The organism is Chryseobacterium sp. MP_3.2 (genome assembly GCF_035984805.1).
Classification (GTDB): Bacteria; Bacteroidota; Bacteroidia; order Flavobacteriales; family Weeksellaceae; genus Kaistella.
The window spans coordinates 57,672-105,388 of record NZ_JAXCHW010000009.1 but is presented as its reverse complement, the minus strand read 5'-3'; the positions used below and the strand labels follow the sequence as shown (position 1 = coordinate 105,388).

General features: G+C 35.4%; 48 protein-coding genes, 1 rRNA gene and 1 pseudogene (1 of these 50 only partly in view). 31 read left to right on the top strand and 19 right to left on the bottom strand.

Annotated features, from left to right (window positions below; translation table 11 throughout):
* A 5S ribosomal RNA gene (gene rrf, locus RCH13_RS11380) occupies positions 1-80 on the top strand; the annotation flags it as partial.
* Between the two features lie 495 nt (positions 81-575).
* On the opposite strand, the gene RCH13_RS11375 is transcribed toward rrf, so the two are convergent.
* The 3 genes from RCH13_RS11375 to sqr are packed head-to-tail and all read right to left on the bottom strand — an operon-like array spanning position 576 to position 2,693.
* A complete protein-coding gene (locus RCH13_RS11375; protein ID WP_326987364.1) occupies positions 576-1,094 on the bottom strand; it encodes a DsrE/DsrF/DrsH-like family protein in 519 nt (172 codons plus the stop codon).
* Between the two features lie 27 nt (positions 1,095-1,121).
* On the bottom strand, positions 1,122-1,430 hold the full coding sequence (locus RCH13_RS11370) for a TusE/DsrC/DsvC family sulfur relay protein (protein WP_326987363.1): 309 nt from the start codon (positions 1,428-1,430) through the stop codon (positions 1,122-1,124).
* Positions 1,431-1,448: 18 nt separating this feature from the next.
* Entirely contained in the window at positions 1,449-2,693 is a 1,245-nt protein-coding gene (gene sqr / locus RCH13_RS11365; RefSeq protein WP_326987362.1) for a type III sulfide quinone reductase, selenoprotein subtype, read from the bottom strand.
* Between the two features lie 376 nt (positions 2,694-3,069).
* On the opposite strand from sqr, the gene RCH13_RS11360 reads away from it, so the two are divergent.
* The 6 genes from RCH13_RS11360 (at position 3,070) to RCH13_RS11335 (ending at position 9,168) form a co-directional block, all read left to right on the top strand.
* Positions 3,070-3,915 carry a DUF2911 domain-containing protein gene (locus RCH13_RS11360; RefSeq protein WP_326987361.1) on the top strand — a complete coding sequence of 282 codons (846 nt, stop codon included), beginning with the start codon at positions 3,070-3,072 and terminating at the stop codon, positions 3,913-3,915.
* A 268-nt stretch (positions 3,916-4,183) separates the two neighbouring features.
* Entirely contained in the window at positions 4,184-4,396 is a 213-nt protein-coding gene (locus RCH13_RS11355) for a helix-turn-helix domain-containing protein (protein ID WP_326987360.1), read from the top strand.
* Between the two features lie 16 nt (positions 4,397-4,412).
* Entirely contained in the window at positions 4,413-5,708 is a 1,296-nt protein-coding gene (gene dcm, locus RCH13_RS11350) for a DNA (cytosine-5-)-methyltransferase (RefSeq protein ID WP_326987359.1), read from the top strand.
* Complete coding sequence (locus tag RCH13_RS11345; RefSeq protein WP_326987358.1) at positions 5,705-6,883, top strand: hypothetical protein; 1,179 nt, start codon at positions 5,705-5,707, stop codon at positions 6,881-6,883. Before dcm ends, RCH13_RS11345 begins: the two co-directional genes overlap by 4 nt.
* Entirely contained in the window at positions 6,884-7,756 is an 873-nt protein-coding gene (locus RCH13_RS11340; protein ID WP_326987357.1) for an esterase/lipase family protein, read from the top strand.
* A gap of 11 nt (positions 7,757-7,767) precedes the next feature.
* The gene (locus tag RCH13_RS11335) at positions 7,768-9,168 is read left to right on the top strand and encodes a Sau3AI family type II restriction endonuclease (RefSeq protein ID WP_326987356.1); all 1,401 of its coding nucleotides are present in this window, start codon (positions 7,768-7,770) and stop codon (positions 9,166-9,168) included.
* A gap of 39 nt (positions 9,169-9,207) precedes the next feature.
* On the opposite strand, the gene RCH13_RS11330 is transcribed toward RCH13_RS11335, so the two are convergent.
* From RCH13_RS11330 to RCH13_RS11320, 3 genes are all read right to left on the bottom strand, one after another.
* Positions 9,208-10,872: a sodium:solute symporter gene (locus RCH13_RS11330; protein ID WP_326987355.1), complete on the bottom strand. Its 1,665-nt coding sequence runs from the start codon at positions 10,870-10,872 to the stop codon at positions 9,208-9,210.
* A gap of 402 nt (positions 10,873-11,274) precedes the next feature.
* Entirely contained in the window at positions 11,275-13,710 is a 2,436-nt protein-coding gene (locus tag RCH13_RS11325; protein ID WP_326987354.1) for a PIG-L family deacetylase, read from the bottom strand.
* 160 nt (positions 13,711-13,870) lie between these two features.
* Positions 13,871-14,269 carry a hypothetical protein gene (locus RCH13_RS11320; protein ID WP_326987353.1) on the bottom strand — a complete coding sequence of 133 codons (399 nt, stop codon included), beginning with the start codon at positions 14,267-14,269 and terminating at the stop codon, positions 13,871-13,873.
* A 178-nt stretch (positions 14,270-14,447) separates the two neighbouring features.
* Between RCH13_RS11320 and RCH13_RS11315 the strand changes: the two genes are divergently transcribed.
* The 7 genes from RCH13_RS11315 (at position 14,448) to RCH13_RS11285 (ending at position 20,043) form a co-directional block, all read left to right on the top strand.
* Positions 14,448-15,230, top strand: coding sequence for an MlaE family ABC transporter permease (locus tag RCH13_RS11315; RefSeq protein ID WP_326987352.1), 783 nt, complete (start codon positions 14,448-14,450; stop codon positions 15,228-15,230).
* 3 nt (positions 15,231-15,233) lie between these two features.
* Positions 15,234-15,983 carry an ABC transporter ATP-binding protein gene (locus RCH13_RS11310; RefSeq protein ID WP_326987351.1) on the top strand — a complete coding sequence of 250 codons (750 nt, stop codon included), beginning with the start codon at positions 15,234-15,236 and terminating at the stop codon, positions 15,981-15,983.
* Between the two features lie 4 nt (positions 15,984-15,987).
* A complete protein-coding gene (locus tag RCH13_RS11305) occupies positions 15,988-16,983 on the top strand; it encodes an MlaD family protein (protein ID WP_326987350.1) in 996 nt (331 codons plus the stop codon).
* 76 nt (positions 16,984-17,059) lie between these two features.
* A complete protein-coding gene (locus tag RCH13_RS11300) occupies positions 17,060-17,473 on the top strand; it encodes a MauE/DoxX family redox-associated membrane protein (RefSeq protein ID WP_326987349.1) in 414 nt (137 codons plus the stop codon).
* Between the two features lie 167 nt (positions 17,474-17,640).
* Entirely contained in the window at positions 17,641-18,972 is a 1,332-nt protein-coding gene (locus RCH13_RS11295) for an MBL fold metallo-hydrolase (protein ID WP_326987348.1), read from the top strand.
* 97 nt (positions 18,973-19,069) lie between these two features.
* A complete protein-coding gene (locus tag RCH13_RS11290; protein WP_326987347.1) occupies positions 19,070-19,633 on the top strand; it encodes a YeeE/YedE family protein in 564 nt (187 codons plus the stop codon).
* Entirely contained in the window at positions 19,630-20,043 is a 414-nt protein-coding gene (locus RCH13_RS11285) for a DUF6691 family protein (protein WP_326987346.1), read from the top strand. The genes RCH13_RS11290 and RCH13_RS11285 overlap by 4 nt, the downstream gene beginning before the upstream one ends.
* 39 nt (positions 20,044-20,082) lie before the next feature.
* Here the strand turns inward: RCH13_RS11285 and hutH are convergent, their stop codons facing one another.
* Positions 20,083-21,570, bottom strand: a complete 1,488-nt coding sequence (hutH, locus tag RCH13_RS11280) for a histidine ammonia-lyase (protein WP_326987345.1) — start codon at positions 21,568-21,570, stop codon at positions 20,083-20,085.
* A 185-nt stretch (positions 21,571-21,755) separates the two neighbouring features.
* Between hutH and RCH13_RS11275 the strand changes: the two genes are divergently transcribed.
* Positions 21,756-23,570: a hypothetical protein gene (locus RCH13_RS11275; RefSeq protein WP_326987344.1), complete on the top strand. Its 1,815-nt coding sequence runs from the start codon at positions 21,756-21,758 to the stop codon at positions 23,568-23,570.
* Positions 23,571-23,666: 96 nt separating this feature from the next.
* Entirely contained in the window at positions 23,667-25,460 is a 1,794-nt protein-coding gene (gene uvrC / locus RCH13_RS11270) for an excinuclease ABC subunit UvrC (RefSeq protein WP_326987343.1), read from the top strand.
* A 6-nt stretch (positions 25,461-25,466) separates the two neighbouring features.
* Here uvrC and RCH13_RS11265 read toward each other — a convergent pair whose 3' ends face one another.
* From RCH13_RS11265 to RCH13_RS11255, 3 genes are read right to left on the bottom strand one after another with little or no spacing between them, the layout of a single operon-like run.
* Positions 25,467-26,270: a hypothetical protein gene (locus tag RCH13_RS11265; protein ID WP_326987342.1), complete on the bottom strand. Its 804-nt coding sequence runs from the start codon at positions 26,268-26,270 to the stop codon at positions 25,467-25,469.
* A 37-nt stretch (positions 26,271-26,307) separates the two neighbouring features.
* Positions 26,308-27,390, bottom strand: coding sequence for a PorV/PorQ family protein (locus tag RCH13_RS11260; RefSeq protein ID WP_326987341.1), 1,083 nt, complete (start codon positions 27,388-27,390; stop codon positions 26,308-26,310).
* A complete protein-coding gene (locus tag RCH13_RS11255; RefSeq protein WP_326987340.1) occupies positions 27,390-28,277 on the bottom strand; it encodes a DMT family transporter in 888 nt (295 codons plus the stop codon). The genes RCH13_RS11260 and RCH13_RS11255 overlap by 1 nt, the downstream gene beginning before the upstream one ends.
* A gap of 359 nt (positions 28,278-28,636) precedes the next feature.
* On the opposite strand from RCH13_RS11255, the gene RCH13_RS11250 reads away from it, so the two are divergent.
* The 3 genes from RCH13_RS11250 to RCH13_RS11240 all read left to right on the top strand — a co-directional run bounded on the left by RCH13_RS11250 (position 28,637) and on the right by RCH13_RS11240 (position 31,535).
* The gene (locus RCH13_RS11250; RefSeq protein ID WP_326987339.1) at positions 28,637-30,265 is read left to right on the top strand and encodes an acyl-CoA carboxylase subunit beta; all 1,629 of its coding nucleotides are present in this window, start codon (positions 28,637-28,639) and stop codon (positions 30,263-30,265) included.
* Between the two features lie 162 nt (positions 30,266-30,427).
* On the top strand, positions 30,428-30,895 hold the full coding sequence (locus tag RCH13_RS11245; protein ID WP_326987338.1) for a hypothetical protein: 468 nt from the start codon (positions 30,428-30,430) through the stop codon (positions 30,893-30,895).
* A 34-nt stretch (positions 30,896-30,929) separates the two neighbouring features.
* Positions 30,930-31,535 (top strand): hypothetical protein, encoded by a 606-nt coding sequence (locus RCH13_RS11240; RefSeq protein ID WP_326987337.1) that lies wholly within the window; start codon positions 30,930-30,932, stop codon positions 31,533-31,535.
* Between the two features lie 70 nt (positions 31,536-31,605).
* On the opposite strand, the gene RCH13_RS11235 is transcribed toward RCH13_RS11240, so the two are convergent.
* A complete protein-coding gene (locus RCH13_RS11235) occupies positions 31,606-32,115 on the bottom strand; it encodes a YceI family protein (RefSeq protein ID WP_326987336.1) in 510 nt (169 codons plus the stop codon).
* Positions 32,116-32,307: 192 nt separating this feature from the next.
* Here RCH13_RS11235 and RCH13_RS11230 point away from each other — a divergent pair, with 192 nt between their 5' ends.
* The 3 genes from RCH13_RS11230 to RCH13_RS11220 all read left to right on the top strand — a co-directional run bounded on the left by RCH13_RS11230 (position 32,308) and on the right by RCH13_RS11220 (position 35,815).
* The gene (locus tag RCH13_RS11230) at positions 32,308-33,003 is read left to right on the top strand and encodes a phosphatase PAP2 family protein (RefSeq protein ID WP_326987335.1); all 696 of its coding nucleotides are present in this window, start codon (positions 32,308-32,310) and stop codon (positions 33,001-33,003) included.
* Positions 33,004-33,074: 71 nt separating this feature from the next.
* Positions 33,075-35,216, top strand: a complete 2,142-nt coding sequence (locus RCH13_RS11225) for a S9 family peptidase (protein ID WP_326987334.1) — start codon at positions 33,075-33,077, stop codon at positions 35,214-35,216.
* 143 nt (positions 35,217-35,359) lie between these two features.
* Complete coding sequence (locus RCH13_RS11220; protein WP_326987333.1) at positions 35,360-35,815, top strand: DUF1801 domain-containing protein; 456 nt, start codon at positions 35,360-35,362, stop codon at positions 35,813-35,815.
* 147 nt (positions 35,816-35,962) lie between these two features.
* On the opposite strand, the gene RCH13_RS11215 is transcribed toward RCH13_RS11220, so the two are convergent.
* Both RCH13_RS11215 and RCH13_RS11210 read right to left on the bottom strand, forming a co-directional pair.
* Positions 35,963-36,511: an L-threonylcarbamoyladenylate synthase gene (locus RCH13_RS11215; protein WP_326987332.1), complete on the bottom strand. Its 549-nt coding sequence runs from the start codon at positions 36,509-36,511 to the stop codon at positions 35,963-35,965.
* Positions 36,512-36,697: 186 nt separating this feature from the next.
* Positions 36,698-37,084, bottom strand: a pseudogene (locus tag RCH13_RS11210) (transposase).
* Between the two features lie 840 nt (positions 37,085-37,924).
* Between RCH13_RS11210 and RCH13_RS11205 the strand changes: the two are divergent.
* The 3 genes from RCH13_RS11205 to RCH13_RS11195 all read left to right on the top strand — a co-directional run bounded on the left by RCH13_RS11205 (position 37,925) and on the right by RCH13_RS11195 (position 38,673).
* On the top strand, positions 37,925-38,089 hold the full coding sequence (locus RCH13_RS11205) for a hypothetical protein (protein WP_326987330.1): 165 nt from the start codon (positions 37,925-37,927) through the stop codon (positions 38,087-38,089).
* Positions 38,090-38,104: 15 nt separating this feature from the next.
* Positions 38,105-38,347 carry a hypothetical protein gene (locus RCH13_RS11200; protein ID WP_326987329.1) on the top strand — a complete coding sequence of 81 codons (243 nt, stop codon included), beginning with the start codon at positions 38,105-38,107 and terminating at the stop codon, positions 38,345-38,347.
* An 80-nt stretch (positions 38,348-38,427) separates the two neighbouring features.
* Positions 38,428-38,673 carry a VF530 family protein gene (locus RCH13_RS11195; RefSeq protein WP_326987328.1) on the top strand — a complete coding sequence of 82 codons (246 nt, stop codon included), beginning with the start codon at positions 38,428-38,430 and terminating at the stop codon, positions 38,671-38,673.
* 50 nt (positions 38,674-38,723) lie between these two features.
* On the opposite strand, the gene RCH13_RS11190 is transcribed toward RCH13_RS11195, so the two are convergent.
* The 3 genes from RCH13_RS11190 to RCH13_RS11180 form a co-directional block, all read right to left on the bottom strand.
* Positions 38,724-39,101 carry a YchJ family protein gene (locus RCH13_RS11190; protein ID WP_326987327.1) on the bottom strand — a complete coding sequence of 126 codons (378 nt, stop codon included), beginning with the start codon at positions 39,099-39,101 and terminating at the stop codon, positions 38,724-38,726.
* Between the two features lie 127 nt (positions 39,102-39,228).
* On the bottom strand, positions 39,229-39,735 hold the full coding sequence (locus tag RCH13_RS11185) for a DinB family protein (RefSeq protein ID WP_326987326.1): 507 nt from the start codon (positions 39,733-39,735) through the stop codon (positions 39,229-39,231).
* Between the two features lie 73 nt (positions 39,736-39,808).
* Complete coding sequence (locus RCH13_RS11180; RefSeq protein WP_326987325.1) at positions 39,809-40,948, bottom strand: cystathionine gamma-synthase; 1,140 nt, start codon at positions 40,946-40,948, stop codon at positions 39,809-39,811.
* Positions 40,949-41,210: 262 nt separating this feature from the next.
* Between RCH13_RS11180 and RCH13_RS11175 the strand changes: the two genes are divergently transcribed.
* Positions 41,211-41,972, top strand: coding sequence for a GLUG motif-containing protein (locus RCH13_RS11175; protein WP_326987324.1), 762 nt, complete (start codon positions 41,211-41,213; stop codon positions 41,970-41,972).
* Positions 41,973-42,179: 207 nt separating this feature from the next.
* Positions 42,180-42,671, top strand: a complete 492-nt coding sequence (locus RCH13_RS11170) for a T9SS type A sorting domain-containing protein (RefSeq protein ID WP_326987323.1) — start codon at positions 42,180-42,182, stop codon at positions 42,669-42,671.
* 15 nt (positions 42,672-42,686) lie between these two features.
* Here the strand turns inward: RCH13_RS11170 and gldC are convergent, their stop codons facing one another.
* Positions 42,687-43,013, bottom strand: a complete 327-nt coding sequence (gene gldC, locus RCH13_RS11165) for a gliding motility protein GldC (protein ID WP_326987322.1) — start codon at positions 43,011-43,013, stop codon at positions 42,687-42,689.
* A 50-nt stretch (positions 43,014-43,063) separates the two neighbouring features.
* On the bottom strand, positions 43,064-44,044 hold the full coding sequence (gldB, locus tag RCH13_RS11160; protein ID WP_326987321.1) for a gliding motility lipoprotein GldB: 981 nt from the start codon (positions 44,042-44,044) through the stop codon (positions 43,064-43,066).
* Positions 44,045-44,088: 44 nt separating this feature from the next.
* On the opposite strand from gldB, the gene RCH13_RS11155 reads away from it, so the two are divergent.
* From RCH13_RS11155 to RCH13_RS11140, 4 genes are all read left to right on the top strand, one after another.
* Positions 44,089-44,649, top strand: coding sequence for a GNAT family N-acetyltransferase (locus RCH13_RS11155; RefSeq protein ID WP_326987320.1), 561 nt, complete (start codon positions 44,089-44,091; stop codon positions 44,647-44,649).
* A complete protein-coding gene (gene nadE / locus RCH13_RS11150; protein WP_326987319.1) occupies positions 44,639-45,427 on the top strand; it encodes an NAD(+) synthase in 789 nt (262 codons plus the stop codon). Before RCH13_RS11155 ends, nadE begins: the two co-directional genes overlap by 11 nt.
* A gap of 169 nt (positions 45,428-45,596) precedes the next feature.
* Positions 45,597-46,121 (top strand): ribonuclease domain-containing protein, encoded by a 525-nt coding sequence (locus RCH13_RS11145; RefSeq protein WP_326987318.1) that lies wholly within the window; start codon positions 45,597-45,599, stop codon positions 46,119-46,121.
* A gap of 88 nt (positions 46,122-46,209) precedes the next feature.
* Positions 46,210-46,515 (top strand): barstar family protein, encoded by a 306-nt coding sequence (locus RCH13_RS11140; RefSeq protein WP_326987317.1) that lies wholly within the window; start codon positions 46,210-46,212, stop codon positions 46,513-46,515.
* 213 nt (positions 46,516-46,728) lie between these two features.
* Here the strand turns inward: RCH13_RS11140 and RCH13_RS11135 are convergent, their stop codons facing one another.
* On the bottom strand, positions 46,729-47,717 hold the 3' portion of the coding sequence (locus tag RCH13_RS11135; RefSeq protein WP_326987316.1) for a hypothetical protein. The gene runs 235 nt beyond the window's last position; the window shows 989 of its 1,224 coding nt (coding positions 236-1,224); its start codon lies beyond the right edge, outside the window; the stop codon is at positions 46,729-46,731.

Here is a 47,717-nt window from a genome sequence, read left to right as displayed (position 1 = left end):
TGTTCCCATTCCGAACACAGAAGTTAAGCCCTCTAGCGCCGATGGTACTGCTAACGCGGGAGAGTAGGTCGCCGCCAGTTTTTTTTAAAACCTCATACATTTATTTGTATGAGGTTTTTTTGTGACCAAATCCTAAAGGCTAAAGAATCCAAAAGAAAATAGATAATAGACCGATAGATGAGAGACTAAGAGAAAATAAACTGATGAGAATAGAGGAAGAGAGAATAGACGAAAGACGAGTCTTATTCCTGCAAACTCATTTGTTTTATAAGAATCAATACCCACCTTTCTAGCCCCGATGGAAGTGGCATCCTTTTTCTTTTTTGAATAGGCAAAAGCACCGGCAAGAAGAAAAAGATAAAATGAACAGCGGGTGTAATCTTCTTAATAGTACTAACCTAATCGCTCCCTAATAATAATGCGGTAGAAGTGGAGAGGGTACAATTTGAAACAAAATATATTTTTTGTCATCATTGTTAGAGGTTGTAATATTCATAACAACAATTAAACTTCCATCCTAAGGTGAAAGTTTAATTGTTTTGTTCTATGGATTTTAAAATTTTAAAATAATGCTATTAGATAAAAATAATTTGAGTAGCATCTCCACCAGCTCTTGCATAAAAGTCTCCCACAGTAAGTATACCTTCAACTTCGGGGATTAAATCTTCTTTTTTTAGCTCAAACATTTCCATCGCGAGTTTGCAAGCCCATAATCTACACCCAGAAGCGGAAAGAATTTCTAGAAATTCTCCAATCGGTGGAATGTCGAGTTTTTCCATTTTCGATTTCATCATTTTAGTGGCCAAAGCTTCCATTCCAGGTAATCCGCCCAACATGGTCGGCATGTGCATTGCAGGATTTCCTACTGTTGCAACGTGAATATTGTCGATGGTTTTTTTGTTGATGGCTTCAAGGCCAAAGAAGGTGAAGAAAATTTCACTTTCCATGCCTTCCATTCTAGCGCCATTTGCCAAAATAAATCCGGCATAAATATTCTCTAAGGTCCCTTTAGAAATAATCACCATTATTTTTTCTATGGGCTTCAAGTTTTTGTCCAGATCTGCAAGGGGTGATATTTGCGTAATTGTTTCCATACTTTTAATTTTTAATTCTGTTAACGTTTATATACAGCTTTTCGGTTTTGGTATTCCCGCATATTTGCTAGAAATTTTCAAAGGTCCTTTCGGAAATAAGGCGTAAAACTCTTTGATGTCTACAACCCCTGATTTTCCAACACCACGAATGGTTAAAGCCGCATCATTTTTTTGTTGGTTTCTTAGATAGTCCAAAACTTCGAAATGTCTGGGTGAAAGTTCAATGTCTGTTTCTTTGGCTAATTCCTTAGCAATATCAACATTCCATTGGTTCATGTCGGTTAAATAACCTTCTTCGTTCACACTTACGGTGAATCCTGCAATTGTTTTTTCCATTTTAATTTTATTTTAATGTTAAACTTCTTCTTCTTCGAATATTTTTCCAGCTTTGCTCATTTTTGGAGTAATGAAAGGTAATTTACGCGCAGGAAGGAGCATATTCCAATAAACCCATTTAAAGGCCATTTTTCCGAAATGGTTAAAGGCACTTTCTTCCAAAAGATTCAGTGGTCCTACAACGGCGAACGGGAATTTTCCTCTCAGTGGTTCTGTATCATAATTAAAGTCAATGAGGAGCGCTTTTCCTTTTCCAGTTTCAATGAAACAGTTTGCGTGTCCATCGAAATCTGGTTGCAAAGGTTTCCCTGCGATATAATTTAAAATATTTTCCGTTAAAATTTCTGCCTGAAAGTGTGCCACTGAACCCGCTTTGGAAGCCGGAACATTCGTAGCGTCACCAATCACGAAAATATTTTCTTTTACTTTTGATTGCAGCGTATTTTTATCAGTAGGTACATAATTCAAATCATCCCCGAAACCTGAACGCAAAATACATTCGTCGCCCATATTGGTTGGAATGGTGACCAATAAATCGAAATCTACCGATTCTCCTCCATACTCAAACATTTTTCCATTTGCTGCTTCGATGTGTTCTACGGCAAAATCTGGAACGATTTTAATGTTTTTTTCTTTTAACAAATATTCAAGCGTTTTTGTACTTTTTTCTTTTGTAAATGCCCCAGAAAGTGGTGTAACATAACTAATCTCCACTTTGTCCCGCATCCCTTTTTTAGTGAAATAATCATCGGCTAAAAAAGCAAATTCCAAAGGTGCAACGGGACATTTTATAGGCATTTCGGTAATATGAACGACCAGTTTTCCACTTTCCCAAGTTTCTAATTTTTTGGCTAAAGCACAACTTCCTTCGAAGGTGTAAAAATCGAATATAGATTTGTACCAATACTCGTCTTTCATGCCCAGAACTTCTTCCGGTGCAGTTTTGCAACCCGTTGCGATAATTAAAATATCATAGCTGATTACTTGGTCATTTTCCAAGAAAACGGTATTTAAATCTTTATCAATTCGATCGATTTTTTCCCGGATGAGTTGTACTCTTTTAGGTAAAAATTCGTCGATGGTTTTTTTTACATCTTCTGGTTTATAAGTCCCGAAGGGAATAAATAAAAATCCAGGTTGGTAATAATGAGTTTTGTATTGATCGACCAAAGTAATGCTCCACTCTTCGGAAAGTTTTTTGGTAAGTTGATTCGCCATTATCGTTCCGGCGGTTCCTGATCCAAGGATTACTAAATTTTTCATGGATTTTATTTTTAATGTTAAATTAGGTTGACCCTAACTTTTCTACTATAAAGGTACCGCTAGAAAAAAGGAATTTGTGTGACAAAGGTTACTTAGGGGAACTGACTTTAATCAGCATTTATAAAGAATAGAAGCCTTGGTAATGATTTGCAATTCAAAAGCTTAAAGACATAAGTCACGAATAATTTTTAATTTTCTTAGTGCTTCGATTGTATTGAAAAAAAGTATTTATTGGAAGAGATTTTAGGTTAGAAAAGCACAAGATTTAAGATGTAGAAGTAAGAGATTTAATTTAAATTCGTCTTGTTGGAGGGTTGTCCTGCAACTCTAATTTAAGTATATTTGAAATCCATTACTAACAATAAATTAAAAAGAAATGAAAAAAATACTAGCATCTCTAGTTTTCGCCGGAGCATTTGCAATAGGAAATGCACAGGTGAAAGCTCCGCAACCAAGTCCTTCTGCCACGGTAAAACAAACCATCGGACTTTCTGAAGTGATGGTGGAATATTCTCGACCATCGGCGAATGAGCGAAAAGTTTTTGGGAATTTGGTTCCGATGAATAAACTCTGGAGAACCGGTGCGAATGGTTCTACCGATATCACTTTTAAAAATGAGGCGAGTTTTAATGGAATAAAAGTTCCAGCCGGAAAATATGCTTTATACACCATTCCTTCTAGTTCTGAATGGGAAATAATTCTTTATAAAGATACGGAACAATGGGGTGCGCCGAAAGAATTAAAAGAGGATCTAATTGTAGCAAGAACAAAAGTTAAAGCAGAAAAGAATCCCGTCTTTGTAGAAACTTTTTCCATCGATTTTAGTAATTTGAGAACGGACAAAGCAGATCTTGCTCTGAGTTGGGAAAATACGCGGGTGAAAGTTCCTATCGTAATGGATTCTAAGAAAGAAGTGTTAGAATCCATTGAGAAAACTTTAAGCTCGAAAGAGGCAAAAGGATCAGATTACCACCAGGCGGCGAGTTATTATTTCCAAGAAAAAATGGACATGAAAAAAGCCCTGGAATATACCGAGAAAGCAAACAAACTCATGCCCGATACTTTCTACATGCTAAAGTTACAATCTGAAATTGAAGCTGCCAACGGCATGTATAAAAAAGCCATCACCACCGCCAATAAATCTATGGAGCTGGCCAAGAAAGCCAGCAACGCAGATTATGTAAAAATGAATAGCGATAATATCGCGAAGTGGAGTAAGTAGAACTTCGGTTGTATTAAAAATAGAAAAGGATTCCAGATTTTGGGATCCTTCTTTATTTAAAGTAAGGTTTATAGAGTAGTGTCCTTGTTAATCAACTGATTAGCAAGGATTTCTTTTGTATTAATCTATTTTCAAAATCGAAGAAATTGCTTGTTATTTTTTAATGAATGAATAATTGAAAATTCTTTTTAAGGCGTTTATGTGGTTTATTACCAGTTGTAGTATTGACAACAAAATTTAAAATTTACGACAGTTCAAATATGATAGTATGAATGTTAAAGAAAAGCTAGGTAAGCGAATTAATGAATTGCGAATAGAGAAATCTTTATCGCAAGAAAAGCTTGCTTTAAAAGCAAATATAGATAGAGCTTATATGCATTTGATTGAAAAAGGGAAAACTAATGTTTCGATTGAATTGATTGAAAAAATTGCGATTGCCTTGGATATTAATATTAGAAATCTTTTTGATGAGAATATTTAGAAAACGTAAATAAAAGATGAAAGGTAAAATAAAAGTTGCAGAGCTATTTGCAGGTGTTGGAGGTTTTAGACTTGGACTTGAAGGATGGAATGGGAAATCTTCATCAACAAACTATAAAAAAAAATTAAAGACGAACTACGAAATTATTTGGAGTAATCAATGGGAGCCATCAACAAAATTGCAACATGCTTCTGATGTTTATGAAGAACGTTTCGGAAAAGACCACCATTCGAATATAGATATTGCTTTAGTGAATATTGAACAAATGCCTGATCACGATCTATTGGTTGGAGGATTTCCTTGTCAAGATTATTCCGTAGCAACAACACTTAAAAACTCTAAGGGTTTAATTGGGAAAAAAGGTGTTTTGTGGTGGTCAATACATAAAATTCTTTCAGAAAAAGAGAATAAGCCTAAATATATTTTTCTTGAAAATGTTGATAGGCTTTTAATATCTCCATCTGGACAGCGAGGTCGTGACTTTGCAATTATTTTGAAAAGCTTAAATGATTTAGGATATGCAGTTGAATGGCGAGTTGTAAACGCAGCTGAATTTGGAATGCCACAAAGACGAAGAAGAATCTTCATTTTAGCATACTTAAACAATTCCGAAATTTTTAAAAGTATCAAAAACATTGAACCAATAGAATGGATTGTAGAAGATGGGACTTTAGCAAATGCACTACCGGTATCAATTGAAAATTCTTTGAAACCAAAAGTTTTCACATTAAAAGGAGATATCGTTTCAATTTCTGAAAATTTTAATATTGGAGGTAAAAAAGGGTTGTTTGAAAATTCGGGTTTGATGATTGATGGGAATGTAACTACCATTAAAACTCAACCAAATTATGAAGGTAAATTTTCAATTTTAAAAGATTTGATAGAAAACGGAGCAGTCTCGGAAGAGTTTTTTATCAATGAAGAAGATATGGACAAGTGGAAATATTCGAAAGGTGCCAAAAAAGAAATGCGAAAAAATGCAGATGGATTTGAATATAATTACAGTGAAGGCGGAATGATTTTCCCAGATTCTTTAGACAAAGCATCACGAACAATAATTACGGGAGAAGGTGGGAAATCAGCGTCAAGATTTAAACATGTAATTCACACATCTAAAGGTTTTAGAAGATTAACTCCTGTTGAATTGGAACGGTTAAATATGTTTCCTGATAATCATACGAAAATGGATGGAGTTACAGATACAAAAAGAGCTTTTTTTATGGGAAATGCTTTGGTTGTTGGTGTTATTGAAAAAATTGGAATTGCATTAAGTCAAAAAATATATAATCAAAATAAAACACTTAAAAAATGATTTTTCAAGAAACAAAAGAATCTAAAGCTATTTGGTATGATGAAAAACTAACAGTTTTCCCAGTTTACCAAATTCCCCTCGAATCGATTATTTACAACAAGTATAATGGAAGGATTAAAAGCGCTATTCTATCTTATGAATCAGGTAGAGGGAAAAAGCTAGATCCAAAAAATCCAGACGATAAAAAAATTATTGAAAATTATTTATTTGAATCTGCTGAAAATCGCAACGAAAAGACATTGCAAAGTCTGAAAAATTATGGACAGCAAGAAATTGGAATTGTAACTAAAGATTTAATTGTGATTGATGGAAATAGGAGGTCATCCTTATTAAATAAATTGTTTAGAGAAGGACACGATGTTGATTATTTTAAAGCAATTATTTTGCCTGATGATTTAGAAAATAACGTAATTGAAATAATAAAGTTAGAAACTAATTATCAGATGGGAGTTGATAATAAAGTTGAATACAAACCAATTGAAAAATATCTAAGATGCAAAGAATTAATTGAAGAATATTCGGTTCCAATCGATGAAGTAGCTAAATTAATGGCGGAAAAAAGCACGCGAATTATTCAATGGATGAGTATACTTTCTTTAATGGAAGAATATCTTTTTTACTTAGATAGTCCAAATGTTTACACAAGACTTGATAAAAAAGAAGGTCATTTTGTTGATTTAAATAATTATTTAAAGCAAACAAATAACAATGCAGAATTAAAAGAAGTTTACTTTGATTTTATAAGACTTGGTTTACCTGTTCAAAGAATACGTGTAATTGGAAATCCAAAAGATAATCTAAGTTTATTTGCAAATTCCGGATTGTGGAAACCATTTTATGCTGAACATATTTCTATAAAGCGAACCTTGATTGAAACTAAATTTCAAGAAGTAAAAAATGATAATCCAGAAATGTCAAATGAACAGATATTTGGCAATATTGATAGTTTTTTTAAAGAACATCTTTTTAAAGAACTAGTTAATAATTTTGTACAAGGAGAAATTGCAATTAAGGAGCTAAAAATTAAAGTTAGTGTTAAAATTGAACTTCAAAAAATTTACAATTTTATAGTTAAAATAAATACATCAGAACTTTATGACATTGATAAAGAGGATATAAAAATTTTGCTGAATTCTATTTGGAAAGAATCACAAAGCAAAGAAAATTTACTGTAAATGATTTCACATATAAAAGATCCAAATTCGGATAAATGTATTGTGTTTATACATGGATTAGGAGGGGGACCAAATACTTTTACTAAATTTTCCATCTACTTAGATTCTAAATGGGATTTAAATTATGGAATAATTTTATTCTTTTTCTCATTTTATAAAAATATATTCAATTCCAAATTCTTAATAGTGTTTCCAAATTTTATTTTATTATTTTTAAAAGCAGTTTGGTCAAAAAGAAATCTTGAAAATGCAAATAAATTGAAGGTTTATATTGATAAAAATTGTAGCAATAGCAATAATATAGTTTTGGTGGGTCATAGTATGGGAGGATTAGTGGCAAGGCAATTTTTAGTTAATTGTAAGAAAGATAATATTGATATAAGAAATATTAGGATGTTATGCACATTTGCAACACCACATAATGGTTCTCAATTTGCCAATTTTCTTTCGATTATCAATAAAATTCCTATACTGAAAAGTTTGTATCTTTTTTTAAGTAAAAAATTTAACTATAGATTATCTCCGCAAATAGGGGATTTATCATCTTTGAGTTATTTTTTGGATAAACTAAATAAGGATTGGCGTGATTATAATCTTGAAGCAGAGTTAGATTTCATAAGAATTGGAGGAACTAAAGATTGGTTGGTGAAAACAAATAGTTCTAACATGCATAATGATGATTTGAACAATGTTTTCTATTTTGATTATGGTCATTCACAATTAATTACGCCATTAAAAAACATGAAAACTTTTGCTCCTATAGATAAATTTATAGAGAAAATAAATTTGTTAGAAATTCAAGAAGAATATTTTGAAGAATTAGAAGTTGAAATTGATTACGATAACGAAGATTCAGATGAAAATATCTATTAAATTAATTGTATATGAATCTTTCTTATAATCCAAATAATAAAAATTCTGTAATAGAATATGCAAAAAAGCTAAAAGGAAAATCATTGCGCGAAATTTGTGACCTTGATATTTTAGAGCATTCTTATTCAGGAAAAGGAAATTTCGGTCAAGTTTTAGAGAAATACTATTTTGGTTACGAACCAAATTCAATTGCAGACGCGGATTTTGCTGAAATTGGAATGGAACTAAAATCGTCACCTTTAAAACAATTGAAAAACAGAGAGTATCGTGCTAAAGAAAGATTGGTTTTAAATATCATTAATTATTTTAATGTTGTAAAGCAAGATTTTGAAAATAGTGATTTTATCAAAAAAAATGCGAGCATTCTTTTAATTTTCTACCTGTATAAGGCTGGCTACAATATCTTAGATTTTAAAATAAAATTGGTTGACGAATGGAATTTTTCATTAACTGATTTAGAAATTATTAAGCAAGATTGGGAAACAATTACAAAAAAAATCGCAGAAGGTAAAGCTCATGAACTTTCAGAAGGAGATACTTTTTATCTTGGAGCTTGTACTAAAGGAGCAAATTCTTTTTCAGTTAGAAAGCAACCATTTTCAAAAATTCCTGCAAAACAGCGAGCATATTCTTTTAAGCAAGGTTATGTTAATCATATTATCGCAACAATTGCAAGTGAACCAACAGAAATCTATGGTAAATTAATTCCATCAGCTGGTATTGCAAAAAAGAAAACAATTGAGGAAGTTGTAATTTCTAAATTCGTTCCTTTTTACGGAAAAACAGAAAATGAAATTCTTGCCATATTAAATTTTGACTTAAACAAGAAAGCCAAAAGTTTTTATGCAAATTTAACCAAAGCCATTCTTGGTATTTCTATTGACAAAGAAATTGAAGAATTTGAAAAAGCCGAAATTATAGTAAAAACGGTGCGTCTAAAAGAAAATGATTTACCTAAAGAAGATATTTCTTTTTCGAATTTTAAATATGAAGAACTTGTAAATGAAGAATGGGATGATTCTGAATTTAAGGATATTCTAGAACATAAGTTTCTTTTCGTTTTCTTTCAATTTGAAAATGAAAAATTAGTTTTAAGAAAAGTAAAATTTTGGAATATGCCTTATTTAGATTTACTAGAAGTTGAAAAAGTTTGGTTGAGAACGCAACAAATAGTTGCAAATGGAGAAATTGTTAAGGAAATTAAAATAAATAAAAATGGAGAACATATCCGTTTTACAAATTTTCCTAACAAAAAATTTAATTCAATTTCTCACGTTCGACCTCACGCAAAAGATTCTGCAGACACTTATCCTTTACCGCAAAAAGATTTAATTACAAATGAATTACACTATACAAAACATTGTTTTTGGTTGAATAATAATTATGTAAGAGATGAAATTTATTTAAAGTAATTGAATTAATTAAACATCTTAATGTAAATATTTTGTTTATTATATCTTAACTTTCTTCATAAACGGCTCCAAAATCCCCGCACTCAAAATCATCAACAAACACCCAATCGGATTCAGCCACAAAAACTCCAACTCAATTAGCTCTCTCACATCTAAAAAGTAGAGGAGAATAATGATGGGTTCTACAATCAAAATACTCCACATCGTAGCTTTTCCGCCGATTTTTGGGAAGAGAAAGGCGATGGCAAATACGCCGAGAATAACTCCATAAAATAAGGAGCCTATGATATTGACGGCCTGAATTAGGTTTTCAAATAAACTGGCATTCACCGCAAAAAAGATGGCGATCATTCCCCACATCAAAGTAAACAATCGAGACGCATTCAAGTATTTTTTCTCCGAAATATTAGGGGCGAAATTTCTTTTGTAAATATCTACCACGGTCGTGGTCGCCAAAGCATTGAGTTCTGAAGACGTTGAACTCATCGCTGCAGAAAGAATCACGGCGATCAATAATCCCACAATTCCGGTCGGCAAGTAATTGAGAATGTAGTAGATGAAAACATAATCTTTGTCATTGGATTCAATTTCTGGAGCTGCTTTATCAATCAGGTCTTTTACCTCTTGGCGAATCGTAATTTCTTTCGCTTGCAAGACTTTTAATTCCGCCATTATTTCTGGAGAATGATCAGCTTTCCAGGCGATTATTTTCTGTTTTTTATCTTCGTGAAGTTGGTTGAACTCCGTATTCAAAGCGCGGTATTCGGTATTGTTTTGAAGTTTTTGAGAGAGTGGATTAAAGTTCAAAGGCGTTTTTTCGAACTGGAAAAAAACGAAAACCATGACGCCAATAAAGAGGATAAAGAATTGCATGGGGATTTTGAAGAGGCCATTAAAAAGCAATCCCAATCGTGCTTCTTTTAAACTTTTGCCCGTTAAATACCGTTGAACCTGACTTTGATCCGTACCGAAATAACTTAAAAAGAGAAAAGTTCCACCCAAAAATGCGGACCAAATATTGTAGCGGCTGTTGATATCAAATTCAAAACTCACGGGATTAATTTTCCCCATCGCACCAGAATACAACAGAGCATCGTTCAAATTCATGGGCAAATTTTCTACGATGAGATAAAAGGCTAAAAACATCCCAATAAAAATGACGATCATCTGCTGTTTCTGCGTCTGACTAACCGCTTCTGTTCCACCAACCAAAGTGTAAATCGTCACCAAAGCTCCGATCACAATATTGGTGAGCATCAGATTCCAACCCAAAATAGTGGACAGAATAATAGCTGGAGCGAAAATGGTAATTCCAGCCGCCAAACCTCTTTGGATTAAAAACAAAATCGCTGTTAAAATTCTGGTAGACAATCCGAAGCGTTTTTCTAAATATTCATACGCCGTTAAAACGTTCATTTTAAAAAACTTAGGAAGCACCCAAACGCACAAGATAACCATGGCGATGGGCAATCCGAAATAAAACTGTACAAAGCCCAAACCGTCATGATAGGCTTGTCCGGGCGTTGATAAAAAGGTAATGGCACTCGCTTGAGTCGCCATAATGCTTAAGCCGACCATCCACCACGGATTGGTTTTTCCGCCTAAGAAGGATTCAGTTGTTTTTACTTTCTGCGATTTGTAGATGCCATAAATCACAATAAAAAGCAACACGAAAATGAGAACTGCCCAGTCTAAATTTTTCATTTATAGTAATTTTGAAAGAGAAGCATTGCCACCATCATCGCAAAAGTGACCACCAATAATGAAATATAAAGCTTTTTCCAGTTCGTTTTTTTTTCTTCTTTCATATTTTTTATTTTTTTGGCAGCTTAATTTACCCTGAGCTTGCCGAAGGGCTCCCGCTTTTTTAATTGCTGGCTTCTACAAGCTCAGCCATCAATAAAAAAGAGCTCCGTTCAAGTCCGGGCTGCAAAGATTCGCCGCTAATTCCGTTTTTTGCCATTCCGAAGGAATCTCTACGCCATGTAAATTTAGCAGTTTAGGTTCCTACGGAATGACAAACTCATGTAAAAATCGCTTTTCATAAGAAAGTTTAAAGTCCGTTGAACATTTATGGTTTAAAAAAAATCTGTGTTAACTATGCGCTTACTTCCGTGTTCTCAAAGCCAATATATTCATAAACAATCTGTACGCTCCCGGAACTCCCGCCGGTAATTCTCTAAAAAACGACAATCCTGTGTACACATAAGTTCCTTTTCCATATTTTCCGGCCAACAAACTTCCTTGTTTTGGAGATTCTCCCGTATCATTACCTTCTAAAAGTGGAATCATTTTTCCATCCCAAGAATCCGCGAAATACAAACCTCTTTCCTGAACCCAATTTTCAAAATCTTGGTCCGTCAATTTATTTGGATTGTTGAAAACGGGATGATTCGGAACGAGCATTTTCAATTTCGCATCTTCTTCCGAAATTCTGCCACTTCCTAATTTTAATGAAAATGGGGCAATGTCAATCGTAAGCAAACCTCGGTTGGTATTATACTGATTAATAATCAAACCGCCATTTTCTACAAATTTCCAGAGGTCTTGGTTGATCATCGCCAATTCTGGTTGGGTATTAAAAGCACGAATGCCTAAAATAAGCACATCATAATTTTGCAATTGAGCAGCGTTCCAATTTTTAACGTCTAATTCATCCACCTTCAAACCAATGGCGCGAAGTGAGGACGGAATATCATCTCCCGATCCAGTGATGTACGCAATTTTAACTGTTGGAATTTTTAAATCTAAATTTTGAACCTGAACTTGCGATTTTTTAGTCCAAATCTGACGGTCGATATGCGGATATGCAACGACTTGTAAAGATTGATTGTAAGTTTTGCCTTCTGATTCTATGACGGTTTCTAAAGTTGAATTGGCATTTCTTGAAATGGGTTCAACCTGAAAATACAGAGTTTGCTTTTCACCAGTTTCTGTGAAGATAACTTTTTGCGCAGGTGAAATTTTCCAATCTTTACTGCCGTTTAAAGAAACAGTCGGCGTGGATTTTCCCGCAAAACTTTGAACTTCTACTGCAATTTGTTTGGGCTGATTGCTGAAAATAAAATTTTCCTGGTCGAAGTTCGCTACAAAAGTAGGAATGGTGTAAAAAGGTTGATACATTTCACCAATAGAAGGATCTACCGTTTTTTGTTGCAAAGGAATATCGAAATCAATTTTAGTGGTTCCAAAATCAACGGTCACTTTTTTGGTGATGGCATTTGAGATTTCGGGCAGTCCAATATTTTCAGGATTTTCGGTGATGTAGAGATTGTTCTTCGGCATTTTTTCCATCCAATACGGATTAGAATAATTTCTATTTTCGATCTTATATTTCTGATTTTCTTTAAAAGTTTCGTTAGCCAGAATTGTTTGAGAAGTATTCCCAGGAAGAGAAACCGTTACTTCTGCATTACGTCTATTCGCGATTTCCAGGCGGGTAGAAATCTCTTCTCCCGATGTTCCGAAAGCTTTTTCTGTGGTCCATTCGAAATAAATTCCCTGTGTTTTTAAGATTAAATCTTTTATTTCTGCCAATTTTGAATCTTTTGGATTCTCTTTTTTCATCAATTTATACGCTTGAAGCAAACGTTGCAACGTCAATTTCGGATTGCTGAACTGATATTCTGAAACTGCAAGATCTAATTGTTTTTGCAGTGCAGAATTTTCTGATTTCAATTGAATTCCTTCGAAAATATCATTTGTTTTTGGTTGGTCACCTTTTAGGAACTTCAGATATTCCATGTCATTTCCTCTTTCTAAAGCTGTTCCAAAACCTTGGCAAGCGTGCATGCTTCTGGCTTTCGAGGAAATTTCATTATTAGAAATTCCCAAAATTGGATAGTAATTCCCAACATTGATGGGATATAATCCTGTCTTATCTGATTTTTCGAAATTTTCTTTACTGCCGAAAAACCACCAACTTGTATTGTAAAATAATCTTTTCGGTCGCCAGACTTTTACATATTTTAATTGTTCTGGAAAAGCTTTTGAATCAGCTGCCAAATCGAAAGCTTCCATCGCCAAAATTGCCGATGCAGTATGATGTCCGTGCGTCTCGCCATTGGAATTTGGATCAAAACGGGTAATAATAATTTCCGGTTTGTTTTTGCGAATTGCCCAGACCACATCAGATAAAACCTGCTGTTTATCCCAAAATTTCAAAGTTTCTGTAGCCGTTTTTGAGTAGCCAAAATCCAAAGCTCTCGTAAACCATTGCCGACCTTTATCTATTTTCCGAGCTTCCAAAAGTTCTTGCGTTCTCAATAAACCCAAAAGTTCTCCTTTTTCTGTACCAATTAAATTTTGTCCGCCATCGCCCCTTGTCAAAGATAAATAGACTGCATCCACATGTTTATCATGCGTTAACCAAGAAATGACGCGCGTATTTTCATCATCCGGATGTGCCGCGATATACATAACGGTGGTATTGTTTTGCAGGCGAAGTAAATCATCATAAATTTCTGAGGAAGTGTTTTGAAGGGACTGTGCAGAGCATAAAAGGGACATAAAAAAGCTGATCCCAACGAGAAATTTTATCATAGGCTAAAGATAAAAAGTTATTCTAAAATTCTTTGCATATTATCAAAATTTTAAAGAATCCATCTATAGTTGAGCAGACAAAAAAGCTCCATCTTTTTAGAGTAGAGGCATTTTCAATCTGGAAAAATCGGGATAAATATAAATTCTTTCATAAAAAAAATCATTTCCTTGAAGCCACCATTTTTTTTAAATTGGAAACGGTTATGTTGTACTGGCGGGAACTGGATTCATAAGAAATATACTTGAAACTCAATTCATCGCCCTTCATTACGTATTGGTACACACCTTTGCGGTTTACCGGAGAAGGTAAACCGCCCAATTTTTCCTCAATAGTTAAGGTGTCATTGCTGGCTGCAAATTTTATTGACTCAAATACCGTATCCTTTAGTGAAACATTAAGGTCATCTCTTTTAAACTGCAAGACTACATTTTGGGCGGTTGAAATATTAGCAATTCCTGCCCATTCCGTATTATCAACTGGATCTATAGGGTGTGCTTTGGTGGAGCTTAAGATCATTGGCAAAGCAGAAAGTAAAATGATGCTGAAAGTAGTTTTCATAGGTTTTGAAGTTAAATTTTGAATAAAATAAAATTTTGGGACGATTCTATTTCTAGTGATTACACCCAGCTTATTCCGACCAACTATGGTTTTGCATAACAATAATCTACTGACTTCTATTATATTATCTCTTTGTATCCGCCTTAAATATGACTACATTTGAGTAAGACCATTTCTCATGATTAAATCACCTTCTTTGTTGGACTCAATAAAATCTTTTTTCTCAGAAATAGGTGATATCACTTTGTTTGCGGGTAGATTTTTTCGGGAGGTTTTTACACCGCCTTATGAGTTTAAAGAATTAATTCGCCAGTTCTATAATATCGGGAACCGATCTTTATTGCTGGTTTCGGTGACGGGATTTATTTTGGGTCTGGTCTTTACGCTGCAGTCCCGACCCACTTTGGAACAGTTTGGTGCCGAATCCTGGATTCCTTCCATGATCAGTATTTCCATTATTCGGGAAATCGGTCCTGTAATTATCGCCTTAATTTGTGCAGGTAGAATTGGATCCGGAATTGGAGCGGAATTAGGCTCTATGCGTGTTACCGAGCAAATAGACGCCATGGAAGTTTCTGGCACAAATCCTTTCAAATATTTAGTAGTCACCAGAATCCTTGCCACGACTTTAATGTTACCACTTCTGATTATTATTGGTGATGCCATTTCCTTATTTGGATCTGCCCTGGTGGAAAATTTGAAAGCAGACGTTTCTTTTACCCTCTATTTTAGTCAGGTATTTGAGGCGATCACTTTCGGAGATATTATTCCCGCCACCATCAAATCTTTTTTCTTTGGTTTTGCCATAGGATTGATTGGGTGCTACAAAGGCTATAATTGTGGAAAAGGAACAGTGGGCGTAGGTGAAGCGTCTAATGCAGCGGTAGTTTATACTTCGATGTTGGTATTTATAATTGATTTCATTGCAGTATTTGTAACCGATATTATTTTTGAAATTTAGATCATGGCTGAAAATAACAGAAAACCCGTTTTAGAATTGAAAAATATCACCAAAAGTTTTGGGGACAATCAAGTGCTGAAAGGTTTTAACCTGCAATTATTTGAAGGGGAAAATTTAACCATCATGGGAAAATCAGGTTCCGGAAAATCTGTAATGGTAAAATGTCTTGTCGGTTTGTTGAAGCCAGATGGCGGAAGTATCAGTATTCGGGGAGAAGATATTACCAAAATGGGTCAGAAAGAACTGGACATTCTTCGTACGGAGATTGGATTTCTTTTCCAGGGCAGTGCACTTTATGATTCAATGACCGTTCGGGAAAATTTAGAATTTCCTTTAAGAAGACATCGGGATAAAGTAGAAAGTTCCGAAGACACAGAAGTTTTGGTCCTGGAAGCTTTGGAAAATGTAGGTCTTGCGCAAACCATTGATTTAATGCCGGCAGAACTTTCGGGCGGAATGCAGAGAAGAGTTGCACTAGCGAGAGCTTTGATCTTAAAACCAAAAATTTTGATGTATGATGAGCCAACAACAGGTTTAGATCCTATTACTTCGAAAGAAATTATTGAATTGCTGAGAAATATTCAGGAAAAATATAAAACGTCTTCTATCATTATCACGCATGATGTAGATTGTGCAAGAGTGATTTCTAACCGAATGATTCTCTTGGTAGACGGCGTAAATTATGCCGAAGGTACCTATGAAGAACTTTTAGAATCCGAAGATCCACAAGTTCAGGCCTTCTTTAAAAATTAAAATTATGGGAAAATCCTCAAATAAATTAAGCGTTGGAATATTTGTCGTGGTCGGTACAATTTTACTCGTCACGGCGCTCTATTTCGTGGGAAAACAACAGCATTTATTTAGCAAAAGCATCGCTTTATATTCTGTGTTTGCAGATGTTAGCGGACTGCAGCTTGGAAATAATGTGCGGTATTCTGGTGTAAATGTGGGAACCGTAAGCAAAATAGAAATGACGGCAGAAGGAAAGATCACCGTAGAAATGTCGATCGATGAGCAGGCTGCTCAATTCATTAAAAAAGATGCGGTCGCCAGTATTTCCTCTGATGGTTTGGTCGGAAGTATGGTTGTTAACTTAGTTCCGGGCGAAGAAAAGGCATCAAAGGTTGTAAAATCAGGCGATCAGATTCTAGTGAAAAGTAAAATTACGGTGGATGAGATCTTGGAAACTTTTAGTAAGACCAATGAAAGTGCAGCTTTGATAACGTCTGATCTCGCGAAAATTACACATAAAGTGGTAGATGGTCAAGGAGCTTTGGGTGCAATATTAAGTGATGAACTTTTGGAAAACGATTTGCGACGTTCCATTGCGGCTTTAAAAAGAACTGCCGAAGGTTCCAACCAAGCCATGGCACAGGTTAACGCCATTATTTCTAAGATTAATTATGATGAAAGTGCCGCGGCGGTATTATTGAGCGATCCAAAAACGCGCGCTCAGATCCAAAATGTCTTTGCCAATTTAGAGAAATCCAGTAAAGACATTAATAAAGTTTCCCGCAGTCTCGATCAATATGTGACGGAAATTAAAACCAGTAAAGGTTCTCTAAACTACATTGCTAAAGATGAAGGTTTAGCGAAAAACATAGATTCTACCGTAATTAATGTGAAAGAAGCCACCGATAAATTGAATCAAAATATGGAAGCCTTAAAACATAATTTCCTCTTCCGCGGCTATTTTAGAAAACTGGAAAAAAGGAAACAAAAAGATTTAGAAAATTCGGACGTTAAGCAGTAAAATATTTAAACTCACGAAAATTTAGAATCAATTTTTTTTGCAATTAATTCGACATAGAAAAGACTAACGAATAATAATGAAATTCAAAACGAAAAAGACCATTTTCAATGTCCTCTCCATAATTTTCGGCATCGTACTTTTAGGTGCAGCCTACAATCACATCGTAAATGCAGAAATGTACACGGCGATGGTTCCACAATTTATTCCCCTCTTATTTGCGGATGTATTTGCCGTGGTTTCAGAAGCGGTGGTTGGAATTCTTTTGTTGGTTCCAAAGACAAGAAAATACGGCGCAATTGGTTTTACACTTTTAATGATCATCTTTTTACCCCTTCATATTTGGGATGTATTCCGCGTTGAAAATCAGGAAAATCCTTTGGTGAAAAGCATGAATGTGGCTGTTATTAGATTGGTCATGCAGTTGATGGTGATTGCTTTGGGATTTTATATGTTCAAATTTTATTCAAGAAGGGTAGTGTTTGAGGGATAATTTATTTTATACCAGCATCATCTAGAAGTTGATCTTTTGAAATATTTGGAATGTTTTCCTACTATTTCAACGGAAATTTCAGGCATGATTTTTTGGTAAATATGATGATAGATGAATAACCTTTAGGAATAAATGCACTTTTCGTATTTTTGCAGAAATTAATTAGAATGAACATCAAGCAATTCGAATATAAGCCACTGTCCCATTATTCTTACGCCATTATCAGCGAGGGAAAAATGGCCGTGATTGATCCAGAAAGAAATCCTCAGCAATATTATGACTTCGCAAAAGAGAATAATGCAGAAATAGTTGCGGTTTTTGAAACACATCCACACGCCGATTTTGTAAGTTCTCACTTGCAGATTCATCAAGAAACGGGCGCAACCCTATATAACAGTGAAAAACTAGGCGCAGATTATCCACACGAAACCTTCGATGAAGGAAATTCTTTTCAGTTAGGCAATGTTACTTTAAAAGCCATTAATACACCGGGACATTCCCCAGACAGCATTACAATTGCTGCTACTCACGGAAAAGAAACTGTACTTTTCACCGGTGATACATTATTCATTGGCGATGTTGGCCGACCAGATTTGCGGGAAAAAGCCGGTAATATGCAAGCCAAACGGGAAGAATTGGCAGAAATGATGTTCGAAACACTTGCCCATAAATTCACCAGTTTTTCAGATGAAGCCGTGGTTTATCCAGCACATGGAGCAGGTTCTTTGTGTGGTAAAAATTTGAGCGAGGCAGCAAGCAGCACATTAGGTGAAGAAAGAAAATTCAATTGGGCTTTTAAAAAGCAGACGAAGGAAGATTTTATGGAAACCCTATTAGAAGGGCAACCTATTATTCCAGCGTACTTTGGTTTTAATGTCGGCATTAATAAAGCAGGAGCAGAAAATTTACAAACATCCCTTGAAAAAATTCCCTTTAGAGAAAATGCTTTTGCAGAAGGTTTAATTGTAGATACGAGAGCAGAAGATATTTTTAAGAAGGGACATTTGAAGGGAAGTATTAATATCCAAGCAAGTTCCGATACGGCTAAGTTTGAAACGTGGCTCGGAGCAATTATAAAGCCAAATGAAGCGTTCACTTTGGTGGTAGACAATAAGAATGATAGTGAAAAAATTCTACACAGAATTGCTAAAATTGGCTATGAAACTCAGGTTAAAGAAGTGATTACAATTCCAAAGAGTGAATTAGTTTCCTCGGACAAGCTGAATGTTGAAGATTTTAAAAATCATCTGGAAAATTATACCATCGTAGATATTCGGAACCAAACTGAAATTGATGGCGGCTCCCTTTTCGAAAATGCTTTGGCTCATCCTTTAAGTGAATTGAAGGATTCAGCTGCAGAAATCCCAACAGATAAACCGATCGTGGTTCACTGCGCCGGAGGTTACAGAAGTGCGGCAGGAAGCAGTATTCTAGAAACCATATTTCCAAATGCAACCGTTTACGATTTGAGTGAGGCTGTAGAACAATTCAAAAAATAAATAAAATTTTCACCCTTTATTTTCCTTAAAGTTTGCGCAAGATTCTGATTCGAGACTTATGCAATTCTCTAAATTTTTTAACATCTAAATTCTCTAAATGACCTGGATTTACGAACCTTGGCCGTGGTATATTGCGGGACCTTTAATCGCATTCACCATGTTTCTCCTGCTTTTTGCGGGTAAACAATTTGGAATTTCCTCTAACCTGCGTACAATTTGTGCGGTAGGTGGTGCCGGAAAATTCTCTTCCTTTTTTAAATTTGATTGGCGAAAAGAAAGCTGGAATTTAGTAGTCGTTTTAGGGTCAATCATCGGTGGGTTTTTGGCGTCTAACTTTATGTCTAATGCTGGCGTAAAAATAAATCCAGAGACCGCAGCTCAACTTTCTACTGATTATGGAATTAGTAGTTCTGATTCTGCGTATTTGCCAACAGAACTTTTCGGGGCTGAAAATCTCACTGATCCTTTTATTTTAGCCATTTTAATTATCGGTGGATTTTTGGTTGGTTTCGGCGCCAGATATGCGGGAGGTTGTACTTCTGGACACGCCATTTCTGGGTTGAGTAATCTTCAAATCCCTTCTTTAATTGCCGTTGTGGGCTTTTTTGTCGGCGGTTTAGTAATGATTCATTTATTATTTCCTTTAATTTTTACCTCATGAAGTATTTAAAATTTTTCGCCATCGGAATTCTTTTGGGAATTGTGCTGTATAAATCTGAAGCCGCGTCTTGGTTTAGAATCTACGAGATGTTTCACTTTCAATCCTTTCACATGTTTGGTATTATTGGATCGGCTGTAATATTGGGCGCAATTGGCGTTCAGATTATTAAAAGAAAAAACATCAAAGCGGTTGGGAATCAGGAAATGTCCTTGAAACCTAAAGCAAAAGGTTTTGCACGTTATTTATTTGGCGGAACGCTTTTCGGATTGGGTTGGGCTCTTGCCGGAGCTTGTCCTGGACCCATGTTTATTTTAGCAGGCGCAGGATATGGCTCCATTATTATCGTGATTGCCGCCTCGCTTTTGGGAACCTTCGCTTATGGTTTGGTGAAGGGTAAATTGCCGCATTAAATAAATTTTGAAAAAGATCGTTGCATAAAGTTGAATTTTTTAATTCACCTCAAATTTCCGGGCTCTAATCATGTCACAGATTGCCAAAATATCTTCTCCAATGAGTCGATCATTTTCAAGTTTTGGAACTTTTGAGCGAATTAAAGAGTAGGCGCTTTCCACATATTTCGTGCATTTTGCAGGCCGACGAAATTCTAATCCTTGCGCCCCAAACATAAGTTCCACGGCCAAAATATTCTCTAGATTTCCCAAAACCTGATTAAATTTTCTGCCCGAAATACTTCCCATGGAAACATGATCTTCTTGTCCTAAACTCGTCGGGATCGAATCGGCAGAGGCGGGAAAGCACAAAGTTTTATTTTCTGTGACTAAGGCTGCAGAAGTATATTGCGGAATCATGTAACCTGAGTTTAATCCCGAACTTTCCGTTAATAAACGGGGCAAACCATATTTTCCTTCTAACAAAAGATAACTTCTTCTATCCGAAATATTTCCTAATTCTGCCGCTGCCAAAGTTGCGTAATCAAGAGGCAAAGCCAGCAATTGTCCGTGAAAATTACCGCCCGAAATTGATTCTTCTGCACTTAAAATTATTGGATTGTCGGTCACCGAATTAAGTTCCGTTTCCGTTAAATTTTTTAAGTGTTCAAAGGCATTTCTACTCGCACCATGAACTTGTGGTACACACCGCATAGAATACGGGTCTTGCACGCGATCACAATATTCATGACTTGCTAAATTCTCAGAATTTTTAAGGAACTTTCTCATTCTGGAAGCCACATGTTTGCTTCCGTCAAAAGGACGAATGTCATGCAGTTCTTTTTTAAAGGGACTCGCGGAACCTCTATAGGCTTCTAAACTCATGGCCGCCGTCAAATCTGCCAGATCCAAAATGTAACCGAAGTGATCTAATCCTAAAATGGCATGTGCTAAAATAAATTGAGTTCCATTAATCAACCCTAAACCTTCTTTCGGTCCCAATTGCAAAGGTTCAATTTCATGTTTTGCTAATATTTCTGCCGCATTTTTCACTTCATCATTGTCCCAAACTTTTCCTAAACCCAAAACTGGCAAGACCAAATGTGCCAAAGGAGCCAAATCTCCAGATGCGCCGACGGAACCTTGTTCGGGAACAGCAGGAATAATATCTTTTTTGAGTAAGAGGATAAGTCGCTCAATTACTTCCAAGGAAACGCCCGAAAAACCTTTGGACAGAGCATGGATTTTTGTGATGATCATGACTTTAGATAAATCCTTGGAAATGGGCTTTCCCACCCCAACCGCATGAGAAATAATCAGGTTGTGCTGTAGCTGCGCCGTTTCTTCCTCCGAGATTTTCACATCGCAAAGCGGACCAAAACCCGTGTTGATACCGTAAACAGTGCGGTCAGAAGCGACGATCTGCTGCACATTATGCTGGGATTTCAGAATTTTCTGTTTCGCTTCTTTATTGAGTTTTGCTTTTCCGGAATCACCTAAAATGGTCATCACATCTGCAATGGTGAATGTATCTACGCCGTAAATCATGATTCTTAAATTTCCCTAAAAGTACTGTTTTTTATAAACCTAAAGAAATGATAGAAATGCAATCTTATTTACTGACAAAAGTCATAGAAAATTAAACTTCTTATGATTACTATCCTATACATAATTAAAAAGTTAATTCTAATTTTGAGGGTTATTTATAATTAAAATTAATAAAACCACTTAAAATGGAAATAAAAAAGAACGTTCATGATTTTCATATTCCGGTAATGGGACTTGCTTATACAATAGACAGTCCGATCAGAGTTGCGCATTACGGCATTTCTTCGGTTGTTTCCATTATTGATGATGACATCGTGGAAAAGATGAATATTTTTTATCGAAAAAAGTATCATTTTGATGCTGCCGAAATTTCCATTAAAAGCGAAGATTACCGGGCAAAAAGGATTACCTCTTATTTGGATATGATGCAGGATGTGGTCAATGAAAAATTTGAAAATTTCAAAGAGGAATTATGCAGAAGTAAAGAAACGCTTAATCAATATATTGCAATTCTTCCTAATAAATCAGACTTTAAAAAAGGCCTTCAAAACCTCTTAGATCAAACAGGAAATTTCACTGAAAACGCTAAGAAATTTTTAGAAACCCATCTTTCTCCGGGAAATATTGATGTGAATATTATGACCAAAGTGGACAAGGATAATTTCATAGGAAACAAACAGTTGCCCACGATCTACAATGATGCCCATGCTTCTCTGAGAGGCTTTGCCAACAGTAAACTTTCTTCCTCTGTAGTGCTTTCAGCGGGAATGAATCCTAGATTGTACAGTTATTTCGAAACTTTCTCCGATTTCTTTCCTGATGTTAAAGGCGTATTAAAAAAGAAAATTATACTGAAAGTGAGCGATTTCCGTTCCGCAATGATTCAAGGAAACTTCTTAGCGAAAAAAGGACTTTGGGTGTCGGAATACAGAATTGAATCGGGATTAAATTGTGGTGGTCATGCTTTTGCGACAGAGGGTTTGTTGCTTGGACCCATCATGGAAGAATTTAAACAAAAGAAAAATGAACTGATCGCTTCTGCTCATGAACTTCTGAAAAATGCTTTAAAATTGAAAGAAATTCCGTGTCCGGCAGAACCTTTAGCAATGAAAATAACGGTTCAAGGTGGAGTGGGAACTGCAGAAGAGCACGAATTTTTATTAGAAAATTATCACGTAGACAGTATCGGCTGGGGTTCGCCTTTTTTATTGGTTCCAGAAGCAACTTCCGTTGATAAAGAAACCCGAGAGTTATTAATTAAGGCAAAGCAAGACGATTTTTTTCTCAGCAATATGTCGCCACTCGGTGTTCCTTTTAATACCATCAAAGGAACTACAAATGAATTCCTGAAACAGCAAAAACTCCTACAAAATAAGTCCGGAAGTTCTTGCCCGAAAAAATTGCTGGCTTTAAGCAAAGAGTTTTCCCCAAAAGGTATTTGTACGGCTTCCAAAAAGTATCAGGACATCAAATTGAATGATTTAGAAGTCGAAAAGGACCAGATCAATTCCAGTGAATATGAAAAAAGAAAAATCAAGATTACGGAGAAAACCTGTCTTTGCGTCGGCCTTACGAATTCTGCTTATCTGGAAAATGATATCATTGTAAAAGGTGAAAAACAGGGCGTTGTAATTTGTCCCGGTCCAAATCTCGCCTATTTTGATAAAGAAGTTTCACTTTCTGATATGGTGAAACATATATACGGAAACAAAAATATATTGCCGGAACAAAACCGACCGAATATGTTTATCAACGAGCTGAAATTGTACGTGGACTACCTCACTAAAGAAATCGAAGAGTTTTCTGAGAGCTTCACGAATGCTCAGGCTAAAAAATGGAAAACCTTTAAAACCAACCTGGTAGAAGGTGTTTCTTATTATGAAAATTTATTTTCTGAAACCACTTTTTTCAAAAATAATTTTAAAATACTTCAACTAGAGCTTGCAGTTTTTAAAAAAGAGATTACCGGACTAGAAATTCCGGAGCATAAAACGGTCTAGTTTTTCCAACTTTTAATCAATCAGTCCGTCTTTTTGGTGGACTGATTTTTTTACCACTTTTTACATTGGTACAAAGCAAAACCTTATTTTTGCAGGATGAATTCTGATCTTGAACTTCAACTCAAAACTTTACCAACCGAACCGGGAGTTTATCGCTACTACGATAAAAAAGACCAGCTACTTTATGTGGGAAAAGCGAAAAACCTGAAAAACCGCGTCCTTTCTTATTTCAATAAAAATCTTTCCGGCTACCGAACCAGAATCATGGTCAGTAAAATTTTCCGGCTGGAAACGACCATCGTGCCAAGTGAATATGATGCTTTACTCCTGGAAAATAATCTGATCAAAGAACATCAGCCTTTTTACAATGTGATGTTGAAGGATGATAAAACCTATCCCTGGATCTGCATTAAAAACGAAGACTTTCCTCGTATTTTCCTAACACGAACCATGATCAAAGACGGGTCAGAGTATTTTGGTCCTTATGCAAAAGTTCGTCCCGCCAAGGTCTTGCTCGATACCATCAAACATATTTATAAAATCAGAACCTGCAATCTAAATCTTGCGCCAGAGAAAATAGCGGAAGGAAAATACCGCGTTTGCCTGGAATATCACATTAAAAATTGTGAAGGTCCCTGCGAAATGCTGGAGATGAAAGAACATTACGACGAAAAAATTGAAGCGATACGCGGTATAATCAAGGGTGATTTCCGGAAAGCAAAAGAGTATTTGAATAGTGAGATGATGAAATTTGCGGAAAAACTGGAATTTGAAAATGCTCAAATGATCAAAGACCGCGTCGATATCTTAGAAAAATATCAGGTAAAACATACGGTCGTAAATCCGTCCATCAATGATGTGGATGTTTTCGGAATGACGAGTGACGAGACCGCAGCGTATGTCAATTATTTTAAAATCCAAAACGGAAGTATTATCCAAAGTTTTACGACAGAAATTAAAAAAGTATTGGAAGAAACGGATGATGATATTTTGGAGGAAGCCATGATTGAAATTCGTCAAAAATTTGCTTCAGTTTCAAAAGAAATATTAATTCCTTTTCATCTCACGTTGGAAATTCCGAATGTAAAATTAATTGTCCCAAAAGTGGGCGATAAGAAAAGAATTCTAGAACTGTCGGAAAAAAATGCAAAGGAATACCGCATTGAAAAATTAAAAGCCGTACAAATTGTAGATCCAGAGAGACACACCAATCGCATCATGGCAGAAATGCAAAGATTGCTGAGAATGCCCGAAGAACCAAGACATATCGAAGGTTTTGATAATTCAAATATTCAAGGGACGAATCCCGTGTCGGCGTGTGTGGTTTTTAAAGATGGTAAACCGAGTAAAGCAGATTACCGTATTTTTCATCCGAAAACGGTGGTCGGTCCTGATGATTATAAAACCATGGAGGAAGTAATTTATCGTCGGTACAAAAGATTGTTGGATGAAAATGAACCTCTGCCGCAACTCATTTTGATCGATGGTGGAAAAGGGCAGCTTTCCTCTTCCGTAAAAAGTTTAAAATTGCTTGGATTGTACGGAAAAATAACCATTATCGGCATCGCCAAACGTTTAGAAGAAATTTATTTTCCGGAGGATCCTATTCCTTTATATATTGACAAAAAATCGGAGACGCTCAAAATTTTGCAACGCGTTCGGGATGAATCGCACCGTTTTGGCGTAAAACATCACCGGGTTCGCCGTATGAATTCGACCATTAAATCGGAACTGGATGAAATTCCTGGCGTGGGTGAAAAAGCAATTGAATTGCTACTTTCAAAACTAAAATCAGTTAAAAGAGTGAAAGAATCTTCCAGAGAAACTTTAGAAGAAATAATGGGGAAAAGTAAAGGTGGCGTGGTGTGGGAATATTTCAATCCCACCTAGAACGTTTTACTTTCTAACCAAAACTTCTTTGCGGAAACTACCATCAGGATTTTCACGTTCAACTACTATGTTACCGTTTTCCAGATAACCCAAAGTTGTGGATCCATCATTAAAATATACCCGGTAAAAATCTGCTTTTGTGGTAGGTTTAAAAGTCGCGAACGGAATAGAACTGCCTGGATTAATTAAAATAAAGTCCTTATTCGGTAGCAGAATTTTATTAAGATTTACTTTACCATCACTATAAATTTCCGCTTTTTCTAAAGCGTTTGTTTGCATTTTGGCAGAAGTCTGAACAATTATTTCTTTTTCAATAGTTGTAGCTGGAATTACTTTCTTGCTCGTAATCGCAGGTATGTAAGCTGCAATAATTTCTTTTGGTGCCGCAACAGTTTTCTTTTCTTGATTAGAAGGAGAAATATTTTTCAAGGAACTGAGGAGCGCATCACGCATTCCCAAGTCAAAATCTTTGATGGATGACCTGCCCTCAAAGGTAGCGACGTTTTTATTTTCGCAATCCGTTAAAATAATCCGGGTTTTATTGGTGAGAAAAGTACTTACATCTAGAATTTCGGCTTTTAAAATCTCACACGGACTTGCCACGTTTTCTGGTTGCCGTTCCGACGTTTGGTTAAAAACAGTGTATTTTTTGGCCTTTAAAGTAGAGGCAAGCAAATCGGATAATTGATACTTATTGGCTTTTGAATCCTGAAACTTCTCCGGAATCAAAATATATTGATACTCTGAAATTTGTTGACTATAAAGTAATGTAATCATGAAAAGTGAGAAAATTTGTAGCAGTTTTTTCATAAAAATAATTTTAACTGAAGTGTAATCGTTTTTAATATTAATTTCTAAAATCACCCATATCAAGCTTCAAAGAAAAGAAATTGGAGAAAAAATTAGAGCCGCCAATTCCAGAATTTGTAATGGCATAATCTAAAGTTAATCCTTGGTATTTAATCCCAATTCCGCCACTGGGCTGGAAAGAAACTTTTCTTTTTAAATCTTCAATATCGGTAATGGTCTGAAATCTGTTCACTCCTAATCTCACGAAAATCATATCCTGAAATTTTAATTCTGCTCCCGCATATGGGGTGATACTCGCAAAATCCGTAGAGATAACAGCCGCAGTTTTCGCAAAATCCACATTCAATCCTACTTCAGGCAGTAATTCTAAATCCCGACTCAGCTCAAAATTTTTGCTCAGTCCCAGATTTAATTTGGGCATCGTTATTTCTAAATTATCCGTAGGTGCGGGATTAAATTCTTCCCCATTCACTACGGCAGAAAGTTCCGCTTGGTTCACCTTCCAGAAATTCACTGTTGTAGTGGCGTCTCGTAACATTGCGCCGTAATTAATTCCATTATCCGCATTATATAAAACACCTAAGTCAAAGCCGAAACCGAAACCATTCGCAAATTTACCCACATTTCTGTAGACCATTTTGGCATTCACTCCGACAGACAAACGGTGATCACCACCCGGACGAAAAGCGTAGGAAATTAACGCAGCATAATCTGACTGAGAAAAACTGGTAATTTTGTCGTAATCAATATTTCCTTCTGAATCAATGAGTTGCGTGGTATTTAAAATATTGTCGACTCCAAGTCGAACTAAAGAAATGGCGAAAACTCCGCCGTTATTATCCAGGGGTTTTGCAAAGGCGATATAATCATATTTCGCAATGGATTCAAAATATTCCGCATGCATTGCAGCAGCTTGCCAATCACGTTCTACACCAATTAATCCAGCTGGATTCCACATGGGAGAATAAACATCATTTTGATTGGCGATTACCGCTCCACCCATGGCAAGACCTCTAGCTCCCGCGCCGATATTTAAGAATTCGTTGGAATATTTCCGGACGATCTGTGCCTCAGAAAAAATTCCGTAAAACATAAAAAGGGAAAATAAAATTTTTTTCATCAAATTTCTACTTTTTTAGTAGCTCTTCTCGCTTTAATGATGCCGTTTGCAACAATTGCTAAAATCATAATCAAAGACGCAATATAAAAAATCGGACTCATTTGTTCGGAATCGCCAAAAATAAAAAATGCGAGTATAATGCCATAAACAGGTTCTAAATTTACTGTGAGAATCAAAGTAAAGGGAGAAATGTACTGCATTAAATTCACAGATTCTAACATGGGGAATGCTGTAAAAACACTTGCTAATATAATGATTAACGCTAAATCTCTGTAACTTATTTCATTGAGATAAGTTATTTGTCCCATAAAAATATAGATGACGGAGAGAATTAGAAATCCAGAGAAAATCTCATAAAAAATAATATTTCCAGAACTTGTTTTCCCAAAGATCCGCCCATTAAAAACAGAAAATATGGTACCGAAAAGCGCGGTTAAAATCCCGTAAAAAATTCCTTCTTTATACTGAAATTCTGTTTTAAAAATCATACCCATGCAAATAACGATGACAACTCCCATGATGACTTCGGAGAGATCAACCTTCCTTTTAAATACTATAGGTTCCAAAATCGAAGCGAAAAGAGTAGATAATGATAGGCAACTTAGCGCTATGGAAACGTTGGAAACTTTAATGGAATAGAAAAAACAAAACCAGTGAAAAGCCATAAATCCGCCAATCACCGCGAGCTGTATCATTAACTTTCGGGAAATATTTAAACTTTCTTTTTTAAAAAATCGGATAAAAACATAGAGGAAAACAGAGGCAAATAGCATTCTATAAAAAACTAAAATGGTCGCATTGGTATGGATCAATTTACCCAAAATTGCAGTAAATCCCCAAAGAAAAACAATTAAATGAAGGCGGAAAAGAGCTGAATTTTTATACACTTTTAGTCTGATTTTTTACGTTTTGCAAATCTACCAAATCGCTTTTAAACTATTGGTTAATTTAGATTCTCTTTTTAATGTTATTCCTAAAAAAAACCCCAGAGATCTTCTAAATCTTTGGGGTCTTCAAATAATAAACTATTAAAAAAATAAACTAGAAACTGAATTGCGAACAATTCACTAAACTATTTTAGGATTCTTATTCTTTAACGAGAATTCTCAGAAATTATTTTGCTGTACTCTTAAATTCATATTTTTTCTGATAATTAATTTTCTGTCAATCAAAACGTTACCGCAAACCATTATGAATAAGGGAATTATAATTAAAAATCTTACCTTTAGACAAACTTTTTTAGATAATGGATTTAGAATTTAACAAGAGAGAAGATCAAAATAAACTAAGGCAAACAGAAATGAACAGCATTCTGAATGCGATAAAAAAAGGCGGTGGAGAAAAACGCCTCCAAAAACAACGCGACCAAGGTAAATTAACCGCGAGAGAAAGAATAGAATATCTTTTAGATAAAAATTCTAATTCTATAGAAATTGGAGCTTTTGCCGGATATGAAATGTATGAAGAAGAAGGCGGTTGTCCCAGTGCTGGAGTTGTAGTGGTAATGGGTTACGTTTCCGGAAAACAATGTTTGGTTGTGGCGAATGATGCCACCGTAAAAGCTGGAGCTTGGTTCCCAATCACCGCCAAAAAGAATTTGCGTGCCCAAGAAATTTCTATGGAGAATAAATTACCCATTATCTATTTGGTAGATTCTGCGGGCGTTTATTTACCCATGCAAGATGAAATTTTTCCCGATAAAGAACATTTTGGACGCATTTTTCGGAATAATGCGAAAATGAGTTCCATGGGAATTGTTCAGATTTCTGCCGTTATGGGCAGTTGCGTTGCAGGTGGCGCATATCTTCCGATTATGAGTGATGAAGCCATGATTGTGGATAAAACAGGTTCTATATTTTTGGCTGGTAGTTATTTGGTGAAAGCCGCAATTGGGGAAAATATTGATAATGAAACTTTGGGTGGCGCAACTACGCATTGCGAAATTTCTGGTGTTACAGATTACAAAGCAAAAGACGACAAAAATGCTTTAGATCGAATCAAAAATATTATGAAATCCATCGGGGATTATGAAAAAGCAGGTTTTGATCGAACGGAAAGTGCACCTCCGAAGGAAAGTATTGAAAATATTTTTGGCCACATGCCGGTTTCCAGAGGGGATCAGTACGATACTTTTAATATTATCAAATGTTTGGTTGACAACTCAGAATTTGAAGAATACAAAGGCGATTACGGAAAATCCATCATTTGCGCCACGGCTAGAATTGAGGGTTGGAGCGTCGGAATTGTGGCAAACCAAAGAAAATTAGTAAAAAACGGAAAAGGTGAAATGCAGTTTGGCGGCGTTATTTATTCCGATTCGGCAGATAAAGCCACCCGATTTATTGCAAATTGCAACCAGAGAAAAATACCATTATTATTCTTACAAGATGTGACTGGATTTATGGTCGGTTCAAAATCTGAACATGGCGGAATTATTAAAGACGGCGCAAAAATGGTGAATGCCGTTGCCAATTCCGTAGTGCCGAAATTTACGGTGATTACTGGAAATTCTTATGGCGCCGGAAATTATGCCATGTGTGGTAAAGCCTATGATCCAAGATTAATTGTAGCTTGGCCCTGGTCAGAATTAGCTGTTATGGGTGGAAGTCAGGCTGCAAAAGTTCTGGCACAAATTCAAGAATCTACCTTAAAAAAGCAAGGAAAAGAAATTTCCGAGGAGGAACATCAAGAAATATTAGATTCCATTTCTAAGAAATACAAGAAGCAGACGGAGCCAACCTATGCTGCTGCTCGATTATGGACAGATGCAATCATCAATCCGATCGATACGCGAAAATGGATCTCCATGGGAATAGAAGCCGCAAATCACGCTCCGATTACAGAGAAATTTAATTTGGGAGTAATTCAGGTCTAAACAAAAAGGGGATAATTGAAAATATTTTTTGTGATTTTCAGCGTGCTTTCAAATCTTGTGTTTTCTCAAGAGAAGATGATGTCATGTAATGAAATAGATTCTTTTTATTTGAAACATCAAAAAGAAAGAGCTGCTTTTTTTGGAGTTTCACAAATTCAAAATATGAATGAAGAAATTGTTTATCGATTTTGGAATACCAGTAATTTATTAGAAATAACATCGAAAAGAGGCAAATTAGAGGGAAAGGTAATTTACGCAGTTCAAAATGTTAGCGGAAAAAATGAAGACGAATTTTTTAGAAGAACATTTAAATTATCAGATGAAGCCGCCGAATCTTTAAATAAAATATTTGAAGAAAAATATGAGAATCTGAAAGTTTTAAATTGGGAAAAAGGTTCAGATGGAATAAACTATAACTTTGAAAGAAAAATCTGGAATTCTTATTGTGAAAATTCTTACAGCACTTGTTGCAATGATGAGAATGAAGCGAAATGTTATTTGGAAATAAAGGAAGCTCTTGATTTGATAATCGACTATAAAAGTTATTACGAGAGTTTTGTCCAAAAAATTCCTTTTCGCTCTTACACCTATTACGGCGTTTCCTACAATATAATAAATTACAAAAAATGACAGGCTAAAAACATAACCTTTAAAAACACAAATCATGAAAAAAACTCTTGTCTTCTACGCGCTTTGTAGCTTCTCGCTCGGATTTTCGCAATGCACTATTTCGGGTGCAGATGAAATCCAAGTTGGAGAACGAGTGAATTATACCGCAGAAATTAGTGCAGATGATGCATCGAACATTTATGAATGGGTGTATCTGGATCAAAAATTAATTCCAGAAGGAAGCCTGAACGAAAAATCACTAACGGTAAAAGGTTCTGATTTAGGAAAATCCATGTTAACTTTAAAGGTTAAATCTGGTTCAGGTAATGTGAAATGTCATAAAACAGTCAACGTAATTGCACCCACAACTAATTTATCGCCAAATTCTAGCAGTTGTGATTTGAAAGTGGACGCGTTTATAGAAAAAAGAATTTCTAATAATACCGTTGTATTTGAACCCGTTACTTCGGAAACCCAATATTCTTACACCTGGATTGTAACGTATAGAAATGGCAAAAAAGAAAGCTCTGGCAATAAAGCAGGAAAGTTTAATTACTCCAACCAAAATGTAATTGACCAAGTGCAGCTGGAAATTAAAGAAGGATACTGCTCGAAAAAAGTTAGTAAAGTTTATGATACTAATTTTTGGTATTTTTTCTAGAACACACTGCCATTTCTTAACAAAAAAGTTCACCCGAAAAGGTGAACTTTTTTATGCTTATACTTGAAGATTAAGCTTTCACAAACTGCAGTTCACCTGCGATTTGTACTTCGTCAGAAACCATTACGCCACCTGTTTCCAAGGCTGCGTTCCAGTTTAAATTATAATCTTTTCTGTTAATCTTTCCTTCAAAAGAAAAACCTGCTTTCGTATTTCCCCATGGATCTACATTAATTCCACCGAAATCTACATCGAAATTAATAGGCTTTGTAACGCCATTTAAAGTCATATTTCCAGTAATACCTTCGTTAAGAGCAGCGGATTCAAAAGTGATTTCAGAATTTTCTTCCACGTTGAAAAAGTCGGGGCCTCTTAAATGTACATCTCTGTCATTATTATTCGTATTAACAGAATCCGTTTTGATCACTGCCTGAACTTTTGCATTTTTAAAAGTTTCATCATCTGCTTCCAAAGTCACATTAAAACTGTTGAAATTTCCTTTCACGTTAGAAATCATCATGTGTCTTACTTTGAAAGTAATTTCACTGTGTGTTGGGTCTAAGTTCCATTTTGTTGACATAATATATAATTTTTTGTGTTGTTATTTCTACTGCAAAGGTGCTTCATGCATTAATTTTTAGCATTGATCTAAGATAAGAAATGAAAAATTTCAGTGGCTACACTTCAAATATTAAGAAATATCTTAACAATTCACCAAAATGGTAGTTATACTTTAAGCTGCTTTCTATATTTTTGAAGGACATTTTACGCAATGAAAAAACTTTTCCTTCTTCTATTTCTTTTTCAAAATGCTTTTTTCGTTTTTGGCCAAAAGTCAGATTCTCTTAGTACAGTTAATAAACCTTTCGAGTTTCAATATAAAAAATTATATGTTCCGGCTGGATTAATGCTGACCGGCGTTTTTGTGGATGGAAGAGGAGAGGAATCCCTGAAAAACGAAGTTGCAGAGGAAAGAAATGAACATCTGTTCGGATTTACCAATCATCTGGATGATTATGCACAGTTTGCTCCCTTTCTGGCAATATACGGTTTTGAATGGTTAGGGATGACGCCCAGAACCGACTGGCAAAACCGAAGCGCAATTTTGTTAAAAGGCACAGTTTTAAATTTAGGCATGGTTTATTTCTTAAAAAAAACCCTGAAAGAACCTCGTCCGGATGGAACTGCTTATTCATTTCCGTCTGGTCATACAGCAATCGCTTTTGCCGGAGCCACCATGCTTTCCATTGAATATGGAGAAAATTACAAATGGGTTCCGTATGTTTCTTACGGCGTTGCAACGGGAATTGGGGTGATGCGAATGGCGAATAACAAACATTATATTTCCGATGTTTTATTTGGCGCTGGATTGGGAATTCTCTCCACAAAAATTGCCTATTGGACCCATCAATATAAATGGAATAAACCAAAATCTACAATTGATCCTTTTGCGGGAATTGTCTACTAAAAATCCTTTAATTAACATTTTTTAACAACTCATTTTTATTTCTTAATTTTAGACCTCTAATAATTTAAGAAATGAAATTTTCAAAAGGTGCCTTTTTTCTTCTTTTTACAGGAAGTTTTTTCTTTGCGCAACAGCAGAAATTTACAATTGCAGAAGCTGTAAACGGACTTCGCAGTACTTTAGCCGTTAAAAATATCTCGCAATTTTCTTGGAGCCAGGATCAAAAATCATTTATCCAAGGCACTAAAAATGGCTATTTCCTGACGGATATTCACAGTTTGAAACAAGATACGCTTATTTCTTTGCATCAAATAAATACGAGCAATACTTCAGAAAATCAACTGAAATCCTTCCCACGCATAAATTTTGTAAGCAATTCCAAAGGATATTTTACGAAAGATTCTCAATATTTTTGGGTAGAAAAATCGGGAAAAGATTGGAAGGTGAAAGAATGGTTTACTCCAGAAGCAGAGGCCGAAAATATTCAGCTTTTTAGCAATAATGAAGGTTTTGCTTTTACGGTAAAGAATAATCTATATGTCAGCAAAAACGGTAAAGTAACAGCCATCACTACAGATGCCCAAGAAACCATTGTAAATGGTCAAGCTGTTCATCAGCGGGAATTTGGTATTGATAAAGGAATATTTCTAGCGCCAGACAATTCCAAAATCGCTTTTTATAGAATGGATGAAAGCATGGTGAAAGACTATCCCATCATTGATTGGAGTACAATGCCTGCTTCCAATAAAAACATTAAATATCCTATGGCTGGAACGCCTTCTCATCACGTGAAATTGGGTATTTTTGATGTTAAAAATAATTCGAAAATTTATTTGAATATTGAGGGTGATCCAGAACAATATTTAACCGCTGTAACTTGGAGTCCAGATGCGAAAACAATTTATGTGGCAGTTTTGAATCGGGATCAGAATGAAATGAAACTCAATCAGTACGACGCTTCTACCGGAAATCTGCTGAAAACTATTTTCGAAGAAAAATCTACGGAATATGTGGAGCCGCAGCATCCATTAACTTTTTTCCCCAATTCTAACACCGATTTCATTTGGCAAAGTCAAAGAACAGGCTACAACCATCTTTTTCATTATAACACTGAACGTGGACTGGTTTCTCAGTTGACCAAAGGAGATTGGTTGGTTACAGATCTGCTTGGTTTCAATGAAAAGAAAAAAGAAATTTTCTATGCTTCTACGCAAGTTTCGCCCTTGGAAAGGCATTTATACAAAATAAATTGGACCAATTTTAAAACCCAACGATTAGATTCTGAACCTGGAATGCATGCGGGAATTTTAAGCAAAGATGGAACGCAGCTTTATGATATTTTCAGTAATGAAGATACGCCCCGAAAAATTAATATTATTAACACCGCTTCCGACAAATCCAAAAATGTATTGATTGCAGAGAACACTTTAAAAAAGTATCTGCGACCAGAAATTAAAAATGTAACCTTAAAAGCCGAGGATGGAACGCCGCTTTATGGTAAGATTATTTTGCCCACCGAATTTGACCAAAATAAAAAATATCCTGTTATTGTTTACTTGTACAACGGGCCGCATGCACAATTGATCACCAATAGCTTCCCTGCTTCTGGCAATTTGTGGTATGAATTTATGGCCCAAAAAGGCTACATTGTTTTCACCATGGACGGTAGAGGATCTTCTAATCGAGGATTAAAATTTGAGCAAGCAATTTTCCGAAATGCGGGTGAAACCGAAATGAAAGATCAGCTGAAAGGTGTTGATTATTTGAAATCATTGCCTTATGTAGATGCAGACCGCCTAGGAATCCATGGGTGGAGTTATGGTGGCTTTATGACGACGAGTTTTATGCTAAAATATCCAGAAGTTTTTAAAGTAGGCGTTGCGGGTGGACCTGTAATCGATTGGTCTTTGTATGAAATTATGTACACAGAGCGCTATATGGATACGCCGCAAACCAACCCTGAAGGCTACAAAAAAGCCAATCTTCTGGACAAAGTTCAAAATCTAAAAGGAAATCTACTCATGATTCACGGTGCACAAGATAATGTGGTGGTTTGGCAACATTCTATGAAATTTTTGAAAGCTGCGGTAGATAATGGAGTTCAGCTGGATTATTTCGTTTATCCTGGTCATGAACATAATGTTCTGGGGAAAGATCGTGTTCATTTGATGCAAAAAGTGACTGATTATTTTGATGAATATTTGAAGGAATAATTTTTTTTGACCGACGTTTTTCGTTTTCCGTTCCCTTCCGATTTTAAATCGGGATTCGCTCAACACGGGTTGCAGATTCTGTGTAAAAAAAGATTAGAATTCATTCAGAAATCAATTTTTTAAAATCATTAAAAATTAAAGCCATGCAAATTTTTGTAGATTCCATTGAGGACTATTTGACTCAAGTTCCCGAAGAAAGAAAAGCAGCTTTTAAAAAGCTATTTGAAACCATTTCCGAAAATTTACCAGAAGGATTTCAGCAAGAAATAACCTACGGAATGATTGGGTGGAATATTCCCTTGGAAACTTATCCAGCTGGCTATCATTGCACGCCAAATACACCTTTGCCCTTTATGAATTTAGCCTCGCAGAAAAATTTTATTGCGATTTATCATATGGGAATTTATGCAGATCCTGAATTACTAAATTGGTTTGTAGGAGAGTATCCTAAATATTCTGCTAAAAAATTAGACATGGGAAAATCTTGCATTCGTTTTAAAAAGCCATCGGATATTCCCTTCGATTTAATCGCAGAACTTTGTCAAAAAATGACTCCACAAAAATGGATTTCCCTTTATGAGAAGCTTTACAAAAAATAAAAACAGCAATTTGATAACCTTTGCGGAATAAATTAGGCTTTTCTTTAGAATTTTATCCGCTCGCAGCTTTTTTGCACTTCTATTTTCAACGCTTTTTACTTTAACTTATGTGGTAAAAAACTTTGTGACCTTTGTGGTTTATAAAAGTTATTCCCTTAAAACTTTAATCCTTCCATCCTTCCAAAGTCTAATCACCGATGATCCTGAAAATTCTGAGATTTTATCATGATTTTCTTCCGCCACAAAATCCACAGCACTTACGATTTCCTTAGAAATATCGGAAAACTTAAGAGGAGATTTTTCTCCACTGAAATTCGCGGAGGTAGAAACCAAAGGACTATTTAATTTGGTAATGATTTTTTTCAGATATAAATCCTTCACCAATCGAATTCCGATACTTCCATCTTCCGCCAACATTTCTTTCGGTAAACCTTTGGGGTTGTCGTAAATTAACGTCACGGGTTTTTCAGAAAGTTCCATGATTTCCCAGGCTATTTCGGGAACTTCCACAATATCCTGCAAGCGTTTTTCACTTTCCACCAAGATAATCATGGATTTATTTTGATCTCTTTTTTTGATTTCAAAAATTTTGTTGATCGCTTCAACATTCGTTGCATCGCAACCTATTCCCCAAATCGTGTCTGTTGGATAGAGGATCGTTCCGCCTGATTTTAAAGTTTCTATAAGTTTTTCCAAAAGGTTTTATTTTAAATAAATTAAAAAATTGTTGTAAAAGATGACCATTATTCATCAATAGGAGCGGGCTTTTGCCCGTTTTAATTTTGTACATGTAAAGTGGCTTTAGCCAAAACTTATTTCATCATTATTTTAAAATTATATTTTCCTATAAATTCTAAATTCTAAATTCTAAATTCTAAATCCTCAGCCGAAATTTTTTTTCAAATGATGTACTTCTTGATTTTTAATATAAGTTCTCATTTGATCAATCATCGATTCAGAAACTGAAACGGCAAAATATTCATCCTGTCAATGAAACTTGTCTACAGTGAGGTTGTTTTTATTAATCCAAAAAGAAGATTCCCCTTTAATTAATTGAACCACTTTCTCTATATTTTGATCAGAACTTAATGAAATCAGGCAATGACAATGATCAGAATATCCATTAACCATATCGATGAAAATTTCCTTTTCGTTTGCATTTTCCTTGATATGTTCCCATACTTTAATTCTCAAATATTTTGAATTAAGAAATGGTTTTCTTTCGAGTGTTGCGAAAACTAAATGAATATATATTTTGACAAATGACATATAGAATTCAAAATTAGTGAATTTTAGGTTTTGGCTAAAGACAATTTGAATATTTTATAATTTTAAACGGGCTAAAACCTGTTCCTCTTGATAAGGTAATTCGTGTCAAATACTGTCAATGATTTTAAATAAAATTTGTCTTTTGCAAAAGTAAATAAAAATAGAAAGGAATTTCTACTGATCTTCTTATCATCCATCAATGCTTTTACATAAGAATTGACCTAATTTTGTCCCATAAAATAAGTATAGGATGGAATTAGGAATCTGAATGTTTGGCGATTTAGCCCTGGACCAAATCACTGGAAAATGTCAAGATGCATGGTAAAAAATTCGTGAAATTGTACATCAAATCAAATTGGTGGATGAAGTTGGAATCGATGTTTTCGCGATGGGAGAACATCATCGCGCGGATGATGCGGTGTCGTCTCCGGAAATCATTTTAGCTACAGCCGCAAGTATCACATAAAACATCGAATTAGCAAGTGGAGTCACGATTCTGAGTTCTTCAGAACCCGTAAAAGTTTATCAAAATTTTGCGACTTTAGATCTCATTTCAAATAGAGAGCCGAGATTTTTGTTGGTCGAGGAAGTTTCACAGAATCTTTCTCTTTATTCGGATATTCTCTGAATAATTACGAACAATTTTTCGAGGAAAAATTGGATTTACTATTAAAAATAAATTCCGAGGAAAACGTGTCTTGGAAAGGAAAAATTTGTGCTCCCATAGAAAATAAAACGGTTTATCCGAGAGCAAAAAATAGAGGAAAACTTCTAAATTGAAGAACCGTTGGTGGAACTTCGCAATCGGTTTAAAGCGCTGCAAAACTTGGAATTCCTTTAGTGGTCGCAATTATTGGCGGAATGCCGATTCAGTTCAAAAATTTAATTCAATTCTACAAACAAGAATATTTAGCGGCTGGATTTCCAGAATCCGAGATGCAAATTGCCATTCATTCTCACACTTTTGTAAGTGATGATCAAAATGTCATCGACGGATATTTTTAAAATTATAAATCTCAAATGGATAGAATTGGGGCGACAAGAGGTTGGTCTCCTTACACGAAAATGCAGTATGAAGGCGGAAGAGCGAAAGACGGCGCATTATTTATTGGAGGAGTAAATGAAGTTGCAGATAATATTGAGTATATGAAAGAAATTTTCGGAATTACCAGATTTATTGGTCACATGGATTTTGGAGCGCCGGACAATGACGTGATGATGAAATCCATCGAATTATTTGGAGAAAAAGTAGCACCAAAGTAAGATAAGTAGTATTCCCTCTGAAAATTTTTTCGGTGGAATTTTTTCTGTTTTAAAATCAAATTTTCTTAATTTTACCCATTATGTACGAAAAATCAATAGACCCACTTCACGGAAAACGCCTCGATACCATTGTAGAAGAATTGGTCGATTATTACGGGGGTTTCGAAGAGTTGGGAAAGCAAATTAACATCAAATGTTTTACGGATAATCCAAGCATCAAATCATCTTTAAAATTTTTGAGAAAAACAGATTGGGCCAGAACGAAAGTGGAAAGTTTGTATGTGTACGTTTTAAGACAGAAAAAGAAAGCTGAAAGGAAGGATTAATTTTGATTCTAGATTCTAGATTCTAGATTCTAGATTCTAGATTCTAAATTCTAGTCCAAAAACTTTCCCGAAACATAATACCAGCGATTATTTAATTTCTCAAAAAGTGAGATTTCATGGTGAATTTGCGGAGTTCCGTGTTCATCTTTGTAATGCGCTTTAAATTCTACCAGATTTTTACCAGAAGTTTTTACAATTTCCAGTTTTGTCCACTCATTAAGTTCGCCCCAATCTTGCAAATCTTTCGTATTGTGCAGTTTTCGTTTTGAAGGCAAAGTCGTATCCATTAAATATTCTCCGTTTGGAATAGCGAAAGCTGAAAATCTGGAACGCATCAATTCTTCCGCAGTTTCTGGGAATTTTTCTTTCGTATGAAAAGGTTTGCAACATTTGTCGTATAGTTTTCCAGAGCAGCACGGACAATTCATTCTTATTTTTTTGTTGGATGTCAAAATAATTCTTTTTAAGTTTTGGCTAAAGCCAATGGTATTATCTTAATAAAAAAATGGGCTAAAGCCCGTTCCTATTGATTTAAGTTTTGTCTAATATTAAAAATTATTTGAAATGAATCAAATATCTCTCTTCAATAATATTCAAATGATGAATATTATGTCCCACCATTAATTTTCCTAAAGTTCCCACAGCAATTTCATTTCCATTTGCAACGCCAGTTCTGGAAAGGATTTCTTGATTTAAATTTCCCAAAAATAGGATATTTGATTTTCTCAAAAAGTCAAATTCTTCCATTAAAGTTTTAAAGGAAACTTGATCCAGAAAATATTCTTTCGCGTATAATTCTTCGTCCCACCCGGAAAGTTCAGTTTGGTCATTTCTAGAAAATCTTAAGGCACGATAAATGAAAATCCGTTCCGCATCGATGAGGTGTTGCAGCAATTCCTTCAACGTCCATTTTCCTTCTGCATAAGCATAATTAGATTGTTCTTCCGAAAGATCGCGATAAATTTTCAGCGTTTTTTCTCCGGAATTTTTTAATTCTTCCACCCAGTTTTCGCTTGGAACCAAATCGAGATATCTTTGAATATATTTTTGAAATTCTGTCATATTCAAAAGTATAAAAAAACCTTCAAGCATTTGAAAACTTGAAGGTATAAATTTTTAGAGTTTTTTTTTCGATTTATCCGAAAGCTCTTTCTAAATCAGCGATTAAATCTTCCTTATCCTCGATTCCGACACTTAGTCGCACCAAATCATCGGTGATTCCCAGTTCCGCACGTTTTTCTGCAGGAATTGATGCATGAGTCATTAAAGCGGGATGATTTGCCAAAGACTCCACACCGCCTAAAGATTCGGCTAAAGTGAAGACTTTAACTTTTTCTAAAAACTTCACGGACTCTTCTTTTTTTCCTGATTTAAAAGTGAATGAAACCATGCCACCGAAATCTTTCATCTGTCTTTTTGCCAAATCATGCTGTGGATGAGATGCTAATCCTGGATAAATAACGCGATCAACTGCAGGATGTGATTCCAAATATTTTGCGACTTCCATTCCGTTATCCGAATGTCTTTGCATTCTTAAAGCCAAAGTTTTAATTCCTCTTAAAACCAAATAAGAATCATGCGGTCCTAAAATTCCACCACTTGCAAACTGAATGAAATGTAATTTCTCTCCTAATTCTGCTGTTTTGGCTACCAAAGCTCCGGCAATAACGTCGGAATGACCACCCAAATATTTCGTCGCAGAATGCATCACGATATCTGCACCCAATTCCAATGGTTGCTGAATATAAGGAGACGCAAAAGTATTATCTACGGCAACTAAAATGTCTTTTCCTTTAACCATATCTGTCACGGCTTTGATGTCTACCAATTTCATCAAAGGATTAGTTGGAGTTTCTAACCAAATCAGTTTTGTTTTATCTGTAATTAAATCAGCAATTTTCGATACATCATCGAAGTTGACAAACGTGAACTTTAATTGGTATTTTTCAAATAATTTCGTGAACATGCGGTAACTTCCGCCATATAAATCATCAACGGAAATAATTTCGTCGCCGGGATTTAGTAATTTTAGCACACAGTCAATCGCTGCCAAACCAGATCCAAAAGCCAAACCTCTCGCGCCATTTTCAATGGACGCTAAACTGTCTTCTAAAGCTTGCCGGGTTGGATTTGCTGCTCTGGAATATTCGTATCCTGAATGGATTCCGGGAGATTTCTGCGCAAATGTGGAAGTTAAAAATACAGGAACATTTACAGATCCCGTCGCTGATTCGTGGTGTTGCCCACCGTGGATTACTTTAGTATTGAAATTCATTGAATAAGAATTTTATTAATTATAAGATGCAAAGATACAAAGGTATTTCTTTACAAAATTTTCAACGTCATTTCTCCTTAAAATCCCTACCGAATATTTGCAAATTTCGTGAATTTTGCAAACCTAAAGACTTTTTTAAACAGGTCAATCCGCTGATTAACTGTATCCTTGTAGGAAAATAATCTAAAAATAAATTTTATGAGAAGAAGAATTACTATGTTGGGAATTACTGCCATTTACTACAGGGTTTTTTAGTGCGCAAGTGGAAAAAACCCCAAATGAATTACCAAAAGGAGCGATTGTAAAAGCAATTGAGAAACCCGTTTTCTTAGCAGAATTTCCTAAGACCAGTTGGGCAGATTTTGCAGATACAAGTTGGTACAATGCAACCGGTGATAACTTTGAATTGACTACATCTGCGGAATTAGCAGGTTTAGCCAAGTTGGTGAAAGCCGGCAATAAAATGGTAGGAAAGAATTTCAAAATTATGTCGAATATGGATATTTCCGCGCACTTATGGGATCCAGTTGGTTATAACAATACCTATCCTTTTTCTGGTAATGTAGATGGGAACAGTAAAACGATCTCTAATCTGAAAATTAATCGGACAACAGGTGATTGGTTGGGATTATTCGGGCAATTTATTACCGCTACGGTAAAAGATTTGACTTTAGATGGATCGCAAATTTATGGGAAAGATACTTCTGGTGGTTTCATTGGAAATATGGCGGTGAATTCTAGAGCGACTAATTGTCATGTGAAAAATGTGGACATGGTTTTTACCTCTTATAATGTTGGTGGATTTACGGGCGGTGTTTTATCGGGTTCAGAAGTTAGCAATTGTTCTGCTTCTGGTAGTGTAGTTGGTGTGAATCAAATTGGTGGTTTCGCGGGAACGTCTTGGAGCAATTCTTTAATTTCAAAATCTTATTGTGAAGGAACGGTTCAAGGACAATATATTGTAGGTGGATTTTCTGGATTTGTAACTTTTGCATTTGGTCCTACAACCGTGAACAGAATTTAAGATTCTTACAGTCGCTCAAATGTAACTGCTATTTCTGAAACAGTGGGAGGTTTTTAGGGTTTCGCGCAATCCACAGGTAATTTTAAAAATGATTATTCTACGGGAGCAGTTTCTCTGACTAGTGAAGTTGGCGGTTTTGTAGGTAAAGTTGGAAATTTAACAATCGCCAATGCGCATTTTGATTCTACCAAGGCGCCTTATGACGCTGTGGGAAGTTTCGCCGGAGCTCCCGTAACTCTAGATATTACAGGACATGCCACGTCAGATATGAAAACTGAAGCTTTTAAAACGGTAATGAATACTGGATTAAGCACTGGAGTTTGGTCTATTAACCCAGCAATTAATGATGGTTATCCTTACTTAAATACACAGCCGCTTTTAGCAGCCAATGAGGTGAAATCAAACGGAATTCAAGTGACGGTAACGCCAACAAATGCAGATTCTTTCTTGAAAATTTTAACAGCTGAACCTAATGTTTCCTATGAGATTGTTGAAATGTCTGGGAAATTAGTAACTAAGGGCAAATCCTCTGGAACACAAAAAGAAGTAAACGTTTCTCAGTTGAGAAAAGGAATTTATTTAACCAATGTTCAAACAGAAAAAGGAAATAAAGCGATTAAATTTTATAAAGAAATAAACGCTTTCTTACTAAATACAAACGTCGGATCTTCTTGGAAACCGACGTTTTTTTTTATGTAATATCTAAGCTGAAAACTACATTCTAATCGCAGCTTTCTGCGCAAATTCTTCTGCCATTTCTTCCATCCAAGCTGCTACATCTTCTTCACCTGTCGCTCTTTGGTAGGTGCTGCTTAAAGAAATTAAAATTTGGTGAAGAAACATTTTCATCTGATCTACAGGCATATCTTTCGTCCAAAGGTCAATTCTTAAAGCTTCCATTTTTTTATCGTCCCACACAGAAATCATGGTTGCTTTCGTATCTTCTTTTTCAATGCCTCCATCTTGTGCATTCCACGTCATTTTTTCTGGTACATGATTATCATCCAGCTCGATATCGATGGTTATTTGGGTCTTTTTCATATTTTATTTTTGAGATAATTTTAGTTGAGGTTTAAAGGAATATTGCATTCCTAATTTTTTGGTTTGTACTGGCTGTCTGTAAAAATTTTCTGCGCATCCATCTGGATGAAACTCGCCAACTTTACGTCTGGATTTTCTTTGAAGAATTTTTTGCAGATTTCTCCACCAATGTAAATTCCCACGCGGGGTGAAGATTCATTGTCGATTTCTGTGTAAAATTTAGAGAAAGGTCCAGGTTTGATGAAACGCTCATTCAATTGCAAATCATCACTGAAAAGTAAATTATTTTCCACGAAGAAATTCCAAATATTTACTTCGTTTTCAGCGGACCATTCATATTGTTTCTGTGTGTAATTCATTTTCAAATACTCAGGAAATTCTGGCAAGAAAGCGTCTTGCAGTGTTAGAATTTTTCCGTGGTAAATCATTTCATCTAAAAATTTTTGATTGCCAGAATTTGGAACCACAAAGTTTTTCGCGATGGTTTCAGAAATTTTTGGCACAATGTTTTGCGGATTCATAGAACTTTGGAAATAAACCTCAAGTCCTTCATAATTAGGATTGTTGTCTCCCATAAAAGCTGTAATATCCACAAAAACCAAATTTTCTTTCGGTTCATAAAAGATAGGATCCATAATTCCTTGCAGCGCCGAAGAGTAAAGAAAAAATTTCGGCGTGCGGAAATCTGAAAAGTAGTATTGAATATGAGAAACTAAATCTGTTAGTTCTTTCTGCAGTTTTACTTGGTCAATTTTGGAAATGGCTTCCTGGTAAATTTTAATCTCCTCTGCATCAGCTCTTCGGAGCGCATAATCTTCATCTGGAACGGTACCCTGAAACCAGGGATATTTTTGCTTAAAGTCCTCTAATGGAACCACATTGCCGTAAAATTCTTTAGAAATATCAATCAATTCTACAGATTGAGAAGGGTTTTTAATTTCCACGTTCCACAGATTTTTTGATTCTTTTTGACAAGAATTTATAGTTGCAAGGAAAAGCGCGGAAACAAATACATATTTAAAAAACTTCATTATTTTTACATCAGATTTTAGAACTGCAAAAATAAGGAAAATTAATGGCAAAAATCTTCGGAGAAACACAGCGACTTATTTTGCGAGAAATTATTCTGGAAGATGTTGACAGGATTTTCTTACTGGATAAAAATCCGGAAGTCATGAAATATATCGGTGTAAAACCCGTGAAGACTTTAGAGGAATCTGTAGAAACCATCAAAAACATCAGAAAGCAATATACAGAAAATGGTATTGCAAGATGGGCCGTTATTGAAAAAGAAGCCAACCTTTTAATCGGTTGGAGCGGTTTAAAAATATTGAGACAACCCATTAATGGCTTCGTTAATGTTTATGAATTAGGCTATCGGTTTTTGCCAGAATATTGGGGGAAAGGATTTGCCACAGAAGCTGCAAGAGCCGTTTTGGATTATGGATTTAAGGAACTCAATTTAAATAAAATATACGCTTGTGTTACCATTGATAACCTCAACTCCGTGAAAATTTTGAAACATAAATTAGGATTTTCAGAAGTAGGAACTTTCATCGATGAATTGGACAATGCGACTTGCTTTTGGTTAGAATTAGAACAAGAAAACTTTTTAAAAATAAAAAATGCAAACTGAAAAAATAATTGAAAAAATAGTCACTTGGTTAAAAGATTATGCAGAACAGGCCAATGTTAAAGGCTATATCATCGGCGTTTCTGGCGGTGTAGATTCTGGTGTTGTTTCTACGCTTTGCGCCATGACGGGTTTGAAAGTCCTTGCGGTAGAAATGCCTATTCGTCAAAAAGCAGAGCAAGTTGCCGGCGCTTTGGAGCATTTAAGATTTCTAGAAACTGTTTTCCCGAATGTGGAAACCAAATCTATCGATCTAAATGAACCTTTCGAGGCTTTGTACAAAACTTTTGACGTAAATGATGAAAAATATCCTGCTGAAAAACTTGCTTTCGCAAATACCAGAAGTCGCTTGCGAATGTTGACGCTGTACTATTATGGACAAATAAATGGACTATTGGTGTGCGGAACGGGCAATAAAGTAGAAGATTTTGGCATCGGTTTTTACACAAAATATGGCGATGGTGGAGTAGATGTTTCCCCGATTGCGGATTTGTATAAGACGGAAGTTTATGAACTGGCCAGAAGTCTCAATTTGCCAGATGTCATTAAAAACGCCATTCCGACGGATGGACTTTGGGACGTAGATAGAACGGATGAACAGCAAATTGGTGCGACTTATCCAGAGCTGGAAAAAATTCAGAAAGAATATGGAATAAAAACGGCGGAAGATTATGAAGGTCGTGATTTAGAAGTTTATAAAATTTTCGAAAGAATGAATAATGCGGCGCAACATAAAATTCAGTCTATTCCGGTTTGTAATATTCCAGATATTTGGCGTTAAGTTGCGAGTTGCGAGTTGCGGGATCCAAGATTCAAGAATAAAGAATCAAAATCACATTAGAAAAGCAATAAAAGTTTTTTAAGAATTAATAATTTTCAACTATCAACTATCAACTATCAACTATCAACTATCAACTATTATTTATCAACTTTCAATTTTCAACTAAAACATGAACAGACAAAATATCAAACTCGGCCTCTTTTTTATCATTGGATTATTATCTGCGTTTTTAGTGATGTATATTTTTCAGAATTATAAAATCGAGAAGAAAAACAAAGAAACCGCAAAAAGCGAAGTCTCATCTCATCATCATTCAACGGACGATAATTCTGCGAATAATAATCCTTCAACTTCTGGAAATCCCGAAAGTATTGATGAACTTACCAACGAGGATAAAGTCATCAATTATGTAAAAGCCACGCGAAATCTTCCAGATTATTATGTGACAAAATCCGAAGCGAAAAAGAATGGTTGGGTTCCTTCCAAAGGAAATCTGTGTGAGGTTTTACCCGGAAAAGCCATCGGAGGAGATAAATTCAGTAATCGGGAGAAATTGTTACCGAGCAACGAGCAATATTTTGAAGCGGACGTGAATTACAATTGCGGAAACCGAAATGCAGACCGCATTGTTTTTACCAAAAATGGCGAGGTTTACTTGACCAAGAATCATTATAAAAGTTTTGAAAAACAATAAGGGAAGACCCAAGTAAAAAGTAAAAAGAGCAAAGTAAATTACCAGAGCTTATCAACCATCAATTATCAACTATCAATTATCACCTAAAATGAAAACAACATACATCGACTTTACAGACCTCGGCGATTACGAAGACTTTTATGCACAACTGAAAGAAAAAGTAACACTCCCAGAATTTTTTGGAGATAATTTGGATGCGCTCTATGATTTCCTGACGGGTTTTGCGGAACTTCCATTGCACCTAGAATTCGTGAATATGAGTGTGGAACAACTGGAAACTTTCGAAGATTTATTAGTGACTTTGGAAGATGCAGAAGAGGAATTGGAAGATTTTAGCTTTTCTTATTATTTGATGCAATATGAAGACGAGGAAGGGGAAGTTTCTGAAGATTAATATTTTTTGGGGGAATTATTTAAGGTCAATTTCTAAAGAGTGAATGTTATACTTTCGATAAAGAATCTGCAGTTTGTTTTTTGTGAGCATTCTAAAGATATTTTTTACAGTTAAAACTTTTTCGACTTTTGTGGTTTTAGAAATTCGAAGACTTTAAACACAAAAAAAAACCACCAAACGGTGGTTTTTTTGATATGAAGAAGATTGAAAAAATTATTTTAAAGCTGCCAATAAATCAACGCCATTCACGGTTGCCCACGCTCCGGAATTTAAAACTACTTTTTTTACAGCTGCATTATTGACGTAAGTCAAAGGATTTGTCGTGTTAAAAGAATATCCATACTGAAGCACATTATCATTATTTGCCGTGGCAAAAACTGGAGTTACTTTTATTTTTCCAGGAACTAATTGGCTGGTTTCCGTTCCTGCGTCTTGAATTAAAACGGCATACGCTTTTTGCGTTCCTATGTTTTTGTAACCATCAACATAGACATTTGAAAAAATTCCACTTCCTTGTTTTTTAAACTGAATAGCAGAAATTTCATTAGAACCTGCACTTTCAGGATTGGTTCCGGCTCCTCTGATTAAAGTGATATTTGAAATTTTTGGAGCCGTATTATCAACATTTGAAGAAGACTCTATTTCCATCCCGAAATTTCCAACCTGCGTTTGGTAAGCAAACCAGTTCGTATTAAATTGTCCCGACCAGGAATCTTGCCAATCGAAAGCATCATCATAATTTCCGTAAGACACTAAATTTTTTGCCGAAACTGTTCCACCGAAAAATTCATATCCATCATCCGTTCCCTTATAAGAAACTAAATTTTCTAAAGTTGTTCCAGCGCCAACTGCGTAAAAAGTCATGGAATTGGTTTCCGAAGATCCATCTCCAATTTTTCTACCACCGAATTCTACACGCACAAATTTCATAGTTCCAGAGCTGGAATTTGCATCATCTCCACCGTAATACTGGTTGTTTCCATCTTCAGAAAGTGCCGTTGGAGCGCCATTTACTGCCTTTATTGGTGCATTTCCATACAACGTAATTCCACCCCAATCTCCTGGAGTTTTTTTGTCTGAGGTGAAAACTATTGGTAATTCTGCGGTTCCTACAGCATTAATTTTTCCGCCTTTAAGAACTACTAAACCACTAACATCTGTAGTAGATGCAGTGAAATTTGCTCCCGGTTCGATGGTTAAAG

Bases quoted from the DNA above. Each gene is read 5' to 3' on its own strand.
- RCH13_RS11375 (WP_326987364.1), bottom strand. From the start codon at position 1,094: ATGGAAACAATTACGCAAATATCACCCCTTGCAGATCTGGACAAAAAC.
- RCH13_RS11370 (WP_326987363.1), bottom strand. From the start codon at position 1,430: ATGGAAAAAACAATTGCAGGATTCACCGTAAGTGTGAACGAAGAAGGT.
- sqr (WP_326987362.1), bottom strand. From the start codon at position 2,693: ATGAAAAATTTAGTAATCCTTGGATCAGGAACCGCCGGAACGATAATG.
- RCH13_RS11360 (WP_326987361.1), top strand. From the start codon at position 3,070: ATGAAAAAAATACTAGCATCTCTAGTTTTCGCCGGAGCATTTGCAATA.
- RCH13_RS11355 (WP_326987360.1), top strand. From the start codon at position 4,184: ATGAATGTTAAAGAAAAGCTAGGTAAGCGAATTAATGAATTGCGAATA.
- dcm (WP_326987359.1), top strand. From the start codon at position 4,413: ATGAAAGGTAAAATAAAAGTTGCAGAGCTATTTGCAGGTGTTGGAGGT.
- RCH13_RS11345 (WP_326987358.1), top strand. From the start codon at position 5,705: ATGATTTTTCAAGAAACAAAAGAATCTAAAGCTATTTGGTATGATGAA.
- RCH13_RS11340 (WP_326987357.1), top strand. From the start codon at position 6,884: ATGATTTCACATATAAAAGATCCAAATTCGGATAAATGTATTGTGTTT.
- RCH13_RS11335 (WP_326987356.1), top strand. From the start codon at position 7,768: ATGAATCTTTCTTATAATCCAAATAATAAAAATTCTGTAATAGAATAT.
- RCH13_RS11330 (WP_326987355.1), bottom strand. From the start codon at position 10,872: ATGAAAAATTTAGACTGGGCAGTTCTCATTTTCGTGTTGCTTTTTATT.
- RCH13_RS11325 (WP_326987354.1), bottom strand. From the start codon at position 13,710: ATGATAAAATTTCTCGTTGGGATCAGCTTTTTTATGTCCCTTTTATGC.
- RCH13_RS11320 (WP_326987353.1), bottom strand. From the start codon at position 14,269: ATGAAAACTACTTTCAGCATCATTTTACTTTCTGCTTTGCCAATGATC.
- RCH13_RS11315 (WP_326987352.1), top strand. From the start codon at position 14,448: ATGATTAAATCACCTTCTTTGTTGGACTCAATAAAATCTTTTTTCTCA.
- RCH13_RS11310 (WP_326987351.1), top strand. From the start codon at position 15,234: ATGGCTGAAAATAACAGAAAACCCGTTTTAGAATTGAAAAATATCACC.
- RCH13_RS11305 (WP_326987350.1), top strand. From the start codon at position 15,988: ATGGGAAAATCCTCAAATAAATTAAGCGTTGGAATATTTGTCGTGGTC.
- RCH13_RS11300 (WP_326987349.1), top strand. From the start codon at position 17,060: ATGAAATTCAAAACGAAAAAGACCATTTTCAATGTCCTCTCCATAATT.
- RCH13_RS11295 (WP_326987348.1), top strand. From the start codon at position 17,641: ATGAACATCAAGCAATTCGAATATAAGCCACTGTCCCATTATTCTTAC.
- RCH13_RS11290 (WP_326987347.1), top strand. From the start codon at position 19,070: ATGACCTGGATTTACGAACCTTGGCCGTGGTATATTGCGGGACCTTTA.
- RCH13_RS11285 (WP_326987346.1), top strand. From the start codon at position 19,630: ATGAAGTATTTAAAATTTTTCGCCATCGGAATTCTTTTGGGAATTGTG.
- hutH (WP_326987345.1), bottom strand. From the start codon at position 21,570: ATGATTTACGGCGTAGATACATTCACCATTGCAGATGTGATGACCATT.
- RCH13_RS11275 (WP_326987344.1), top strand. From the start codon at position 21,756: ATGGAAATAAAAAAGAACGTTCATGATTTTCATATTCCGGTAATGGGA.
- uvrC (WP_326987343.1), top strand. From the start codon at position 23,667: ATGAATTCTGATCTTGAACTTCAACTCAAAACTTTACCAACCGAACCG.
- RCH13_RS11265 (WP_326987342.1), bottom strand. From the start codon at position 26,270: ATGAAAAAACTGCTACAAATTTTCTCACTTTTCATGATTACATTACTT.
- RCH13_RS11260 (WP_326987341.1), bottom strand. From the start codon at position 27,390: ATGAAAAAAATTTTATTTTCCCTTTTTATGTTTTACGGAATTTTTTCT.
- RCH13_RS11250 (WP_326987339.1), top strand. From the start codon at position 28,637: ATGGATTTAGAATTTAACAAGAGAGAAGATCAAAATAAACTAAGGCAA.
- RCH13_RS11245 (WP_326987338.1), top strand. From the start codon at position 30,428: ATGAATGAAGAAATTGTTTATCGATTTTGGAATACCAGTAATTTATTA.
- RCH13_RS11240 (WP_326987337.1), top strand. From the start codon at position 30,930: ATGAAAAAAACTCTTGTCTTCTACGCGCTTTGTAGCTTCTCGCTCGGA.
- RCH13_RS11235 (WP_326987336.1), bottom strand. From the start codon at position 32,115: ATGTCAACAAAATGGAACTTAGACCCAACACACAGTGAAATTACTTTC.
- RCH13_RS11230 (WP_326987335.1), top strand. From the start codon at position 32,308: ATGAAAAAACTTTTCCTTCTTCTATTTCTTTTTCAAAATGCTTTTTTC.
- RCH13_RS11225 (WP_326987334.1), top strand. From the start codon at position 33,075: ATGAAATTTTCAAAAGGTGCCTTTTTTCTTCTTTTTACAGGAAGTTTT.
- RCH13_RS11220 (WP_326987333.1), top strand. From the start codon at position 35,360: ATGCAAATTTTTGTAGATTCCATTGAGGACTATTTGACTCAAGTTCCC.
- RCH13_RS11200 (WP_326987329.1), top strand. From the start codon at position 38,105: ATGGATAGAATTGGGGCGACAAGAGGTTGGTCTCCTTACACGAAAATG.
- RCH13_RS11195 (WP_326987328.1), top strand. From the start codon at position 38,428: ATGTACGAAAAATCAATAGACCCACTTCACGGAAAACGCCTCGATACC.
- RCH13_RS11190 (WP_326987327.1), bottom strand. From the start codon at position 39,101: ATGAATTGTCCGTGCTGCTCTGGAAAACTATACGACAAATGTTGCAAA.
- RCH13_RS11185 (WP_326987326.1), bottom strand. From the start codon at position 39,735: ATGACAGAATTTCAAAAATATATTCAAAGATATCTCGATTTGGTTCCA.
- RCH13_RS11180 (WP_326987325.1), bottom strand. From the start codon at position 40,948: ATGAATTTCAATACTAAAGTAATCCACGGTGGGCAACACCACGAATCA.
- gldC (WP_326987322.1), bottom strand. From the start codon at position 43,013: ATGAAAAAGACCCAAATAACCATCGATATCGAGCTGGATGATAATCAT.
- gldB (WP_326987321.1), bottom strand. From the start codon at position 44,044: ATGAAGTTTTTTAAATATGTATTTGTTTCCGCGCTTTTCCTTGCAACT.
- RCH13_RS11155 (WP_326987320.1), top strand. From the start codon at position 44,089: ATGGCAAAAATCTTCGGAGAAACACAGCGACTTATTTTGCGAGAAATT.
- nadE (WP_326987319.1), top strand. From the start codon at position 44,639: ATGCAAACTGAAAAAATAATTGAAAAAATAGTCACTTGGTTAAAAGAT.
- RCH13_RS11145 (WP_326987318.1), top strand. From the start codon at position 45,597: ATGAACAGACAAAATATCAAACTCGGCCTCTTTTTTATCATTGGATTA.
- RCH13_RS11140 (WP_326987317.1), top strand. From the start codon at position 46,210: ATGAAAACAACATACATCGACTTTACAGACCTCGGCGATTACGAAGAC.